61 protein-coding genes and 3 pseudogenes (1 of these 64 running past the window's edge) are annotated in these 53,632 nt (G+C 64.6%); 28 read left to right on the top strand and 36 right to left on the bottom strand.

What is annotated here, in order from left to right; translation table 11 throughout:
- Positions 1–91 precede the first annotated feature (91 nt).
- The 4 genes from ACFMPD_RS07810 to modC all read left to right on the top strand — a co-directional run bounded on the left by ACFMPD_RS07810 (position 92) and on the right by modC (position 3,624).
- Positions 92–967, top strand: coding sequence for a hypothetical protein (locus ACFMPD_RS07810; protein ID WP_380993240.1), 876 nt, complete (start codon positions 92–94; stop codon positions 965–967).
- Positions 968–1,028: 61 nt separating this feature from the next.
- Positions 1,029–1,847, top strand: coding sequence for a molybdate ABC transporter substrate-binding protein (gene modA / locus ACFMPD_RS07815; RefSeq protein ID WP_380993241.1), 819 nt, complete (start codon positions 1,029–1,031; stop codon positions 1,845–1,847).
- Positions 1,844–2,542 (top strand): molybdate ABC transporter permease subunit, encoded by a 699-nt coding sequence (gene modB / locus ACFMPD_RS07820; protein WP_380993242.1) that lies wholly within the window; start codon positions 1,844–1,846, stop codon positions 2,540–2,542. Before modA ends, modB begins: the two co-directional genes overlap by 4 nt.
- A complete protein-coding gene (gene modC / locus ACFMPD_RS07825; RefSeq protein WP_380993243.1) occupies positions 2,539–3,624 on the top strand; it encodes a molybdenum ABC transporter ATP-binding protein in 1,086 nt (361 codons plus the stop codon). The genes modB and modC overlap by 4 nt, the downstream gene beginning before the upstream one ends.
- A 28-nt stretch (positions 3,625–3,652) precedes the next feature.
- On the opposite strand, the gene ACFMPD_RS07830 is transcribed toward modC, so the two are convergent.
- Positions 3,653–3,910 carry a DUF2312 domain-containing protein gene (locus ACFMPD_RS07830; protein ID WP_380993244.1) on the bottom strand — a complete coding sequence of 86 codons (258 nt, stop codon included), beginning with the start codon at positions 3,908–3,910 and terminating at the stop codon, positions 3,653–3,655.
- Between the two features lie 184 nt (positions 3,911–4,094).
- Here ACFMPD_RS07830 and ACFMPD_RS07835 point away from each other — a divergent pair, with 184 nt between their 5' ends.
- The gene (locus tag ACFMPD_RS07835) at positions 4,095–4,313 is read left to right on the top strand and encodes a hypothetical protein (protein WP_380993245.1); all 219 of its coding nucleotides are present in this window, start codon (positions 4,095–4,097) and stop codon (positions 4,311–4,313) included.
- A gap of 75 nt (positions 4,314–4,388) precedes the next feature.
- On the opposite strand, the gene ACFMPD_RS07840 is transcribed toward ACFMPD_RS07835, so the two are convergent.
- Positions 4,389–4,604, bottom strand: a complete 216-nt coding sequence (locus ACFMPD_RS07840) for a hypothetical protein (RefSeq protein WP_380993246.1) — start codon at positions 4,602–4,604, stop codon at positions 4,389–4,391.
- A gap of 264 nt (positions 4,605–4,868) precedes the next feature.
- Here ACFMPD_RS07840 and ACFMPD_RS07845 point away from each other — a divergent pair, with 264 nt between their 5' ends.
- From ACFMPD_RS07845 to ACFMPD_RS07860, 4 genes are read left to right on the top strand one after another with little or no spacing between them, the layout of a single operon-like run.
- Positions 4,869–5,732 (top strand): MBL fold metallo-hydrolase, encoded by an 864-nt coding sequence (locus tag ACFMPD_RS07845; RefSeq protein WP_380993247.1) that lies wholly within the window; start codon positions 4,869–4,871, stop codon positions 5,730–5,732.
- 38 nt (positions 5,733–5,770) lie between these two features.
- Complete coding sequence (locus ACFMPD_RS07850) at positions 5,771–6,199, top strand: YeeE/YedE family protein (protein WP_380993248.1); 429 nt, start codon at positions 5,771–5,773, stop codon at positions 6,197–6,199.
- Entirely contained in the window at positions 6,199–6,630 is a 432-nt protein-coding gene (locus ACFMPD_RS07855) for a DUF6691 family protein (protein ID WP_380993249.1), read from the top strand. Before ACFMPD_RS07850 ends, ACFMPD_RS07855 begins: the two co-directional genes overlap by 1 nt.
- A gap of 9 nt (positions 6,631–6,639) precedes the next feature.
- Positions 6,640–7,065 carry a protein tyrosine phosphatase family protein gene (locus ACFMPD_RS07860; RefSeq protein WP_380993250.1) on the top strand — a complete coding sequence of 142 codons (426 nt, stop codon included), beginning with the start codon at positions 6,640–6,642 and terminating at the stop codon, positions 7,063–7,065.
- 381 nt (positions 7,066–7,446) lie between these two features.
- On the opposite strand, the gene ACFMPD_RS07865 is transcribed toward ACFMPD_RS07860, so the two are convergent.
- The 5 genes from ACFMPD_RS07865 to ACFMPD_RS07885 all read right to left on the bottom strand — a co-directional run bounded on the left by ACFMPD_RS07865 (position 7,447) and on the right by ACFMPD_RS07885 (position 13,504).
- The gene (locus ACFMPD_RS07865; RefSeq protein ID WP_380993251.1) at positions 7,447–8,613 is read right to left on the bottom strand and encodes a FliM/FliN family flagellar motor C-terminal domain-containing protein; all 1,167 of its coding nucleotides are present in this window, start codon (positions 8,611–8,613) and stop codon (positions 7,447–7,449) included.
- Positions 8,614–8,701: 88 nt separating this feature from the next.
- Positions 8,702–11,380, bottom strand: coding sequence for an ATP-binding protein (locus tag ACFMPD_RS07870; protein ID WP_380993252.1), 2,679 nt, complete (start codon positions 11,378–11,380; stop codon positions 8,702–8,704).
- Positions 11,381–11,677, bottom strand: coding sequence for a hypothetical protein (locus ACFMPD_RS07875; RefSeq protein ID WP_380993253.1), 297 nt, complete (start codon positions 11,675–11,677; stop codon positions 11,381–11,383). It lies immediately after the preceding gene.
- Between the two features lie 50 nt (positions 11,678–11,727).
- The gene (locus ACFMPD_RS07880; RefSeq protein ID WP_380993254.1) at positions 11,728–12,108 is read right to left on the bottom strand and encodes a response regulator transcription factor; all 381 of its coding nucleotides are present in this window, start codon (positions 12,106–12,108) and stop codon (positions 11,728–11,730) included.
- A gap of 88 nt (positions 12,109–12,196) precedes the next feature.
- A complete protein-coding gene (locus ACFMPD_RS07885; protein WP_380993255.1) occupies positions 12,197–13,504 on the bottom strand; it encodes a helix-turn-helix domain-containing protein in 1,308 nt (435 codons plus the stop codon).
- A gap of 212 nt (positions 13,505–13,716) precedes the next feature.
- Between ACFMPD_RS07885 and ACFMPD_RS07890 the strand changes: the two genes are divergently transcribed.
- Both ACFMPD_RS07890 and ACFMPD_RS07895 read left to right on the top strand, forming a co-directional pair.
- The gene (locus tag ACFMPD_RS07890) at positions 13,717–15,069 is read left to right on the top strand and encodes a substrate-binding protein (protein WP_380993256.1); all 1,353 of its coding nucleotides are present in this window, start codon (positions 13,717–13,719) and stop codon (positions 15,067–15,069) included.
- A gap of 226 nt (positions 15,070–15,295) precedes the next feature.
- A complete protein-coding gene (locus tag ACFMPD_RS07895) occupies positions 15,296–15,787 on the top strand; it encodes a hypothetical protein (protein ID WP_380993257.1) in 492 nt (163 codons plus the stop codon).
- Between the two features lie 141 nt (positions 15,788–15,928).
- On the opposite strand, the gene ACFMPD_RS07900 is transcribed toward ACFMPD_RS07895, so the two are convergent.
- A complete protein-coding gene (locus ACFMPD_RS07900) occupies positions 15,929–16,732 on the bottom strand; it encodes a 3-hydroxybutyrate dehydrogenase (protein WP_380993258.1) in 804 nt (267 codons plus the stop codon).
- On the bottom strand, positions 16,729–18,237 hold the full coding sequence (locus ACFMPD_RS07905) for a class I adenylate-forming enzyme family protein (RefSeq protein ID WP_380993259.1): 1,509 nt from the start codon (positions 18,235–18,237) through the stop codon (positions 16,729–16,731). The genes ACFMPD_RS07900 and ACFMPD_RS07905 overlap by 4 nt, the downstream gene beginning before the upstream one ends.
- Before the next feature lie 179 nt (positions 18,238–18,416).
- Here ACFMPD_RS07905 and accB point away from each other — a divergent pair, with 179 nt between their 5' ends.
- Genes accB through aat form a run of 3 tightly spaced genes read left to right on the top strand, consistent with a single transcriptional unit; the run spans position 18,417 to position 20,949 of the window.
- On the top strand, positions 18,417–18,908 hold the full coding sequence (gene accB, locus ACFMPD_RS07910) for an acetyl-CoA carboxylase biotin carboxyl carrier protein (RefSeq protein WP_380993260.1): 492 nt from the start codon (positions 18,417–18,419) through the stop codon (positions 18,906–18,908).
- A gap of 9 nt (positions 18,909–18,917) precedes the next feature.
- On the top strand, positions 18,918–20,270 hold the full coding sequence (gene accC / locus ACFMPD_RS07915) for an acetyl-CoA carboxylase biotin carboxylase subunit (protein WP_380993261.1): 1,353 nt from the start codon (positions 18,918–18,920) through the stop codon (positions 20,268–20,270).
- A 46-nt stretch (positions 20,271–20,316) separates the two neighbouring features.
- Complete coding sequence (gene aat, locus ACFMPD_RS07920; RefSeq protein WP_380993262.1) at positions 20,317–20,949, top strand: leucyl/phenylalanyl-tRNA--protein transferase; 633 nt, start codon at positions 20,317–20,319, stop codon at positions 20,947–20,949.
- On the opposite strand, the gene ACFMPD_RS07925 is transcribed toward aat, so the two are convergent.
- From ACFMPD_RS07925 to ACFMPD_RS07935, 3 genes are read right to left on the bottom strand one after another with little or no spacing between them, the layout of a single operon-like run.
- Positions 20,913–21,281: a DUF2155 domain-containing protein gene (locus ACFMPD_RS07925; protein WP_380993263.1), complete on the bottom strand. Its 369-nt coding sequence runs from the start codon at positions 21,279–21,281 to the stop codon at positions 20,913–20,915. The two genes, aat and ACFMPD_RS07925, sit on opposite strands and share 37 nt — an antisense overlap.
- Positions 21,278–21,730, bottom strand: coding sequence for an outer membrane lipid asymmetry maintenance protein MlaD (gene mlaD, locus ACFMPD_RS07930; protein WP_380993264.1), 453 nt, complete (start codon positions 21,728–21,730; stop codon positions 21,278–21,280). Before mlaD ends, ACFMPD_RS07925 begins: the two co-directional genes overlap by 4 nt.
- A 25-nt stretch (positions 21,731–21,755) precedes the next feature.
- A complete protein-coding gene (locus ACFMPD_RS07935) occupies positions 21,756–22,139 on the bottom strand; it encodes an NADH:ubiquinone oxidoreductase subunit NDUFA12 (protein ID WP_380993265.1) in 384 nt (127 codons plus the stop codon).
- Between the two features lie 188 nt (positions 22,140–22,327).
- On the opposite strand from ACFMPD_RS07935, the gene ACFMPD_RS07940 reads away from it, so the two are divergent.
- On the top strand, positions 22,328–22,693 hold the full coding sequence (locus ACFMPD_RS07940) for a hypothetical protein (RefSeq protein ID WP_380993266.1): 366 nt from the start codon (positions 22,328–22,330) through the stop codon (positions 22,691–22,693).
- Between the two features lie 6 nt (positions 22,694–22,699).
- Here the strand turns inward: ACFMPD_RS07940 and ACFMPD_RS07945 are convergent, their stop codons facing one another.
- From ACFMPD_RS07945 to ACFMPD_RS07955, 3 genes are all read right to left on the bottom strand, one after another.
- A complete protein-coding gene (locus ACFMPD_RS07945) occupies positions 22,700–23,059 on the bottom strand; it encodes a RidA family protein (RefSeq protein ID WP_380993267.1) in 360 nt (119 codons plus the stop codon).
- A 6-nt stretch (positions 23,060–23,065) separates the two neighbouring features.
- Positions 23,066–24,334 (bottom strand): ATP-dependent Clp protease ATP-binding subunit ClpX, encoded by a 1,269-nt coding sequence (gene clpX, locus ACFMPD_RS07950; protein WP_380993268.1) that lies wholly within the window; start codon positions 24,332–24,334, stop codon positions 23,066–23,068.
- 159 nt (positions 24,335–24,493) lie between these two features.
- Positions 24,494–25,126, bottom strand: coding sequence for an ATP-dependent Clp protease proteolytic subunit (locus tag ACFMPD_RS07955; RefSeq protein ID WP_380993269.1), 633 nt, complete (start codon positions 25,124–25,126; stop codon positions 24,494–24,496).
- 235 nt (positions 25,127–25,361) lie between these two features.
- On the opposite strand from ACFMPD_RS07955, the gene ACFMPD_RS07960 reads away from it, so the two are divergent.
- Positions 25,362–25,700, top strand: a complete 339-nt coding sequence (locus ACFMPD_RS07960; protein WP_380993270.1) for an ArsR/SmtB family transcription factor — start codon at positions 25,362–25,364, stop codon at positions 25,698–25,700.
- A gap of 204 nt (positions 25,701–25,904) precedes the next feature.
- Complete coding sequence (locus ACFMPD_RS07965) at positions 25,905–27,929, top strand: PhoX family protein (protein ID WP_380993271.1); 2,025 nt, start codon at positions 25,905–25,907, stop codon at positions 27,927–27,929.
- A 6-nt stretch (positions 27,930–27,935) separates the two neighbouring features.
- On the opposite strand, the gene ACFMPD_RS07970 is transcribed toward ACFMPD_RS07965, so the two are convergent.
- Together ACFMPD_RS07970 and ACFMPD_RS07975 are read right to left on the bottom strand one after the other, a co-directional pair.
- The gene (locus ACFMPD_RS07970) at positions 27,936–28,250 is read right to left on the bottom strand and encodes a metal ABC transporter solute-binding protein, Zn/Mn family (protein WP_380993272.1); all 315 of its coding nucleotides are present in this window, start codon (positions 28,248–28,250) and stop codon (positions 27,936–27,938) included.
- Positions 28,247–28,798, bottom strand: coding sequence for a metal ABC transporter solute-binding protein, Zn/Mn family (locus tag ACFMPD_RS07975; RefSeq protein ID WP_380993273.1), 552 nt, complete (start codon positions 28,796–28,798; stop codon positions 28,247–28,249). Before ACFMPD_RS07975 ends, ACFMPD_RS07970 begins: the two co-directional genes overlap by 4 nt.
- Positions 28,799–28,892: 94 nt before the next feature.
- Between ACFMPD_RS07975 and ACFMPD_RS07980 the strand changes: the two are divergent.
- From ACFMPD_RS07980 to ACFMPD_RS07990, 3 pseudogenes are all read left to right on the top strand, one after another.
- A pseudogene (locus ACFMPD_RS07980) lies at positions 28,893–29,372 on the top strand (transcriptional repressor).
- Positions 29,369–30,126 (top strand): annotated as a pseudogene (locus ACFMPD_RS07985) (ATP-binding cassette domain-containing protein). Before ACFMPD_RS07980 ends, ACFMPD_RS07985 begins: the two co-directional pseudogenes overlap by 4 nt.
- A 13-nt stretch (positions 30,127–30,139) precedes the next feature.
- Positions 30,140–30,995, top strand: a pseudogene (locus tag ACFMPD_RS07990) (metal ABC transporter permease).
- Here ACFMPD_RS07990 and ACFMPD_RS07995 read toward each other — a convergent pair.
- From ACFMPD_RS07995 to ACFMPD_RS08035, 9 genes are all read right to left on the bottom strand, one after another.
- Positions 30,922–31,965 (bottom strand): ligand-gated ion channel, encoded by a 1,044-nt coding sequence (locus ACFMPD_RS07995; RefSeq protein WP_380993274.1) that lies wholly within the window; start codon positions 31,963–31,965, stop codon positions 30,922–30,924. The pseudogene ACFMPD_RS07990 and the gene ACFMPD_RS07995 sit on opposite strands and share 74 nt — an antisense overlap.
- A 338-nt stretch (positions 31,966–32,303) precedes the next feature.
- The gene (locus ACFMPD_RS08000; protein ID WP_380993275.1) at positions 32,304–32,864 is read right to left on the bottom strand and encodes a biotin transporter BioY; all 561 of its coding nucleotides are present in this window, start codon (positions 32,862–32,864) and stop codon (positions 32,304–32,306) included.
- Complete coding sequence (locus ACFMPD_RS08005) at positions 32,865–33,479, bottom strand: energy-coupling factor transporter transmembrane component T family protein (RefSeq protein WP_380993276.1); 615 nt, start codon at positions 33,477–33,479, stop codon at positions 32,865–32,867. It abuts the gene before it with no gap.
- Entirely contained in the window at positions 33,454–34,215 is a 762-nt protein-coding gene (locus ACFMPD_RS08010) for an energy-coupling factor ABC transporter ATP-binding protein (protein WP_380993277.1), read from the bottom strand. The genes ACFMPD_RS08005 and ACFMPD_RS08010 overlap by 26 nt, the downstream gene beginning before the upstream one ends.
- A gap of 235 nt (positions 34,216–34,450) precedes the next feature.
- Positions 34,451–35,563: an acetyl-CoA C-acyltransferase gene (locus ACFMPD_RS08015; RefSeq protein ID WP_380993278.1), complete on the bottom strand. Its 1,113-nt coding sequence runs from the start codon at positions 35,561–35,563 to the stop codon at positions 34,451–34,453.
- Positions 35,560–36,747, bottom strand: coding sequence for an AMP-binding protein (locus ACFMPD_RS08020; protein ID WP_380993279.1), 1,188 nt, complete (start codon positions 36,745–36,747; stop codon positions 35,560–35,562). Before ACFMPD_RS08020 ends, ACFMPD_RS08015 begins: the two co-directional genes overlap by 4 nt.
- An 89-nt stretch (positions 36,748–36,836) precedes the next feature.
- Positions 36,837–37,931: a hypothetical protein gene (locus ACFMPD_RS08025; RefSeq protein WP_380993280.1), complete on the bottom strand. Its 1,095-nt coding sequence runs from the start codon at positions 37,929–37,931 to the stop codon at positions 36,837–36,839.
- Positions 37,931–38,119 carry a hypothetical protein gene (locus ACFMPD_RS08030; RefSeq protein WP_380993281.1) on the bottom strand — a complete coding sequence of 63 codons (189 nt, stop codon included), beginning with the start codon at positions 38,117–38,119 and terminating at the stop codon, positions 37,931–37,933. Before ACFMPD_RS08030 ends, ACFMPD_RS08025 begins: the two co-directional genes overlap by 1 nt.
- A gap of 622 nt (positions 38,120–38,741) precedes the next feature.
- Positions 38,742–39,200 (bottom strand): hypothetical protein, encoded by a 459-nt coding sequence (locus ACFMPD_RS08035; RefSeq protein WP_380993282.1) that lies wholly within the window; start codon positions 39,198–39,200, stop codon positions 38,742–38,744.
- Between the two features lie 343 nt (positions 39,201–39,543).
- Here ACFMPD_RS08035 and ACFMPD_RS08040 point away from each other — a divergent pair, with 343 nt between their 5' ends.
- Complete coding sequence (locus tag ACFMPD_RS08040; RefSeq protein ID WP_380993283.1) at positions 39,544–40,128, top strand: thymidine kinase; 585 nt, start codon at positions 39,544–39,546, stop codon at positions 40,126–40,128.
- 22 nt (positions 40,129–40,150) lie between these two features.
- On the opposite strand, the gene ACFMPD_RS08045 is transcribed toward ACFMPD_RS08040, so the two are convergent.
- The 5 genes from ACFMPD_RS08045 to ACFMPD_RS08065 all read right to left on the bottom strand — a co-directional run bounded on the left by ACFMPD_RS08045 (position 40,151) and on the right by ACFMPD_RS08065 (position 43,410).
- Entirely contained in the window at positions 40,151–41,101 is a 951-nt protein-coding gene (locus tag ACFMPD_RS08045) for a 2-hydroxyacid dehydrogenase (protein ID WP_380993284.1), read from the bottom strand.
- The gene (locus tag ACFMPD_RS08050) at positions 41,101–41,439 is read right to left on the bottom strand and encodes a tRNA-binding protein (RefSeq protein ID WP_380993285.1); all 339 of its coding nucleotides are present in this window, start codon (positions 41,437–41,439) and stop codon (positions 41,101–41,103) included. The genes ACFMPD_RS08045 and ACFMPD_RS08050 overlap by 1 nt, the downstream gene beginning before the upstream one ends.
- Complete coding sequence (gene proC, locus ACFMPD_RS08055; RefSeq protein ID WP_380993286.1) at positions 41,432–42,247, bottom strand: pyrroline-5-carboxylate reductase; 816 nt, start codon at positions 42,245–42,247, stop codon at positions 41,432–41,434. The genes ACFMPD_RS08050 and proC overlap by 8 nt, the downstream gene beginning before the upstream one ends.
- Before the next feature lie 34 nt (positions 42,248–42,281).
- A complete protein-coding gene (locus ACFMPD_RS08060) occupies positions 42,282–42,782 on the bottom strand; it encodes a type III secretion system chaperone family protein (RefSeq protein WP_380993287.1) in 501 nt (166 codons plus the stop codon).
- Positions 42,783–43,161: 379 nt separating this feature from the next.
- Entirely contained in the window at positions 43,162–43,410 is a 249-nt protein-coding gene (locus tag ACFMPD_RS08065; RefSeq protein ID WP_380993288.1) for an accessory factor UbiK family protein, read from the bottom strand.
- A gap of 94 nt (positions 43,411–43,504) precedes the next feature.
- On the opposite strand from ACFMPD_RS08065, the gene lgt reads away from it, so the two are divergent.
- The 4 genes from lgt to ACFMPD_RS08085 all read left to right on the top strand — a co-directional run bounded on the left by lgt (position 43,505) and on the right by ACFMPD_RS08085 (position 47,159).
- Positions 43,505–44,395 carry a prolipoprotein diacylglyceryl transferase gene (gene lgt, locus ACFMPD_RS08070; RefSeq protein ID WP_380993289.1) on the top strand — a complete coding sequence of 297 codons (891 nt, stop codon included), beginning with the start codon at positions 43,505–43,507 and terminating at the stop codon, positions 44,393–44,395.
- Complete coding sequence (locus tag ACFMPD_RS08075) at positions 44,392–45,459, top strand: class I SAM-dependent methyltransferase (protein ID WP_380993290.1); 1,068 nt, start codon at positions 44,392–44,394, stop codon at positions 45,457–45,459. Before lgt ends, ACFMPD_RS08075 begins: the two co-directional genes overlap by 4 nt.
- Positions 45,456–46,211: a peptidoglycan editing factor PgeF gene (pgeF, locus tag ACFMPD_RS08080; RefSeq protein WP_380993291.1), complete on the top strand. Its 756-nt coding sequence runs from the start codon at positions 45,456–45,458 to the stop codon at positions 46,209–46,211. Before ACFMPD_RS08075 ends, pgeF begins: the two co-directional genes overlap by 4 nt.
- 162 nt (positions 46,212–46,373) lie before the next feature.
- Positions 46,374–47,159: a Hint domain-containing protein gene (locus ACFMPD_RS08085; protein WP_380993292.1), complete on the top strand. Its 786-nt coding sequence runs from the start codon at positions 46,374–46,376 to the stop codon at positions 47,157–47,159.
- 30 nt (positions 47,160–47,189) lie between these two features.
- Here ACFMPD_RS08085 and ACFMPD_RS08090 read toward each other — a convergent pair whose 3' ends face one another.
- Positions 47,190–47,690: an Lrp/AsnC family transcriptional regulator gene (locus tag ACFMPD_RS08090; RefSeq protein ID WP_380993293.1), complete on the bottom strand. Its 501-nt coding sequence runs from the start codon at positions 47,688–47,690 to the stop codon at positions 47,190–47,192.
- A gap of 229 nt (positions 47,691–47,919) precedes the next feature.
- Between ACFMPD_RS08090 and trxB the strand changes: the two genes are divergently transcribed.
- Positions 47,920–48,864, top strand: a complete 945-nt coding sequence (gene trxB / locus ACFMPD_RS08095) for a thioredoxin-disulfide reductase (RefSeq protein ID WP_380993294.1) — start codon at positions 47,920–47,922, stop codon at positions 48,862–48,864.
- Positions 48,865–49,120: 256 nt separating this feature from the next.
- Positions 49,121–50,836: a bifunctional sulfate adenylyltransferase/adenylylsulfate kinase gene (locus ACFMPD_RS08100; protein ID WP_380993295.1), complete on the top strand. Its 1,716-nt coding sequence runs from the start codon at positions 49,121–49,123 to the stop codon at positions 50,834–50,836.
- An 85-nt stretch (positions 50,837–50,921) separates the two neighbouring features.
- Here the strand turns inward: ACFMPD_RS08100 and ACFMPD_RS08105 are convergent, their stop codons facing one another.
- From ACFMPD_RS08105 to ACFMPD_RS08120, 4 genes are read right to left on the bottom strand one after another with little or no spacing between them, the layout of a single operon-like run.
- A complete protein-coding gene (locus tag ACFMPD_RS08105) occupies positions 50,922–51,791 on the bottom strand; it encodes a glycosyltransferase family 10 domain-containing protein (protein WP_380993296.1) in 870 nt (289 codons plus the stop codon).
- A complete protein-coding gene (locus tag ACFMPD_RS08110; RefSeq protein ID WP_380993297.1) occupies positions 51,788–52,675 on the bottom strand; it encodes a PhzF family phenazine biosynthesis protein in 888 nt (295 codons plus the stop codon). The genes ACFMPD_RS08105 and ACFMPD_RS08110 overlap by 4 nt, the downstream gene beginning before the upstream one ends.
- Positions 52,676–52,713: 38 nt before the next feature.
- A complete protein-coding gene (locus ACFMPD_RS08115; protein ID WP_380993298.1) occupies positions 52,714–52,938 on the bottom strand; it encodes a DUF1150 family protein in 225 nt (74 codons plus the stop codon).
- A gap of 3 nt (positions 52,939–52,941) precedes the next feature.
- Positions 52,942–53,355, bottom strand: a complete 414-nt coding sequence (locus ACFMPD_RS08120; RefSeq protein ID WP_380993299.1) for an Hsp20 family protein — start codon at positions 53,353–53,355, stop codon at positions 52,942–52,944.
- Between the two features lie 162 nt (positions 53,356–53,517).
- Here ACFMPD_RS08120 and ACFMPD_RS08125 point away from each other — a divergent pair, with 162 nt between their 5' ends.
- Positions 53,518–53,632 carry the 5' portion of a YdcH family protein gene (locus tag ACFMPD_RS08125; RefSeq protein ID WP_380993300.1) on the top strand. The gene runs 110 nt beyond the window's last position, so the window shows 115 of its 225 coding nt (coding positions 1–115); its start codon is at positions 53,518–53,520; its stop codon lies beyond the right edge, outside the window.

Here is a 53,632-nt window from a genome sequence, read left to right on the forward strand (position 1 = left end):
CCGCCCCGGGCCTGTCCGGGGATTTGACCGCAGGGTCACAAAACGATAGCTGATAGAACAAAAGAACAGCGAGAGTAGCCGAACGCGCGACATGCAGGTGATAGTCCACACAGGAGCGCATTGTACCGACGACGACAGGCTGTTGAAGTGTCTGCTGCGCAACAAGCAAAGCTTTTCCCGGCGCGGCATCGCCGTTCCCGGCCCCGGCAAGTATCGCGAGTTGCTGGGCCACTCGTTTCGGGCGATGGCTGACACGGCCCCCGCCGCCGATGCGCGCGATGTACTGCTGGATGCGTTTCTGGATGACGAGACCGCCGACCGGATCGTGCTGTCGGACACCTTCTTTTTCGGCTCGAAACGCGCCGCCGTGATCGACGGTCATTTCTATCCCGCCGCGCCCCGGCGAATTGCGCATCTGCGACAGCTGTTCCCGGGGGACAGGCTCGAGATATTTATGGCCTTGCGCAACCCCGCCAGCTTTCTGCCGGCGATTCTGGGGCCGGTGACTCGCCCGGAACTGACCGAGGTTCTGGGTGGGCTGGACCCGCGCCAGCTGCGCTGGTCCGACTGCCTGGGACGCATTCGGGCAGCGGCGCCGGACATCCCCCTCACGATCTGGTGCAACGAGGACACGCCGCTGATCTGGGCCCCGATCATACGCGAGATGGCAGGGCTGGCGCCGGGCGAAAAGATTGTCGGCGGCTTCGATCTGCTGGCCACGATCATGACCGCCGAGGGCATGCAGGCATTCCGAGCGCATCTGCACAAGCACCCGCGCCTGCCGGAGCCCGAGAAACGCGATGTGATGATCGAATTTCTGGAAAAATACGCCATTGCCGAACGGCTGGAAGAAGAGCTGGATCTGCCGGGCTGGACCGATAAACTGGTCGAGGAACTGACCGAGATTTATGATCGCGATGTCCAGCGCATTCAGGACATGCCCGGCATCCGGATGCTGGTCCCCTGAACGGATGTCGCCATATCCGCCAGCACCTGGCGCGGCCTTGGGGCACGCCGATGGGGTCCCGATGCCCAACCCGCTGACCCGCCCCTGGACCCGACGCACCTGGCTGGCCGGATTGGCGGCGCTGGCGCTGGCACCGGCCCTGCCCCGGACCGCAACCGCGGATCGGCAGGCCGAACCGGTAACGGTTTTTGCCGCCGCCAGCCTCAAGGACGCGATGGACGAGATCGCCGAACTCTACCGCACAGCCGGTGGCTCGGTGCAGATCTCGTTTGCCGGCAGCTCGACCCTGGCGCGCCAGATCCAGCATGGCGCGCCGGCGCATGTGTTTGTCTCGGCCAATGCCGGCTGGATGGACGCATTGCAGCGTGACGGGCTGATCGAACCGGCCAGCCGCGTCGATCTGCTGACCAACCGCCTGGTGCTGATCGCCGCCGCCGCAGCGGACGGCCCCACCGATCCGGAGCCGGTGGAACGGCTCGATCTGGCCGGCATCCTGGGCGAGGGACGGCTGGCGATGGCGCTGATCGACGCGGTGCCCGCCGGGCTGTACGGACGGGCAGCCCTGCAATCGCTGGGCCTGTGGGACGCGGTGCGCGACCGCATCGCCCAGGCCGACAACGTGCGCGCCGCTCTGATGCTGGTGGCGATGCAAGAGGCTCCGCTGGGCATCGTCTATGCCACCGACGCCCTGGCCGACCCCCGGGTTCGCATCGTCGCGAGTTTTGCCGCCGGCAGCCATCCGCCGATCCGCTATCCGGCGGCGATTGTGGCAGGGACGCCCGCGCGTTCGGCTCAGGCGTTTCTCGACTTTCTGCGCGGCCCCGAAGCAGGCGCCGTGTTCCTGCGCCATGGCTTTGGCCTGGCCGGGGCGCAACCGTGACCGACTGGCTGGGCCCCTCGGAATGGCAGGCGCTGGCGCTGTCGCTCAAGGTGTCGTTCTGGTCGACCCTGCTGAGCCTGCCGCCCGGCATTCTGGTCGCCTATGCCCTGGCCCGCTGGCAATTTCGCGGCAAACAGGTGCTGAACGGGCTGGTGCATCTGCCGCTGATCCTGCCGCCGGTCGCGACCGGCTACCTGCTGTTGCTGACGTTTGGCCGGCGCGGCGCCATCGGCGGCTGGCTGGAAGACACGTTCGGGCTGGTGCTGGCCTTTCGTTGGACCGGGGCGGTGCTGGCGGCGGCGATCATGGCCTTTCCGTTGCTGGTCCGGTCACTGCGGCTGGCAATCGAGGCGGTGGATCCGAAACTGGAAGAGGCCGCAGCCACTTTGGGCGCGCCGCGTGTCTGGATCTTTGCCACCATCACACTGCCGCTGATCGGTCCGGGGCTGGTCGCCGGTGCGATCCTGGCCTTTGCCAAGGCAATGGGGGAATTCGGGGCGACGATCACCTTTGTGTCCAACATTCCCGGCCAGACCCAGACCCTGCCCTCGGCGATCTACACCTTTTTGCAGGTGCCGGGCGGCGAGCCCGCCGCGCTGCGGCTGGTGGCGATCTCGGTCGGCGTGGCGATGGCGGCCCTGCTGGTGTCGGAACTGCTGGCGCATCGCGCGGCGCGGCGGGTGGCCGGGGGATGAGCCTGTCGGTCGATATCCGCCACCGTCTGGGCAAGCTGGACCTGCACGTCGCGTTTCAGGCACCGACCGGCATCACCGCACTGTTCGGCCGTTCGGGCACCGGCAAGACCACGGTGATCAACGCCGTGGCCGGTCTGTTGCGGCCCGCCGCCGGCCGTATCACGCTGAACGGCGACGTGCTGTTTGACTCCGGCGCCCGGCTCTCGTTGCCAGTCCACCGGCGGCGCCTGGGCTATGTCTTTCAGGACGGGCGTCTGTTTCCGCATCTGTCGGTGCGCCAGAACCTGACCTATGGCCAGCGTTTTGCCGGCCGCGCGCCGGGGCCGTCGTTGCCCGAGGTCTGCGACCTGCTGGGCATCGGCGATCTGCTGGACCGGCGTCCCGGCGCGCTGTCGGGCGGCGAAAAGCAAAGGGTCGCGATCGGGCGCGCGCTGTTGTCCCGGCCGCGCATGCTGTTGATGGACGAACCTCTGGCGGCGCTGGATTCGGCCCGCAAGGCGGAAATCCTGCCGTTTCTGGAACGGCTGCGCGATCAGACCGAAATCCCGGTTCTGTATGTCAGCCACTCGGTGCCCGAAGTGGCCCGCCTGGCCACCACGGTGGTCGTGCTCGAGGCCGGCCGGGTGGCGCGCGCAGGAGGGGCCGAACAGGTACTGTCCGATCCGGACATGGTGCGCCAGCTGGGGCTGCGCGAGGCTGGCGCGGTGCTGCCCGCGACCGTCACCGCGCATCACGACGACGGGCTGACCGAATTGGCGGTTTCCGGCGGCCGCCTGTTCCTGCCGCGCATGGAGGCCCCGGCGGGAACCCGCACGCGGGTGCGGATCCTGGCGCATGATGTGATCTTGTCGCGCGCCGCGCCGGACGGACTGTCCGCCCTCAACATCTTGCCGGCCCGGGTCATCGCCCTGCGCGATGGCAGCGGCCCCGGTGTCATCGTACAGATGCAGACCGGCACCGACAGGTTGCTGGCCCGGATCACCCGGCGCTCGGCCGCGGCCATGGCGCTGCAAGCGGGCGATGACATTCACGCGGTGGTCAAGTCGGTATCGATCGCGCGTACCGATATCGGCACCAGCTGATCCCGGTCACCGGACGCCCCAGCGCCGATCACATGCCCAGCGCTTCCTTGTACATGTCCAGAATCGCCTCTTCCTCGGCAATGTCGTCCTTGTCGCGCTTGCGCAGCGCGATGACCTTGCGCATCACCTTGGTGTCGTAACCGCGCGCCTTGGCCTCGGCCATCACCTCTTTCTGCTGGTCGGCAATGTCCTTTTTCTCGGCCTCCAGCCGCTCGACCCGCTCGATGAACTGGCGCAGTTCGTTGGCAGTCACACGATAGCTGGTGTCGGTATTCGTATCGCTCATTCGCAGGGCTCCATCGGTGATCGGTTCACAGGAACCAGCGGGATAGCGCCGTGCCCGATGGGCTGCAAGGCGGAATACGCAGCCGTCAGACCTCCCTGCGCCGAAAGCGCCGCAGGCGAACCCGGTTGCACGAGCGCGACCGATCCGCTAGGCGCGATACAGGCAATCGAACTCGGAGAAGGCGATGTTTGAAATGATGATCTGGGCCGGCGCAGCCCTGTCCCTGGTCGGACTTGCAGGTCTTGTCTGGTGCATTCTGCGCGTCGCCAAGGCCCGCCGCGCCAAGCTGAGCGATGCCGAGATGCGCGCCACCCTGCAGGCGGTGCTGCCGATGAACATGGCGGCGCTGTTCCTGTCAGTGATCGGTCTGATGCTGGTGGTGGTCGGGATCATTCTGGGCTAGACCCCGGCCCCGCATTCAGGCCTTTGTCGCCGGACCGGCTCTGTCGGCCTGAACCATCGTCAAACCTGCGCCGGTTCAGACGGGCATGTTGTCAAAACGGGCCTCGATCACCTCTTCGACAAGCGCTGCCTCAAGGCGGCGCAAGCGCGCCGGCACCGGTTCGCCCTGTTCGGCCATCCTGTCCAGAACCCGGGCAAACTGAGGCTGCAGCGCCAGACGCTGATCGGCCGCGGCCCCGGCGATCTGCCGTTCCATGCTTTCCGCAGTCATCTTGAGTTCTTCGTAGGTCATTTGAGTTCTCCCCGTTTGGCCTGCCCTGCCTGCCCCCCGATGGTAACAAAGGCGCGACAGGCATGCCCCCGATCTTGGCTTCGCGGTTCCTGTCTCAGTAAGCATCATAACACAACTTAAAGCAGATTTCACCCGCTGTATAGACTTTTGCACGGGCACTGTTCCGCTGCTTTGACACATATCAAATTCCAAATTCTTCATGAAAAGCTTGAAACATATGCACTAAAAAATATATGTTTCTCGGGAAAGCCGGGAGAACGCCACATGACGCCAGATGTCACAGCCTTTTTCGACGATGCCACAAACACCGTGTCCTACGTGGTCCAGGAACCCCGGGGCCGCGCTTGCGCGATCATCGACAGTGTCCTGGATTTCGATCATGCCTCGGGGCGCACCTGCACCAAATCGGCTGATTCCATCGTGAGCCATGTCCGCGAAAACGCTCTAAAGGCGGAATGGATTCTGGAAAGCCACGTGCATGCCGACCACCTTTCGGCGGCGCCCTACCTGCAGGAACGGCTGGGCGGCAAGATCGGTATCGGCGACCAGATCACGGTGGTCCAGGACACGTTTGGCAAAGTATTCAACGAAGGTACCGAATTTCAGCGCGACGGCAGCCAGTTCGACGCCCTGTTCAAGCAAGGCGACAGTTTTCACATCGGGCAGATGCGCGGCGACGTGCTGCATACCCCCGGTCACACCCCGGCCTGCCTGACCTATGTCATCGGCGATGCCGCGTTTGTCGGCGATACTCTGTTCATGCCCGACTTTGGCACCGCACGCTGCGACTTTCCCGGCGGTTCCTCCGAAACACTATACCAATCGATCCAGAAAATCCTGTCTTTGCCGGACGAGACCCGGATTTTCGTCGGCCATGACTACAAGGCCCCGGGCCGGGATGAATATGCCTGGGAAACCACGGTCGGCGAACAGAAGGCACTGAATGTCCATATCGGACAGGGCCGCAGCGTTGAGGAATTCGTCACGATGCGCGATGCCCGCGATGCCACGCTGGCGATGCCCCGGCTGATCCTGCCATCGCTGCAGGTCAACATGCGCGCCGGCCAGATGCCGCCCGCCGATGACCAGGGCGACGTCTTTCTGAAGCTGCCCATAAACAAGCTCTGAAGGGCCATTAACCCTTTGAACCAGAGGAATTTGGCAACATGCAACAGGATTGGATCTGGGGCCTGCTCGGCGGTGGCCTGATCGGGTTGGGCGCGGCGGTCTACCTGCTGGGTCTTGGCCGCATCATGGGCGCCAGTGGCATCATCGGCGGCTTGGTCGATGGCACCGGACGCAGCACGGCGGCCGAACGGCTGGCCTTTCTGGCGGGCGTCGTTCTCTTGCCGGTCATCCTGACGCCACTCTACGGCGTGGCGATCGATACGCATATCACCGGCAACTGGCTGGTCATTGTGGCGGCGGGGCTGCTGGTTGGCATCGGCACCCGCATCGCCAATGGCTGCACCTCGGGGCACGGGGTCTGCGGCATCTCGCGGTTCTCGCTGCGGGGCATCGTGGCCACGGTCTTTTACATCCTCGCCGGCGGTCTGACCCTGGCTGTGCTGCGCCACGTTCTGGGAGTGATCTGATGCGCATCCTGTTGTCTCTGGTCGCCGGCGCCCTGTTCGGCGCGGGCCTGTTCGTATCGGGAATGACCGATACCAGAAAGGTCCAGGGATGGCTGGACGTTTTCGGCGATTGGGATCCTACGCTGGCCTTTGTCATGGGCGGCGCCCTGCTGCCGATGACCGTGGCGTGGCGGTTGACCGTGGGGCGCAAGCCGATCGCCGGCACGGTCTTTCCGTCCCTGCCACGCGCCGACCTGGACCATCGGCTGATCGTCGGTTCGACCCTGTTCGGCATTGGCTGGGGTCTTGCCGGTTTGTGCCCTGGACCGGCCATCGCCTCGCTCAGTTATGGCGGCGCCGCAGGCTGGCTGTTTCTGGTTTCGATGCTGGCCGGCATGGCGGTGGCGCCGGGAATCGGCTCGCGACTGGACAGGCTGGCGGCGGCGGCGTAAGGAACCGTCATGGAGATACGCGCCCTGTCCCCCCGCTATTCCGTCTCGCCGCAGGTATCGGCCGAGGATATTCCCGCAATGGTTGAAGCCGGGATCACCTTGTTGATCTGCAACCGGCCGGACGAAGAAGTCCCGCCCAGCCATCAGGCGGCAGCCATCGGCCAGGCCGCGCGCGCGGCCGGGCTGCGTTTCGAGGTTCTGCCGCTGACCCATCAGACCATGACGCCGGACAATGTCGCCCGCCAATCTGCCCTGATTGATGGCGCGGATGGACCGGTTCTGGCGTATTGCGCTTCGGGTACCCGCTGTTCGGTGGTCTGGGCACTGGGACAGGCCCCGACCCGGGCGCCCGAGGATATCCTGGCCGCCACCGCCGCCGCCGGATATCAGTTGGACGGTCTGCGTCCGACGCTCGAGCAGCTCCACCGCGCCTGATCCGGGACTGCCGCCGCTGACGGTCAGGCGTGGACATCCAAATCCGGGCCGCAACCCGCGGCGGCCCGACCTGGACGTCCGGCACCAGATTCCTCTGCGGGCTCGCAGATCGCACCAGCCGCGCCGAACCCGGGCCATGCGCGCCCGAAACGGCCAGGGTTTTCGCAGGATCGGCCATGGCAGCCGCCGCAGCGGCAAATTCAGGCCGGACGCGGCGCCGGTTCGTTTCGACAGCACCAGACGTGATACGGTCGGCCATTTCGGGGGACGGTGTTCCGGGTGCAGGGTGCGCGATCAGAGCGAACCGCGGGGCGGCTCGGAGGTCAGGTGCGCAAGGGCCCCTTATGCGGCAGGCCGGATGACAATCGGTATCAATGACGGTCAGTCGATGGTCATCGGCAGGTTGGCGTCATCGCCTGGCGGGTCGGCAGTGTCCTCCGGCGACAGACCGGCCAGCGTCGATATCTCCAGGGCCGCCTCTTCCGGTGTCATTCGAGCTATTCTTTCGTCCGGGTCCTCGACCGGGGCAGTGTCCACCAGGTCGATCGCAGGCCGATCTTCGTTTTCCGCTGCGTCCGGGGCTGGGTGCGCATCGATGGTCATGGTGTCATCGGTCAGTGCGGCCTGTGCCCCGACATCAGCGGCAAAGCCGTTGTGATCCCGCGCGCCGGGCAGCGGCGGACGGGTTTCGTTCAGACGCAGCGCGCGCAACCCGTTGATCTGCCCCAGCCGCCCCACCGAGATCTTCTTGCCGTCGATCGAGACCAGATCGGTGCGATCCAGATGTTCCTGCACCAGCGGCAGCACATCGCCGGGCTGCATCGCGGAAAACTCCGACAGGGACACGCGCAACCTGCAAATGACCGCTGACAGATCGGCCCGGGCCAAGCCGACCGACTGCCCAAGGCTGGGCGCCGCCGCGTCCAGCCCCCGGTCATCTGCCGACTGCATTCCCTCTTCGGGCTCGGGTAGGATCACGCACAGCCCGCCCTGCTGCGGGCCGCCGCCGAATTCCAGCGTCAGGTCGAACACGCGAAACCGGTCCGCCTCCATCGCCAATAGTATCGACCGGGAATCCTCGGCCCGGGCCCCGAAACGGAACCCGGTCAGACACTGGCTGTCCGCCGGATGGTCGGCCAGACCGCTGGCGCGTTTCAACGTGGAATCGATCAGAGGCGCGGCCAGCGCCGCGTCGGTACTGGTAAAGGGACGTTCATCAGGGGCGGCACCGGTCAGCCGGCCCATCGTCTGCTGCTGGATAAGAGCGGTCAGAAACGCCCGATCGACCGTCAGTGCCCCCAATTGTCCGTCCGGGCCATCCAGCATCATCAGCAGCCGGTCATCCGGCAGATGCTTTGCCAGCGCATCCGAATCGATGCGGGCCTGGGTTGCACCGATCACCGACAGCGCCAGATCGAACAGATCGTCCGCCGCCCGCGCCAACCCAAGACGCAAGGCCCCGGCGGCCGACCGGCCGCCGGTGGAACCGCCATCGCGGCTTGCCTGCATCTTGCGCTGCAATCCTGAATTGGACTCAGTGGTTGCCATCGACTCCGACCTGCCCTGCGGGCTCTGCTTGCCTCTGGTCTAGCGCGATGCTGGTTACAATAACCTTTACGGTTCCGATTTTCGCCGCCTACTGGGCCGCCATCTTCCAGGCCGTCGGCAGCACCACGCGAAACGCGCCCCCCTGGCGGTCGGACAGATAGGTCACATTGCCCCCGAGGCGCTGCATGATTTCGCGGCAGATCGCCAGCCCCAGCCCGGCGCCGGCAACCTTTTCACCGCGCAAACGCACGAATTTCTCGAAAATCGTATCCAGCGCATCGTCCGGAATGCCCGGCCCGTTGTCGATGAAATCGATCAACACCTGATCGCCCGCGCGCTGCACTTCGATGCGCAGCTCGGGCTTGTCGGCGGTACAGTATTTCTGAGCATTGGCGATCAGGTTGATAAAGACCTGCGACAACCGGTCCAGATCGGACTGCAATTGCACCGACTCGCGCTTGCGGCTGCGGATTACGGTCAGCGGCCGGTCCGACCCCGACAGGGCCGCGGCCGCGGCATGATCCAAAACCTCGGACAACAGGCCGTAGCGCATGTTCAGACTGACCCGGCCGCTTTCCAGCACGCTGAGATCCAGCAGATCGTTCAGCAGCCGGGTCAGGCGCAGCGACTCGCCGTGAATGATATTGGCGCAGCGCACCTGTTCCTCGGCCTCCAACCCCTCGGTATCGCGCAGAATCTCCGAAAACGCCCGGATCGAGGTCATCGGCGTGCGCAACTCGTGGCTGACCTGGCTGAGAAAGACATCCTTTTGCATCGACAACTGCGTCAGTTTTTCATTGGCCTCCCTTAGTTGGCGCGCGGTGCGGCTCAGTTCGGCGGATTTCGCTTCGAGCTGGCTGGAGTATTCCAGCATCTGCGCGCTTTCATCGGCCACAGCCAGCAGATCCTCGACCGAGACCGATGACCCGCCAACGATCTGTCCCACCATCGCATGCGCCGTGGCCGCGCCCACCAGGCCGGACATTTCCCGTTCCAGCTTTTCCAGAAAGGCCGGGTTGGGTTCGGGCAGATGCCCGGGCGCACCCTGCAATTCGGCCTCGCGCTGAAACAGGTCCTGCGCTTGCCCCGGCCCCAGGATCCGCTGTGCCATGACCATCAGATCCTCGCTGCGGGCCACCGATCCGGTCCAGCCCGGCGCCCCGACCGAATGGTCGAACACATTGACGAACTGCGCGCCCTGCAGGCGTTCCAGCGGCCGCGGCGTGCTGGCCAGCGACATGGTGCAAAAGGCCGCCGCGTTCAGCAGAAGGCTCCACATCACCGAATGCACAAGCGGATCCATCCCATAGCTGCCAAACAGCGCCTGTGGCCGCAGCAGACCGATGCCCAACGGCCCGTTCTGCAGAAAGTCGTCCGGCAGCAGACCGCCGCCCAGCTCCTGCAACAACAGCGTGTAGACCCAGAGCGCAAAGCCGGTGACCAGCCCGAACAGCGCCCCGGTGCGGGTAGCGCCGCGCCAGAACAGGCCGCCGACCAGGGCGGGCAGAATCTGGGCGATGCCGGCAAAGGCAATGAGACCGATCGACGCCAGCGCCGCACCGCCCCCGGACAGCCGGAAATAAAGATAGCCCAAAGCCATGATGGCGACGATCGAAATGCGCCGCGACCGCAGGATCAACCGGCGCACATCGCCGGCAGCCGACGTGCTGTCCGCCTTTGAGGACAGCCAGATCGGCATCACGATGTGGTTGGAAACCATGGTGGAAAGCGCCATCGCGGCCACGATCACCATCGACGTGGCCGACGAGAATCCGCCAAGAAAGGACAGCATCGCCAGGTTTTCCTGCCCCAGGCTCAGCGGGATCGACAGCACGAACAGATCCGGGTTGGCCCCGGCCGGCATGATGTCCAGCCCGACCGCGGCAATCGGCAGCACGAACAGGCTCATCAGCATCAGATAGGCCGGAAAGGCCCAGGCCGCGGTACGCAGGTGGTGTTCGTCGTCGTTTTCCACCACCATCACCTGAAACATGCGCGGCAGGCAGACAAAGGCAGCAGCGGCCAGAAAGGTGATGGTGACCCAGCGCCCGGAATGCACCTGCCATGTGCCCAGCTCCGAAGCATCGATGCGCGCCATCACCGGTTCGATACCGCCGGCGATGCCCCAGACCACATAGATACCGACCGCAAGCAGGGCCACCAGTTTGACGATCGCCTCAAGAGCGACCGCGGTCACGACCCCGTGGTGACGTTCGTTCACGTCCAGATTGCGGGTGCCAAAGAGGATGGCAAAAACCGCAAGCCCACCGGCCACCCAAAGCACGCTGGCGCCCTCGCGATAGACACTATCGGGATCGGCCTCGGAAAAGATCGTAAAAGAAAGCGTGATCGACTGCAGTTGCAGCGCGATATAGGGGGTCACGCCGATCACCGCCAGCAAGGTGACACAGATGGCCAGCGTGTTGGACTTGCCATAGCGCGACGAAATCAGGTCGGCGATCGAGGTCACCCGCTGGCTGCGTCCGATGCGCACCAGCTTGCGCAGCCCCCACCACCAGCCGACCATCACCAGCGTCGGCCCCAGATAGATGGTCACGAATTCCAGTCCCGAGCGGGCGGCATAGCCGACGGCGCCGTAAAACGTCCAGGCGGTGCAATAGATCGACAGGGACAGCGTATAGACCAGCGGCGTGCGCAGCCAGGTGCTGCGCCCCCGCGCCGCCATCCGGTCGGCGACAAAGGCCACCAGGAACAGCAGAACCACATATCCCAGACAGACCAGGACCAGCTGGTTCAGCGACGCCACCTAGCCCTGCCCCGGCCCCTGCGGCCCGTTGCTGCGGGTCCACAGCCGCGCGCTGAGGCCGAACAGGACCATCGCGCCGATCAGCACGGTCCAGCAGAGAAACACATAGATCATCGCATCCGACATCGGCACCGTGTCCCCGTCCGCGCCGGCGGGATCGGCCACGGGCCACAACAGCGGCACCGAAAACAGCAGGACCCCGAACAGGGGCAACAGGCGTGCGGCGTCCATCAGCCGGCGGCGGCGATAGCTCTGGCGTTCCAGAAACACGACCGGTGGCACTGATCCCGGGGCCATGTCCGCACCCGGAACCGACCCTTTCGGGGCCGAATCATTGACGCCAGGATTCATGATCGCGACGCCTGGGCCACCAGATCGCGCACCGCTGTCAGCACTTCGGCATTGGAAAACGGTTTCGTCATGAACCGGCTGACTCCGGCCTTTTCCGCCATCTCGCGGTCGCGCGACTGGCCCCGGGCCGTCAGCATCAGAACCGGCAGACCGGCCAGTTCGGGTATCTCACGCAGTTCGCGCAGCACCTCCATCCCGCTTTTGCCGGGCAGCATCAGATCCAGAATCACCAGATCGGGTTTCGCCGCCTGGATCACCTCGACCGCGTCCGTGCCCTCGATATGCGTGTCGACCGTCCAGCCGCTGCGTGTCAGCAGGAATTTGATTGCTTCGATGATGTTGGGTTCATCCTCGACCAGCAATACATGTCGGCCCATCTGCGCCTACCCTCTCTGCGGCACGCGTCTGCGATCGCGCGTCTGTCTTGTTTTTTTCGGCAAGCTTAAACCTGCCGTGACTGGGCTGTCAAAACCCTTCGCTCAGGATCGAAGGCTCGCGCCGGGCCCGGCAGTCCGAACGCGTGCAGACCCGGCAACTGCCGCCGACGGGTTGTGCGGCGACATCGCCGGCGTCATCGCTGGCCACCGGCAGGATCAGCATGGTCGACTGGTACAGCGGGTCGGCGTCGAATTCCGGCGGCAGGATCGGCTGCGCCACGGCCAGACAATCAAACAACATCGCCGACCGCCCCAGTTGAGAGACCCGGCGGCGGATCGGCACCATCGGCCGGCTGAGGGCGGTAAAGATCGGCCAGAGCGGACAGGACTCGCCAAATCTGGGCAGCGCGAATCCCTCGATCTGCTTGCGAAAGATGATGCTGCCCGAGGCATCGCATACCACCAGGCCCACCTCGCAGGTCAGCACGCCATCAGGCATCGCCGCCAGGCGCCGGAACACCGCCGCCAGGTCCACACCAAAGACGCGGGACAGCGCCATCGGGTCCAGACCGTGACGGCGCAGAGCCGCCTTGAACGCACGCAGAGGCATCGCCCGCGCGTCCTTTACATAGCGCGACAGCACATCGCGGGCGATCACCCGGGCCGCGCGCGATGTCAGCGCATCGGCGTCGCGCACCAGAGCGTCGACATCGGTGCTGGCCTCTTCCAGCGCGGCAAAATGGTGGCCTTCGTCGATGATAAAGGCCTCGACTTCCTCTTGTGGCGCTCCGCGGCGGTCATCGCTGTCGCCGCTTTCGTCGAGATAGGCCACCAGCGCCTTGCTGCTTTCGGCCAGCCGCCGGCTGTCCTCGTTCAGGTTGCGGTGAAACCGGTCGCGCCATTCCTCTTCCAGTTCGCCGGTCTCGGCCAGGATCGACGCGGTCGATCGGATCGCCGCGGCGGTGGACAGAACCTCGTGCAGCGAGGCCGCCAGATGCGGGTCGTGAGTCAACCGGTCCGACAGGGTCTGGACCGTTCTTTCCAGCCAGGCGATACGCCGGTGCTCGCCGGCCAGTACCTCTGCCCAGCCGGGGAACCGCCCGGCAAACTCGTCGGCGCGGTCGACCTCGGCCGCGACGGCCCCGGCATCGGCGGCGGCTTCGCGCAGGGTGGCGATCAGCGCCGCCTCGGCGCCCTGGGTCAGCATCGAGGGCTCGACCCCAAGAACCTGAGCGATATCCAGCAACAGCTTGCCGCCGATTCTGCGCCGATTATGTTCGATCAGATTGAGATAGGACGCTGAGATCCCCACCTGCCGCGCCAGATCGGCCTGACGCAGCCCGGCAATCGACCGTCTTTCTCTTATCCGGCTGCCGGTCAGAGTGTCACGGGGCATGTCGCATTGCGCCTCTTTTCAACAAGTTTTCAATAGCTTCCTGCGACACAGCATAGGGGATCCCGCAAAAGCGCCAAAGCACCTGTTTATTTGTTCAAGGATTTATTGTTCTGTGCAAGGAGCCAATGACGTATTCCGCACCGGCGCGTCGGCATTCGCACCGCGGGCGCCGGACCGATCGCACCGCCTATTCGACGAGATGGGAGAATATCATGTCCAAATCGAACTTCACGCGCCGGAGCGCCCTGCAGACCGGCGTCGCGACGGGGGCCGGACTGGCCCTGCCAACGATCTTTACTGCCACCCGGTCCGCCGCCTTTACCAACGCGCCCACCGGGGACACGGTAACGCTGGGTTTTGGCGCACCGCAATCCGGCCCCTATGCCGACGAAGGCGCCGACGAATTGCGCGCGATGGAACTGGCCGTCGAACATCTGAACGGTGAGACGGACAGCGATGGCGGCATGCTGCCGACCTTTTCCTCGCAGGCTCTGGACGGCACCGGGATCCTTGGCAAGAAGGTTAACTTTGTCACCCGCGACACCGAGGCCGATCCGCAGGTGGCCACTGCGGCGGCCAAGTCGATGATCCAGGACGACGACGCCGTGATGATCGGCGGCGGATCGTCTTCGGACGTGGCCATCGCTGTGCAGAACCTGTGTCAGGAGGCGGGCGTGATCTTCATGGCCGGCCTGACCCATTCCAACGACACCACCGGAAAAGACCGCAAGGCCAACGGCTTTCGGCACTTTTTCAACGCCTACATGTCGGGGGCGGCACTGGCACCGGTGCTGGCAGAGCAATATGGCGCGGACCGCAAGGCCTATCATCTGACCGCCGATTACACCTGGGGCTGGACCCAGGAGGAATCGATACGGGCCGCCACCGAAGCGCTGGGCTGGACGACCGTGGCCGCGGCCAAGACTCCGCTGGAACAGACCGATTTCGCCGCTTTCATGGAACCTGTCCAGGAATCGGGCGCCGATGTTCTGGTGCTGAATCACTATGGCGGCAACATGATCCATTCGCTGACCAGCGCCGTGCAATCCGGTCTGCGCGACAAGCAGGTGAACGGGCGCAACCTGGAGATCGTTGTGCCGCTCTATTCGCGGCTGATGGCGCGCGGGGCTGGCGCCAACGTCAAGGGCATTCTGGGGTCGGCCAACTGGCACTGGTCGCTGCAGGATCCGGGATCGCGCGCCTTTGTAAAGTCGTTTTCCACGAAATACGGCTTCCCGCCCAGCCAGGCGGCGCATACATGCTATGTGCAGACCCTGCTTTATGCCGACGCCGTTACCCGTGCGGGCAGTTTCGACCCCTGTGCGGTCGTCGAGGCGCTGGAAGGGTTCGAGTTCGACGGCCTGGGCAACGGCCCGACCCTGTATCGCGCCGACGATCACCAATGCTTCAAGGACGTGCTGGTGGTTCGCGGCAAAGAGAACCCAACCTCGGAATTTGACATCCTGGAAATCGTCGAGATCACGCCACGGGCCCAGATCGAATATGCGCCCGACAACCCGATGTTCGCCGGCGCCACCCCCGGCAGCTGCAATTCCGGCTCATAGGCCGGGCCGGTGGCGGGTCCGACCCGGTCAGCCATCGCGGCGCGCTCGGTACGGATCGAGAATACCGGCACAAAGTTGCCGTCAATCCACGGCAATTCGACCGCAATACATTCGCAAATTCGCACATTTTGCAGAGCCATGTTTGCGATTTGTTAACCCGAACCGGGCAGGATCGTGATTGGGTGAGGGCTCCAAACCAATTGGAGCAATCAAAATGCAAATCCCCATGGCCTTGCCAATACTGGCACCGCAGCCAACGGGGCATCCGGCTTCTCTGCCGCCGGCCCCGGACAAAGCCAGCGTGGCGCAAAAGGTTGCGCCCTCGTCCCGTGGTGACGCATCGCGCGACGCGCAATCGCGTCACGCCGGATCCGGCGACAGTCAAAAAGCTGCACCGCCATCGGCCATTCAGCGAAAGATCATGGAAATTCTCGAACAGCAGGCCAAAGAGCAGGCCCGCGAGACGGAACGAATCGCCCAGTCCGCTGCAGATGACGAGGCCGACGCCAGGATCCGCGACGACAAGGCTGACGCTGCCGATGCCGCCCGGTCGGATGCTGCCGCCGAGACCAAGACGGCAGAGCCGCCCGTCGCTGCGCCTGCCCAGGCATCCGAACCACCCCGGCCCCGGTCGCAGACTGAAACCCGACCGGCACACGCGGCCGGCGCGGATGCGCGGGCAGCCGAAAGCCGCGAGGCGACCGAGCCGCAGGACTGACCCGCCTGCTCGACCACCCTGCGCCAGGCCCGCCAATGCGCCTGCCAATGCCCGGTCGAGCGGTACAGGGGGCTTCACCACCCCAGGGACAGGAGGCCCCGTGCCGGAACACCGGCCTGTGCGCCCCAAGGTCCCGCGCGGCTATTGCGCCGTCCAACCGCCATCCACCGGGATCGAGGCACCGGTCAGGTTATGCGCCAGCGGGCTGCACAGCCACACGACCAGAGCGCCGAACTCGGCGGGATCGGACACCCGACGGCTGGGCTGTTTTTCCTTCAGCAGGTCGGCGATCACCGCGTCCCGATCCCCGTCGAATGCGGGCAGACGCTCGGCAATCTGCGGCTCGATGATCGCAGTCTGTGTCCAGCCCGGGCAGATGCAATTGACCGTGACCCCCCCGACCGTGCGATCGCCCTGGGCCGCATATTCCAGCGCCGCCACCTTGGACAATCCGATCAACCCGTGTTTCGCCGCCACATAAGGGGCCTTGTTGACGCTGGCCACCAGCCCCTGCACCGACGCGATGTTGACCACCCGGCCATAGCCACGCTCGGCCATCCCCGGCAGCGCCGCGCGCATGGTGTGAAAGGCGGCAGACAGGTTCACCGCCAGAATGGTATCCCAGGTTGCCACCGGCATCTGCGCCAGCGGCGCTGTGTGCTGAATGCCGGCATTGTTGACCAGAATGTCCACCCCGCCCCAGGCCGCGACCGCCGTCATCAGGTCGTCGATCCGATCCGGATCGCGCAGATCGCCCTGGAAAAATTCGGCCTGTGGCGCACCGGCAGCCTTTAGCAGGGCACAGGCCTCTTCGATCTGTGCGTCCCCGGCCAGACCATGCACCGCGATGCGCGCACCGGCCCCGGCCAGGGATTGCGCGATGGCCAGTCCGATTCCCTGCACCGATCCCGTTACCAGCGCGGTCTTTCCCGTAAAATCGGTCATGAGTCTTCCTCCAGCTTCTTGCGCAGCTCGGTTTTGAGCACTTTTCCATAGTTGTTCTTGGGCAGTTCGGTGACGCGGATATAGCGGCGCGGCCGCTTGAACCGCGCGATATTCTCGATGCACAGCCGGTCCAGGTCGTCCCACACCGCTTCGCCGACGATAAAGGCCACAACGGCTTCGCCCCATTCCGGATGCGGCTGACCGACCACCGCGACTTCGCGGACCGCGGGATGGGTCAGCAACACCTCTTCGACCTCGCGCGGATAGATGTTCGACGCCCCCGAGACGATCAGATCCTTGGAGCGGTCCTGAAGAGTCACATAGCCGTCCTCGTTCATGAACCCCATGTCGCCGGTCATCAGCCAGCCGTCGATCATCGCCTTTTCGGTGGCTTGCGGATTGCGCCAGTAGCCGGGCATCACCAGATCGCCGCGCACCATGATCTCGCCATGGGTGCCGGCGGGCACCGGGTTGCCGGCGGCATCGCCGATCTGCACCTCGACCGGCGACTGCGCCCGGCCGACGCTGGACAGGCGCTGTCGCCAACGCGGGTGGCTGCGGTCGGTGACGTCGTGGCGCGACAGCGCGGTGATGCCCATCGGACATTCGCCCTGGCCATAGATCTGCACAAAGACCGGGCCGAACTGATCGACCGCCGCGATGATGTCGGCCGTGTACATGGGCCCGCCGGCATAGACCACGCTGCGCAGCCCCGCACCGGTTTCGCCGGTGGCCTTCGCCACCTCGGTCAAACGCTTGACCATGGTCGGGGCGGCAAACATCTGCACCCGGCCGAAATGGCGCGCCAGCTCGAAAATCTCGGCTTCGTCGAAACTGCCGGAAACAGAACAGACATGGCGGGCGCCGTTCAGCACATGGACCATGTTGTACAGCCCCGCACCATGGCTCATCGGTGCCGCATAGATCACCGTATCGTCGGGGTCGACCGTTTCGACATCGCTGACATAGGCCAGCGACATCAGGGTCAGCATGCGGTGGGTGATCATCACCCCCTTGGGCCGTCCGGTGGTGCCAGACGTATAGAACAGCCAGGCCAAATCCTGCGGTGCCCGATGCGCGGGCGCGGCCAGCGGCGTGCGGGTCAGGGCCGCGGCGTGGGCTTGCTCGCCCATGGCAATGATATCGCAAACCGCCGGTTCGGCACCCAGTGCCCTTGCCTGGGATGCGCTGGCAAAGACCAGACGGGTCCCGGAATCCGCCAGGATAAAGGCGGCTTCGCGCCCATGCAGCTTGGCATTGATCGGCACGACAGCGGCCCCGGCATACCAGATCGCATATTGCACGATCAGATAGTCCGGGCCATTGCGCATGAAAATGCCGACCCGGTCGCCGGCGACGACACCCTGTTCGCCCAGCCAGGTCGCGATCCGCGCCGCGCGATCATGAAAGCCGCCGTAATCCGCCGCCAATTCGCGCCCCTGAAACAACGCCGGTCGCTGCGGGTGCAGCTGCGCCTGACGATGCAGCCAGTTGCCGATATTCATACCATTCCCCCCTGTCTCTGCCCGACACTATGCGGCAAAATTGTCAGGTATCAAATCCGCGTGGCGCATTCGCACCGCAGGCGCAACGACGCTTTTCTCTGGCCGCACCATGCCCTATAAGCGCCGGTACAGAAAATCCCGCGCGACAGACGGGCACAGCGGAACCGGTCGAGGACATCATGACAGACACCAAACACGAGTCGGACGTGGCATTCATCAGGGCGCTGGCCGAATTGCTGCAGGAAAACGATCTGACGGAATTGCAGGTAAAGCGCGACTATGGCGAAGATGACAGCCTGAATGTGCGGGTCAGCCGCGCCGCGCCGGCCACAGTACCGGTCGCCGTACCCGCCGCGCCGGCAGCGGCAGCGGCCGCCCCCCCCACCGCCGCAGCCGCACCGGCCGCGCCGGCCGACAGCGAAGACCCGGCCAGCCATCCCGGCGCCGTCCTGTCGCCGATGGTCGGCACCGTCTACATGCAGCCGGAACCGGACTCGCCCGCCTTTGTCAGCGTCGGCGCAAACATCAGCGAGGGCGACACCCTGCTGATCGTCGAGGCCATGAAGACGATGAACCACATCCCGGCGCCAAAGTCGGGCATTGTGAAACGCATCCTGGTCGAGGATGGCGCGGCTGTTGAATATGGCACGCCGCTGGTCATCATCGAATAGGACGTGCAAATGTTTGACAAGATCCTGATCGCCAACCGCGGAGAGATCGCCCTGCGTGTGGTCCGCGCTGCGCGGGAAATGGGCATTGCCACGGTGGCGGTGCATTCCACCGCCGACAGCGACGCCATGCATGTGCGCATGGCCGACGAATCCATCTGCATCGGCCCACCGCCCAGCCCACAGAGCTATCTGTCTATTCCCGCCATTATCTCGGCCTGCGAGATCACCGGTGCGCAGGCGATCCACCCGGGTTATGGATTCCTGTCGGAAAACGCCAAATTCGTGCAGATCGTCGAGGATCACGACCTGACCTTCATCGGCCCCACCGCCGAGCATATCCGCATCATGGGCGACAAGATCACCGCCAAGGACACGATGAAGGCACTGGGCGTGCCCTGCGTACCGGGCAGCGAGGGCGGCGTTCCCGACCTGGAAACCGCCCGCAAGATCGGCGACGAGATCGGCTATCCGGTGATCGTCAAAGCGACCGCCGGCGGCGGCGGCAAGGGCATGAAGGTCGCCAAAACCGCCATGGACATGGAAAAGGCATTCCAGACCGCGCGCGCCGAGGGCAAGAGCAACTTTGGCAATGACGAAGTCTATATCGAGAAATACCTGACCACGCCGCGCCATATCGAGCTCCAGGTCTTTGGCGACGGTCGTGGCAACGCGGTGCATCTGGCCGAGCGGGATTGCTCGTTGCAGCGTCGCCACCAGAAAGTGTTCGAAGAGGCGCCGGGTCCGGCCATCAGCCCCGAGGAACGCGACCGCATCGGCAAGATCTGCGCCGACGCGGTGGCCAAGATCAACTATATCGGCGCCGGCACCATCGAGTTTCTCTATGAGAACGGCGAGTTCTATTTCATTGAGATGAATACCCGCCTGCAGGTGGAACACCCGGTAACCGAAGGCATATTCGGCGTCGATCTGGTGCGCGAACAGATCCGCGTGGCCGCCGGACTGCCGATGTCGTTTGCTCAGGACGACCTGCAGATCAACGGCCATGCGATCGAGGTGCGGATCAACGCCGAGAAACTGCCGAATTTCGCCCCCTGCCCCGGCCGGATCACCCAGTATCACGCCCCCGGCGGGCTGGGGGTGCGGATGGATTCGGCCCTGTATGACGGCTATTCCATTCCCCCCTATTACGACAGCCTGATCGGCAAGCTGATCGTGCATGGCCGCGACCGCAAAGAGGCCCTTGCGCGGCTGAACCGAGCCCTGGGAGAGCTGATCGTGGACGGGGTCCACACGACCGTTCCGCTGTTTCACGCGTTGTTGCAGGAACCGGACATCCACAGCGGCGGATACAATATCCACTGGCTCGAGCGCTGGCTGGAAACCCATCTGGCCGACGGCTAGCCTGATCGTGCCACGGGTATCCAACAGCTGAACCGGGGTCCGGCAAATGCAATTGACTCCGGACATGCTGTTGCGCGGCTACGCCATCGGGATTTTCCCGATGGCCGAGCATCGCGACGACGCCGAGATTTTCTGGGTCGATCCGCAACGGCGCGGTGTTCTGCCGCTGGACAGGTTCCACATCTCGCGCTCGCTGCGGCGGCGGCTGCGCAAATGCGGGTTCACCATCACCATCGACCGCGATTTCATCGGCGTTCTGGATGGCTGTGCCGACCGCGCCGAGACCTGGATCAGCACCGAAATCCGCAGCCACTACATCGCGCTGCATGCGGCCGGCCACGCCCATTCACTGGAGGTCTGGGAGGGCGATGAACTGGTCGGCGGCGTCTATGGCGTGGCGATCGGGGCCGCGTTCTTTGGCGAAAGCATGTTCTCGCGCCGCCGTGACGCCTCGAAGATCGCGCTGGCCTATCTGGTCGACCGGCTGGTGCAGGCGGGTTTTCAACTGTTCGACACGCAGTTTCTGACCGAACACCTGGCGTCGCTGGGAGCCACCGAAATCACCCGCGCCGAATATCACCGCCGCCTGGACCGGGCAATTGTCAAGACCGCGCACTTCTCGGCCCCGCCGGTGCCTGGCGCCTATGAGGTGATACAGCGCAACAGCCAGACGTCATAGCGGCTGTGATCCAGCGCGTTCAGCGCCGGAGACGAGGCGATCATCCAGCCCTGAAACCGGATTTCTCGCTGGCCAGTATCGCGGATCGTCAGAAAACCAAAGGCGTCGCCGGTGGGGTTGTCGGCCGGATAGCGGCAATCGGCCAGTTCCACGGTCAGCCCGAACAGTTCGGTCAGACCGCCCGTTGGCACCTCCAGGTCGATGGTCTGCCCGTTGACCTTGTCCAGACCGCGCAGCACGGCGCCGAGACCCGAGGTGGCATCTTGCTGCGCGCCAGTCGCAGAGCCCAGGCCGATCGCCAGCAGCGCCGCTGTGGCGATGTTGCGGATCACTCCTCGTCTCCGCTGCCCGCGACGAACTTGATCAGCAGCGAAATCAGGCTAACCGCACCCTGGGTATCGTGAATCTCGTCTCCCGGTTCGAAATAGAATTCCGACCCGCCCGGCACGATCTCGACGAAATTTCCGCCCAACAGGCCCTCGGACGCGACGATAACGGCGCTGTCATCGGGCACGTCGATGCCGTCGAGCACGGTGAACCGGGTATCGGCGCGATAGGTCTGCGGGTTCAGGTCTACGCCGGTCACTGTGCCGATCTTGACACCGGCAAGACGCACATCGGTGCCCACGGTCACGCCTTCGAGCGAGCGGAAACTGGCGTTCAGCTCATAGCCGCCGGTCCGGGCCGACAGGCCGGTCGCCTGACCGGCATAAATGGCAAAGGCCAGGGCGCCGGCAAGAACCGCCCCCCCGACCAGTACTTCGGTGGAATTATGCGACATTGCGCGCTCCGTCCTGATGGGACTGCTATTTCGGGCTCCACGCCTCGTAGTCCCGGCGCGGCGCGGGTTCGGGACGGCGCAGCGATCCGGCCGGGGCATAGGCCAAGGCTGTTCCGGTCAGGTTTTCCTGATGCGGCTTTTCCCAGGGCTTGTGCGCCAGCGGCTTGTCCGTGGGCGGCTCGTCCCAGGTGCGATGCAGCCAGCCATGCCAATCCGGGCTGATCCGGCTGGCCTCGACCTCGCCGTTGAAGATGACCCAGCGCTGGCTGTCGTCGGCATTGCGATAAAAGACGTTGCCCTGATCGTCCTCGCCCACCTTGACGCCCTTACGCCAGGTAAAGATCTGCGTGTTCAGGGTCTGCCCGTTCCACCAGGTCACGGCGCGCAAAAGAGAATTCAGGATGCCCATGGCTGTCTCCGGTTAGCTTACAGACCGATATGACGCAATTCGCGTCCAAGGTCCAGATACCGATGCGTCGCAGTGGCCCTGCATTCGCCGGGCCGGCCCAAAGATGCCACAGCATCGCGCCCAAAAGCGCCATTCTATCGCCCGTTTCCTGCGGCAATCAGGTGGAAACGGAATACATGAGGCACTGGATGAAACAACTCGTGATGATCTTTACGGCCGGCGTGGCGGCCCTGGGCTGGGTGCTGATGCAGGACGCCGCCCCGGCACCGGAACAAACTGCCCCGTCGATCCGAATGGCGGCGGGCGGCGCAAAATTCGTCCGTACCACCAAAGGCGACACCCGGCCCGGGTCGCAGAGACCGGCCAAGGAGATGCCAGCGGGCGTGGTCGATCTGATGGGCGCGCCCGCGAAACCCAGCAGCGGGCTGGACCTGTCCGACCTCAAGAACCGTCAGCGCAGCGAGGCCGCCGGGATCGTGACCCAGCGGCACGGATCGGCTTCGCTGCCGCGCCACAATGACGTGCCGCGCATGGATGGCATGCGGATGGACTGAACAGGCCTATGCGGGCAACAGCGCCGTGACCTCGATTTCGATCCGGTATTTCGCATCGATCAGGCCGCATTCGATCATCGTCGCTGCGGGCGGGTTGGCACCAAAGGCTTCGCGCAGCAGCGGCCAGCAGGGTTCGAATTCGCCGCGATCCGGCAACATGTAGGTGACCCGCACGACGTCCGATAACCCGGCCCCGGCCCGGGTCAGGGCCGTCTCGATGGTCGTCAGGATCGCGCGGCACTGGGCCACCACATCCTTCCCCTCGCCCACCGTACCGGACACATGCACGAACCCGCCCGCGACCACGGCCCGGCAATACCCCACCCGTGCCTCAAAAGGACTGGCCGAGGAAATACGATCGATCATTCCGGGTTATCCGGCGGACACAGAATCCTTCTCGGCGTCCGCGTGGATCATCAGCGGCGCCGCATCCGAGACCACCGCCTCTTCGTTGACCACCACCTTGGTGACGCTGTCCAGGCCCGGCAGGTCGAACATCGTGTCCAGCAGGATATCTTCGAGGATCGAGCGCAGGCCGCGCGCGCCGGTCTTGCGTTCGATGGCGCGCTTGGCAATCGCCGTCAGCGCATCTTCGGTGAACTGCAATTCGGTATCTTCCAGCTCGAACAGGCGCTGATACTGTTTGACCAGCGCGTTCTTGGGTTTGGTCAAAATGGTGACCAGCGCGTCCTCATCCAGATCCTCGAGCGTCGCCAGAACCGGCAGACGGCCGACGAATTCCGGGATCAGACCGAATTTCAGCAGATCCTCGGGCTCGAGCTCGGTAAAGATCTCGCCGACGCCGCGTTCGTCATTGTCGCGCACATCGGCGCCGAACCCCATGGCGCTGCCCTTGCCGCGCTGCGCAATGATCTTGTCCAGCCCGGCAAAGGCGCCGCCGCAGATGAACAGGATATTGGTGGTGTCCACCTGCAGGAATTCCTGCTGCGGATGCTTGCGCCCGCCCTGTGGCGGCACGCTGGCGACGGTGCCTTCCATCAGCTTCAGCAGCGCCTGCTGCACGCCCTCGCCCGACACGTCGCGGGTGATGCTGGGGTTTTCCGACTTGCGGGTGATCTTGTCGACCTCGTCGATATAGACGATGCCGCGCTGCGCGCGTTCGACATTGTATTCCGACGATTGCAGCAGCTTGAGGATGATGTTCTCGACATCCTCGCCGACATAACCCGCCTCGGTCAGCGTGGTGGCGTCGGCCATGGTAAAGGGCACGTCCAGGATGCGCGCCAGGGTCTGCGCCAGCAGCGTCTTGCCGCAACCGGTCGGACCGATCAGCAGAATGTTGGATTTCGCCAGTTCGATGTCACTGCCGGCCTTCTGCGCGTGGTTCAGCCGCTTATAGTGGTTGTGAACCGCCACCGAGAGCACCTTTTTGGCATTGGCCTGACCGATCACGTAATCGTCCAGCACCTCGCAGATGTCCTTGGGCGTGGGCACGCCATCGGTGGCCTTGAGACCCGACGCCTTGGTTTCCTCGCGGATGATGTCCATGCACAATTCGACGCATTCATCACAGATGAATACGGTCGGGCCCGCAATCAGCTTGCGCACCTCATGCTGGCTCTTGCCGCAAAAACTGCAATAGAGCGTGTTCTTGCTGTCACCGCTTGAGTTCGTCGCCATGGTCAACCTTTCCGGCTTCGATTTACAGTCGCCCTGTCAGGAACAGAGCCAGTGCCCCCACCTATGCGCAGCTTAGGGCAGCTATCCGGGCACCACAATCGCAAAACGCCCTGTGCCGGACCGGCGCGACCTTCGGTCAGCAGGCCCCCGCGGCCGGTATCAGTCGGCGCTGTCGTCGCCCTTGTCGCGACTGGCGACGATCTCGTCGATATGGCCCCAATCCTTGGCCTCTTCGGGGGACATGAAATTGTCGCGATCCAGCGCCTTTTCCACGGCTTTCTTGGTCTGGCCCGTGTGCTTGACATAGATGTCGTACAGCCGGTCCTTGAGTTTCTGCGTTTCGGCCGCGTGGATCATGATGTCGCTGGCCTGACCCTGATAACCGCCACTGGGCTGATGCACCATGATCCGGCTGTTGGGCAGGCTGAACCGCATCCCCGGCTCGCCCCCTGCCAGCAGAACCGACCCCATCGACGCCGCCTGGCCAATGCACAAGGTGCTGACCTTGGGTTTGATGTATTGCATGGTGTCATAGATCGACAGGCCCGAGGTCACGACACCGCCCGGCGAGTTGATGTACAGGCTGATTTCCTTGGACGGGTTCTCGGCCTCCAGATGCAGCAGCTGCGCCACGACCAGATGGCTCATGCCATCATGGATCGGGCCGTTGATAAAGATGATGCGTTCCTTCAGCAGGCGCGAAAAGATGTCATAGGCGCGTTCGCCGCGGCTGGTCTGTTCGACCACCATCGGGACGAGCGTGTTCATGTAGGTTTCAGTGGGATCAAACATCTGTGCCTGCCTGCTGTTCTGGATGGATCGGGACCATACCCGGTGATGCGTTATCAGAGTCTTAGTGTCGCCAATGGGGGGCCGCAAGAGCGCCGGTTGAATTTGCGGCGGACGGGGTCAACCAATGGGCTGGCCGCCGGGGCAAGGCGGGTGCTTGTGCGCAAAACACATTCAGATTATGATATACAGCAGAACCACATGGCACACCCCCGCCAACAGACTGGGAAACCGGACCATGGCACACCCGAAACACGCCCCCGACCTGTCCGAAAAGGACCTGGACGAGATGGTTGAAAACGCCACCGCCGCATCGCATTTCCTGAAGGCGATCAGCCACGAGGGGCGGTTGATGATCCTGTGCCATCTGGTGTCCGGCGAGAAATCGGTTACCGAGTTGGAGGCCTTGCTGTCGGTGCGCCAGGCTGCGGTTTCGCAGCAGCTTTCGCGCCTGCGGCTCGAAGGTCTGGTAACGCCGCGCCGGGACGGCAAGGCGATCTATTACCGGCTGGCCGACGACCGCCCGCGCCGCATTCTCGAAGTGCTCTACGATCTGTTCTGCGCCACAAAACGCTGAAACCGTCCCTGCACAGCCCGGCGCAAATCCCACCGCAGCGGCCCGCGCGCCTGCCGGCGGCGCTGTGGGTTGCGCATTCAGGCAGACCCGGCGAAATGCACAAAGCTAAGCGCGGTTTCATTTTCCCGTTACAGGCAGAGGTCTATGTGCCCCCACTCAACAGCATTGACGAGTCGCATCACCGCGACACCAAGGAGAGAGCCCATGGACCGCAAGACCATCCTCGACGACCCCGAAATCGGCAACAAGGCCGAAGCCTTTGAGGCGTTTGACGATATTCCCACCAATCCGAATCTGGGCCGCACTCTTGGCGATGTGGTCAACGCCCGCTATGGCCGCCGCGACCTGCTGCGCGGCATGCTGGGCGTGACGGCGTCGACCGCGCTGTTTGGCACATCGGCGATGATCGCACCGCGCCAGGCCGCCGCCGTCACCGGCAGCCGCTATGTGTTCGACGAACTGACCTGGGGCAATGACGAAACCCACCACGTCGCGCCGGGCTATGACGCCGATATCCTGCTGCGCTGGGGCGATCCGATCACCGCCACGGCCCCGGAATTCGACGTGATGAACCAGACCGCCGAGGCGCAATTGCAGCAGTTCGGCTATAACAACGACTATGTCGGGTTCTGGCCGCTGACCGAAGATGGCAGCCGGGGCGTATTGTGCGTCAATCACGAATACACCAACGAAGAGGTCATGTTCCCGGGGCTGGGCCGTCAGGACAAGGCCGATTTCGCGGGCATGACCCGCGAACTGGTGGATATCGAGATGGCCGCGCATGGCGGCTCGGTGGTGGAAATCGCCCGGGGGGACGACGGCAAATGGGCGCTGGTGCGCGACAGCAGGTTGAACCGCCGCATCACGCCGCTGACCACCGAGATGGCCATCGACGGTCCCGCCGCCGGTCATGCACGTATGCAGACCGCCGCCGACCCGACCGGCCAGACGGTGATCGGCACCCTGAACAACTGCGCCGGCGGCATGACACCCTGGGGCACCTATCTGATGGCCGAAGAGAACTTTCACGGCTATTTCTGGACCGACGCGCTGGATGCGGAGGGCAGGCCGGACCTGTCCGCCCAACCCGAAGCCGCCAGCCTGAAACGCTATGGCGCGCCGGGGCGCTGGTATGCCTGGGGCAAGCACCACGACCGCTTCAACATCGACAAGGAACCCAACGAGATCAACCGGTTCGGCTGGATTGTCGAAGTCGATCCGCTGGACCCGACCGCCAAGCCGGTCAAGCATACCGCTCTGGGCCGGTTCCGCCACGAAGGGGCGGAAACCACCGTCTCGCCCGAGGGACATCTGGTGGTCTATTCCGGCGACGACAACCGGTTCGACTATCTGTACAAATACGTCTCGGCCGGCACCGTGTCCGAGGACCGCGCCGCCAATTCGGCGCTGCTGAGCGACGGCACGCTATATGTTGCGCGCTTTGATGCCGATGGCAGCATCACCTGGATGCCGCTGGTGCATGGCACCGGTCCGCTAACCGCCGAGAACGGCTTTGCCAGCCAGGCCGATGTGCTGATCGACACCCGACTGGCCGCGGACGCGCTGGGGGCGACGCCGATGGACCGCCCCGAAGACGTGCAGCCGCGCGGCGACGGCACCGCCTATGTCATGCTGACCAACAACACCCGGCGCAAACCCGACCAGGTCGATGCCGCCAACCCGCGTGCCGACAGCAGCTTTGGCCATATCATCGAGATCAAGGAAGCCGCCGGCGATCACGCGGCCACTACCGGCACCTGGTCGATCCTGGTGAAATGCGGTGATCCGGCGGTGACAGAAGTCGGTGCGCACTGGAACCCGGAAACGTCTGAAAACGGCTGGTTCGGGTCGCCCGACAACGCCGCTATCGACGCCGAGGGCCGGCTGTGGGTCAGCACCGATCAGGGCAGCAAATGGGGCAAGACCGGCAAATCCGACGGTCTTTACGCCCTGGAAACCGAAGGCCCGCTGCGCGGCCATTCGCAATTGTTCTTCCGGTGCCCGGTCGGCGGCGAAATGTGCGGGCCCTATTTCACCGGAGACGGCGAAACCCTGTTCGTCGCGGTCCAGCACCCGGGCACCGATGGCACCAAGGACCTGAAAGGGTTCGAGCGCGCCTCGACCTTTGAAGACCCCGCCACCCGCTGGCCCGATTTCGACCCGGCCATGCCGCCGCGCCCCGCCGTGGTGGTGATCACCCGGCAGGGCGGCGGCCGGATCGCCGTCTGATCTTGCCTAGGGACAGCGCGCCTGGCCCTCGGCCAGACCGCGCAGCAGCTGGACATGCAGGCCCGGCCCGATGTCCAGACTGCTGCCCATCGGGTCCAGCGTGCCGAATCGCAGGCCGCCGTTACTGGCGGCGGCCTGCAGCAGGCGGTCGTCGAATTGCGGTTCGGCAAAGGCGCAATGCACCTCCCGGGCCGCGATCTCGCGCCGCAACCGTGTCAGCCGCGCCGGGCTGGCATCCGTGGCATCGCCCAGCCGCACCGCCCCAGCAAAGGTCAGACCGAACTGGGCCTCGAAATACCGATAAGCATCGTGAAAGGTCACATACGACCAGGCCTTGACGTTCTCGGGTCCAGCCAGGCATGCGGATCCAGTCCGTCCTGAACGGCATGTCCGTCGCCCGCACCGGGCCTTTGCGCGCCGGTCCGGTCCATATCCTCGTGCCCGCGATCGTCGTGATCATGACTGCCATGAGCGTCGCCGTCATGGTCCGACCCGTCATGCACACAATCGTCCGGACCCTCGCGCAGCGCCAGGACAAGGGTGCCCTGCGCCGACAACCGCGACAAGGTCTGTGCCTTAGGTGCAAGCGTCACCAGAGCGCTTTGCATCCAGGGAGTCAGCTGCGGCACCACCCAGATCACCAGATCGGCCTGCTGCAGCGCGCGCCTGAAGGGACGCAGCGCATAGCTGTGCGGCGAGACCGTCGGCGCCACCACCAGACCGGGCTGACCGACCCCGGCCATGTCCCGCGCGGTCAGCGCGTGTACCGGCGCGATATCGACCGCCACCCGTGGCGGATCGGCCAGAAACGGCGTGGCAAGACTCGCGGCAGGAGCCAGGGCGGCAAACAGGGAACGGACTGGGATCACAGCAATACTCGTTTGTTAAGATGGCTGATCAGGAATTGCCTGATAAGCGTAAGGTTATCACATATTATTAGCCAACCACGGAACAGGAGGCGTAGTGACCGCCATCGGCTTGGAAACCCACGATCACACGCATTGCATCAAGGACTCGCTGCAGGCGGCGGAAACCCGATGCGCGCGGGAAAAGCTGCAATTCACCCCGGTCCGGCGCAGGGTGCTGGAAATCCTGCTGCAGCGGCACCGGGCACTGGGGGCTATGACATCCTGGCGGTGCTGGCTGACGAAGAGTTGGGCGCGCAGCCGCCGGTGGCCTATCGGGTGCTGGATTTTGTGGTGCACCACGGGCTGGCACACCGGATCGAGCAGTTGAACGCCTATACGGCCTGCGCCCATCTCAACCGCGATCGCGTGCCGGCCTTTCTGGTCTGCCGCCTGTGCAAGGCAGTGGCCGAGGCGGAAACCGAACTGACCCCGGGGCCGGCTGGGCCGCGCGGCGCGCAGCAGCGGCATTGTCATCGAACGAATCGCGGTCAAAGCCGAAGGGCTGTGCCCGGCCTGCACCGGCGTCGCGCCATGAGCATACCGCCTGTCCCGCCCCTGATCGAGACCCGCGATCTGGACATCGTGCAGGGCGGTCGCACGATCCTGAAGGACGTCAATCTGGCCATTGCGCCGGCCGAGATCGTCACCATCGTCGGCTCCAACGGCTCGGGCAAATCGACCCTGCTGCGCGCCCTGATCGGGGCCCTGCTGCCAGCCCGCGGTCTGGTCCGTCGGGCGCCGACCCTGCGTATCGGCCATGTGCCGCAGAAACTGGCAATCGACGGCGCCCTGCCGATGACCGTGCGCCGCTTTCTGTCGCTGCCCCGGCGCATCAGCGACGCCGACGCGGCCCGAACCCTTGAGCGGGCCGGCGCCCCGAAGCTGGGGCAGCGGCAGATGGTGGATCTGTCCGGCGGCCCGTTTCAGCGCGTGCTGCTGGCCCGGGCCCTGCTGGAAGCACCGCAGCTGTTGCTGCTGGACGAGGCGACCCAGGGGCTGGGTCAACCCCGTGCGGCCGCCTTTTTCCGGCAGATCGAACAGGCGCGGCGCGATCTGGGCTGTGCCGTGGTGAGGGTCAGCCACGATCTGCACGTGGTGATGGCCACCTCGGACCGGGTGCTGTGCATCAACGGCCATATCTGTTGCAAAGGTACGCCGGAAATCGTCGCCGGCGCGCCGGAATACCGCGCCCTGTCGGCACCGGTACCAAGGGCGCGCTGGCGCTGTACCGGCACGAGCACAGCCCTACGCATCACCACGGCCACCATGACCATCAGGATTTGACCTGATGCTAACGATTTCCTGATCCGCGCGGCCCTGGCCGGGCTGGGCGTGGCGCTGGCCGCCGCCCCGCTTGGCTGTTTCGTGGTCTGGCGGCGCATGGCCTATTTCGGCGAGGCGACCGCACATGCGGCGATCCTGGGCGTGGCGATGGCGCTGGCCTTTCACCTGCCGGTGCTGCCCTCGGTGCCGGTGGCGGCGCTGGTGATGGCCGTGACGGTAAACGCCCTGACCGGGCGCGGCCATGCCATAGACATCGTGCTGGGAGTCATGGCCCATAGCGCTGGCCTTTGGCCTGGTGGCGATCGCACTTCTGGCGGATGTGCGGCTGGACCTGACGGCCTTTCTGTTCCGAGATATCCTGGCTGTGAGCAAGGAAGATCTGGCGGTGATCTGGGGCGGGGCTGCTGTGGTTCCGGGACTGATGGCCTGGCGCTGGTCGGCGCTGTTGACGACGACGCCGAACCCGGACCTTGCCCGCGCCGTCGGGCTGGCGCCGCAGCGCGAGGAATTCGTCATGACGCTGGCTCTGGCGACCGTGGTGGCCGTGGTGGCCGTGGCGATCAAGGTGGTCGGCATTCTGCTGATTGCCGCATTGCAGGCTATTCCGGCGGCCGCAGCCCGCCCCCTGAGCGGACCGCCCGAAACGATGGCGGCCGGTGCCGCGCGCATCGGCACAAGCTCGGTTCTGGGCGGCCTGTGGTCGGCCCTGATACTGGATACACCGGGCGGACCCGGCATCGTCTGCGTGGCCGCTCTGCTATTTCGCGCCGCAACGCTGGTCAGAGCGGTACGTGGCCGGGTTAGGCGCTGGCCGCGTCAAGATAGATCGTCAGGCCAAACACCAAGAACGCCGCCGGAAACGCCAACCGGCTGATGCGGTCCATCCGGTTTGCCAGCCCCCCGCGCCCCTGCCGCACCAGAAACCCGGTGGTCAGCGAATGCAGCAAGCCGGCGAACACGAACAGTGTTGCACCCGCAATAAACCGGTCCAGAATGGTGAAATAGGCCAGCTTTGGCAAAAGGTTGGTCGTCGCGAAAATGAACGCGATCATCGTCAGCACCGATGTCGTGCTCAGGCCGATCTGGGTGCTGAACTGGGACGGATCGATCCAGAACACGCTCCAGGACATGAACACGATCAGGGTGATCGGCAACAGAATCTTCCAGATGTAATAGCCAAGGTAACGCTCTGCCGAAATGTTCAGATCGAACCCGGCCCGAACCTGCTGCAACGCCGGAATTTCGACCTGCGACAGGCTGGCGTCAACACCCAGAATCCGCCAGTCAGAGATGTTCAGCGGCGTGGCAAGACCGGTAAAGGTCTCGTCGATGCGGTATTCCAGCTTTTCCAGACTCCAGTCCAGCGGATAGAAATGCAGCGTGATGACCTGCGTTTCAAACGGAAAATTCTCCAGCGAATGATAACTGGAAAAAGTGCCTGACGAACGCTGCAAATACACCACTTCTCCGCCCTTGGTCACGCTGGCGACATGGGGGAAACGGTCGAATATCCGACCGGAATTCTTCAGCATCATGTTGGGAAACCAGATGTCCGAGATGGACAGTTTGCAGCCCGCCCAATCCGCAAGCCTGGGATCGGTCCAACTCATCCGGACCGCGACATCGACCGTGATGGTCTGGTTGACGTCGTCGATATCCAACAAATCGACGACCCGCATCCCCAGCGAGACCTGGGTCGGCGGCCCCGAACCGCCGGGCCGCACATCCGTCGGGTACCCGGGCGGCGCACAGGCCGCGGCACCGGATTGCGCGAACGCCACAGGGGCATTCCCCGCCAGGGCCAGCACCAGGCCGACCAGCACAGCGATCACAACGTGCCTCACGAGCGGCTTCCCCGCTGAATCCCCATGTCGTTCCCCCCACGATTTCTGCGCCCCGCGCGGCGGATGCCTACTTTGCCCTCCCAGCTTGGACGAAAGTTGGCAATCAAGGCAAGGTCGATGCCGGCACTGCGACATGGCGACCGCCCGTGCCTGCCATCCGTCGCGGACAATCTTGTCCGGCGGCTGGGCATCGGGCTGCTCGGTCGTAGCCGGCGCAAAAGGGGGCCACGCCGGCCGGCAAAACGGCGCTCCCGGAATCTCCCGGCAGCGCCGTCCTGGACAGCGAAAATCTGATCGTCGCGGTCCGGCAAGAAGGCCGGTTTCGTGTCGATCAGCCCTTATACGGCATCGGCATTGGCCCGCGACAGCACGCTTGCCGGACGCGCCTTTGCCAGCGCCGCCGTCAGCATGCCGGCGATCGCGGCTTTCAGCACATCACCCGGAATGAACGCGGTCACCAGCGCCGCGGATTCCGCCAGCGTCTTGTCCAGCGTGATCGACAGCCCGACGATGCCAAAGACATACATGACCAGGATTCCACCGATCACCGCGGCGATGCCCGCCACCAGTGTCAGCGGCGCGGCGCGCCATTTCTCGACGATCAGCCCGGTCACGAAGGCGGCAACCGGCCAGCCGATCAGGAACCCTGCCGAGGGCGACACGAACAGCCCCAGACCGCCGCGCCCGCCGGACAACAGCGGCAACCCGATCGCAACCAGCAGCAGGAACAGCAAAACCGACAGCGCCCCGCGCCGCGACCCCAGCACGGTGCCGCACAACATCACACCCATGCTCTGGGCGGTGATCGGCACGCCGAACGCCAGCGTGATCTTGGGGATCAGCCCCAGCACGGCGATCAGCGCCGCGAACAGGGCTATCATGACTACATTCTTTTCCATTCATCCATCCTCGATTGGAACGAGTCCGCCACGCGCCTTCAGCGCATCGGACAATTGGTCTGCATCATCCAGCGCCAACAGCGTGAATGGCAGTATGATGCGCCAGGTCGGGCGCCGCCGCGACCGGGCTTTCCAGGCGTCAGTCAGGGCCGTGCCCTTGGCCAGCAGGACCGGCGTCATGCGGATCACCAGCGCAATGGAAATCTCCAGCGCGCGGGTCTGCACCCCCAGACGCCGCGCCGGCGCTGCCAGCACCCGCACCACGTCGATCATGTCGGTCAGCCGTGTGGTCATCGTGACCAGATTGGCCAGCGCCACCGCCGAGACCAGCCGCAGCGTGATCACCAGACCCTGTCGCGGGCTGGCATCGATCACGTGCCAGATCAGCACGATCAGCACAAACGGCCAGAGCATCCACAGCCGCGACAATCCGGACGTCAGAAACACCCGGCCCGGCGCCGCATAGAGCGCGACAATGCCTGCCAGAACCGCGCCATGCACCCAGATGTTTTCGACAAAGAACAGGCCGAACGTGGTCAGACATAGCGTCGCCAGCTTGCCGCCGGCAGGCCAGTCATGCGCCCGCGTCCTAACCGGAGAGGTCAGAGATATCATCGGCCTCTCCCCGTTTCTTCATCTCGTCCAGATAGGCGGGCAACACCGTTTCGCGCGGCCCGCTCTGGCAAATCCGTCCCTGATCCAGCCACAGCACCTGGGCACAGCCGTCCAGATCCTCGGGCGCATGGGTGATGTGAATGAGGTTGCCCCGATAAAGATCCAGATACCGTGCCAATTGCGCCCGGGTGGGAATGTCGAGCCCGGCAAAGGGCTCGTCCAGAATCAGCAGCCGCGGCGACATCGCGACGATCGCCATGAAACAGACCAGGTGCTTTTGTCCCTGCGAAAGGGTGTTGGTATAGGCCTCGTGCCAGTGCGATTTGCCAAATCGGGCCAGCGTGTCCCGGGCCATCTCTTCGGCTTTCGCCTTGGGATTGCCCAGCTGGGTCAGACCAAAGGTGATCTCCTCGAGCACCGTGGGAAAGATAATCTGGTGATCGGGGTTCTGGAACAGGATGCCGACCTCGGTCAGCGCCCGCCGCCGGTCGCGGGTCAGATCCGCGCCATTGATCAGCACACGACCGGTACGCGGCCGCACCAGCCCCGCCAGCAACCGCGCCAGGGTCGATTTGCCCGACCCGTTGCGGCCCACGACTCCAAGCCGGGAAAAGGCGATATCCAGCGTAAGATCCGACAACGCGGCGCGCCCGTCATGGGCATAGCCGGCGTCGACAAGCTGCAGCCGGCTATCGGTCATCTGCGCCTGGCGCTGATATGGCAATCCATCCTTCATGCTGGCTCTCACGGCAGGGATCATCACGATCTTGGCGACCGCATGGCACGCGCAACACCAGTTTGCAAGAATACGCCGCCCAGGCTGTGAACAAGTGACGCAGGGCCAAAATTGGGAACGCGTGCGATTTAGTCATTTCTTTTCATCAGCATAATAAGACAAGGCAAAACCAAAAGGGGGGCGCATTGCAAACATTGCAAATCCGAATCGATCCAGCGGTACCGGCCCCGGCCCTTCATCCGGCACGCGCTAACAGCGCCGTTCCCAGCCCGCCGGCGGCGGCAATCGCGGCCAACCCGGTGCCACCGCCACGCCGCAGCCGGTGAAACAGGCTGACCGCCAGGATCGCACCCGAGGCGCCGATGGGGTGTCCGCGGGCCAGCGCCCCGCCCTGCGGGTTGACGATGGCGCCGGGCAGGTCCGCGCCGCGCTGGCAGGCGATGGCCTGTACTGCAAAGGCCTCCATGATCTCGGCCACATCGAGATCGCCGACAGCGGTACCGGTCGCCGCCAGCAGCGCCTGGATGGCGCGGACCGGCGCGATGCCCGGCAATTCCGGATCGTCGCCGGTGGTGGCGCCCGCGACCAGCGCGACGGCCGGCCCCGGCAACGATCTTGCCACCCGGTCCGAGACGACGACCACAAAGGCGGCGGCATCGGCGGCGACCGCCATATTCGCCGCCGTGACGCTGCCGCTGACCACTTTGGCCCGGGCGCAATGGCGCGGCCCAAGATCGCGGGTGAACGTGTCCCGTGTCAGCCCCGCCACGGCGCATATCTGATCGGCCAGCACGGCGTCGGGCACCGCGCGCGCCTTTTGATGACTGGCAATGGCCCAGGCATCCTGTTCTGCGCGGTCGATCCCCTGTGCGGCGGCCAGACGGTCGGCGGCGACCGCCATGTCCGGATCGCGATCGGGCCAGGGGGTAAAGGGCGCCTGTTCATAGGGTTGCGGATCGCGGCCATCGGCAAAGGTGCGATAGCGCAAAGGCCGCCGGGAATAGCTTTCGGCACCACCTGCCACCACCACCTCGTGCTGGCCAGCCCGGATCATCGCATCCGCAATCAGCAGCGCATCGAGCCCGCCGGCGCATTGCCGGTCCACCGACAGGCCCGCGACCGACCAGGGCAGTCCGGCGGCCAGCGCCACCACCCGTGCCGGATTGCCGCCGCCGCCCAGCCCGTTGGACAGGACCACTTCGCCGACCCGTTCGGCCGGCAGACCCGCATCCGCCAGAACCTGACGCAGAACCGGCGCAGCCAGATCATGCAATGCCAGATCCGCCAGACGCCCGTTTCTCGGGGCGACGGCGCTGCGCCGCGCGGCTACGATCTGGCTGGTTGTCACGCCCGAGTCTCCAGAAGCCGCCCCAGCGATTGCAGATCGGGCTTGCCCGCGGGCAACAGAGGAATCCGGTCCAGAAACACGAACCGTCGGGGCACCGCATGCGCGCCCAGACCGTCGCGCAACCCCTGCCGCAGCCGTTTTTCCATGGCCGCGCCGCCATCACCCTGCACGACACAGATGATGCGGTTGCCGCGCCGGTCGTCGGGTTGCGCCAGGGCAACGCACAGCCCCGCGCCGGTCATCTGCATCACCTGACGTTCGATCTCTTCGGGAAAGACGTTGCGGTCGGCTACCGTCACCATGCGGTTCCGGCGCCCCTTGAGGAACAAATACCCGTCATGGTCCAGATATCCCATTTCGCCGATGCTCAGCCAGCGGCCCTGCCAGCGCGTGTCGCCGGGCTTACCGGCGGCGTAACCGTCAAACACGTACGGGCTGTCGACCCAGAGTTCGCCAACCTGCATCGGCCCGACCGGTTGGTCCGGCGGGCCGATCCGCAGCGCGACCCCGGGATAGGGCCGGCCCACCGAGCCGGCCGGTGTCGCCACATCGCTGATCGCGACAAAGCTGGTCTCGCTGGCACCAAAGAACTCGCGCAGCACGGCAGCGGGAAACATCGCGGCCACCCTTGGGCGCAGCAAATCGTCCAGCTTGCCACCGCCCGAAAAGATGTGCCGCACGCTGCCGATCTGCGCCAGCCCGGCCGCCTCGGCCCCGGCCAGCAGCAGCCGCAGCTGGGTGGGAGTGGCATAGATCACGCTGGCCCCGATTTCCGCCAGTTTCCGGGCCTGGCCCTTTGGGTTCAGGGGCGACAGATCGGCAATGCCGGCGCCCAGATGCAGCCCCTCTAGCACCGCATACAGGGTCAGCGAATGGCCGAGATGACCAAGGGTGGCATAGATATCGGACGCCCCCAGCCCGAACCTCTCGCCGTTCAGATCGAAACTGCGGATCCAACTGGTGGGGCTGCGGCGGATCAGCCGCGCGGCACCGCTGGTACCCGCGCTTTCGCAGAACAGCCAGGGCCGGTCGGTCCGGCGCGGCTCGATCGGCACCGCCGCCGACTGCCGGGCCAAGATCGAGTCCCCGCTCTGCAGACAGGCCAGCAGCGCCTTGAACCCCGGTGATTGCGCAGACAGGCAGGCGTCCGGGCGCGGCGGATTGAATGTGTGTTGCGTGTTCATACCGGGCCTTGTCTAGCATGCCCGCCCGGCGAACGCTCCGTCAAAAATCAACGGCCCGGTCCGCCGGAAACCCGCGTGTACCCACCGGCTCAGCCGCCCGAGCTCTTGGGGCGCGTGGATTCCACAACCAGCCGGTTCAGCCGTTCCAGCAAGGCGATGAAACTGTCCAGCGAAAACCCGAAAATAAAGGCCAATAGCGACACGCCCGGCGCGCTGGCCACATAAGGACCCACCACCACGCCGCTGGGCAGCAACAGGGTCGAGACCAGAATGCCCGCAAACCCGCCGAACACCATGCGCAAAACGACCTCGCCCATTTTCGGCGCGGTGGCCCGATCCTTGAGCATCTTGGTCAGGCAATAGATCACCGCGCCCAGCGCCCCGTTCAGAACCGGCAGCCACCAATGGGTGACGATGGTCATCTTGGCCCGCAGCTTTTGTTCCAGAATTTCGTTCGACCCCGGCCCCAGACCGGTAAACATCAGATCGCCACCAAGGATCTGCAATTCCGACGACACCCGGCGCAGGCTGGTGCGCCAGGCGCGGAAATTCTGCACCAGATCGCTGGGGTCGTTTGCCAGCTTGCTGCAGATGATCTCTTTTTCCCGGTCGCCCGAGCCGAAAACCATTTCGGTTTTGCCGGCCGCACCTTTGGCCGGATCGGCCCCGCCGGTCATCGCCGCCGGTACAGCGCCCGTATTCGCCTGCAAGTCCCCCGCCGGAGCATCCGCCCCGCCAATATCCGGTGCGATCATCCGGGTCGTGTCGATCGGCCCCAGCGCCTCCAGTTCGGACGCACCAAAGTTGATCTTCGGCAACTCCATGCTGTTGATCAGCTGCATCGCGGTATCCCGCGCCTCTTGCAGCAGCGCCTCGTGCTGTTGGACCGAATTCCCCACGCGCACGAACCGCGCCAGATCCGCTGGCGACATGTCCTCGGTATGGCGGTCGCACAGATCATACATCAACACCAGATCGGTGTGGTCGAAACTGTCAAAGGCCGAATTCACCCGTTCCAGGTTGGCAAAAACCGTCTGCGCCTTGATCACCCAGTTGTTGCAGAACAAGGTCAGCACCATGATCAATATGCCCGCCCCGGCAGTCACCGCCTGGGTCGACAGCACACGCCGCCACAGCGGCTTGGGCGCGTCCCTGGCGGCGGGGGCCTGATCGGCGGCGGCCATCAGAACAGCTTGCCCGGTATCTGCGTGCCATTCGGACCCGGACAGAAACAGGGGGTTCCCGGCTGACCCGGCACCGTGGCCCAGCACCAGCCCTGCGTGGTGCCACAGCGCAGGCCCGGCGTTTGGGCAAATCCGCCCGACAGCGCCAAGGCTGGCGCGGCCAGGACAACGGCGAGAACGACCGCCACAAATCCGGTCCATGCGGTGCGTCGGACCCGTCCATCCCTGGCGCGGAGCAACCCGGCCGGATTTGTGGGCACGGCCGGCGTCCCGTTCGGCGTGTTCATCGGGGCGAAGGGCAATATCCGAATAGGTTGCATGTCAATGTCCCTGTTTCCGTGCGGAAAAAGTGTCGCGAACAAATACACATTCTAACAATTGAAAGTAGCATGAAGTCGCGGAAACTCCAAATCCGACATCCCCAGAGCGGTCCAAAAGGCGGCGCTATCCCCGGATCGACGACAATGAAACGCGCAAAAGTATCGCTTGTGCGGCAGATCGGACTCACCGGGCAACCAATCCGCCAATCCCCATTGACCGCTGCACCCGCGCGCCCGCAAGCTGACGGACGACGAGACAAAGGAACCCGAAATGCGCCTTGCCCTGACCCTCTTTGCCCTTCTGACCCTTGCCGCCTGCGGCGTACCCTTTGTGCCGCTGATCTGACCGGCAGGCGCGGGAAACGGCCGGGGCACAAGCCGCAGCCAATCCCCAGCGCAGCAGCGCAACATCGGCCCTCTGGCCACGGCGGCACCACCGGGCGCCAGATCGGGAATGGCGTGCGCCGCAGCGCTCAATCTTGCAAGCGGATCAGGTGCTTTCCACTTCCAGGTGCAGCTTCATGTCGATCAGCACCTGTTGCAGCATCAGCGTTTCGCGCAACAGCCGCTTTGCTTCGTTGACGGTGATCACGCCATCCTCGATCGACTGCTGGTATTCCGCCATCAGCATCGCAAAACGCTGGCTCAGCGCGATCACGTCGGAATTGACGCCCCCCCTGCCCGGTCGGTTCGGATGGCGGTCGTCGTAGGACAGGGTGATATTCTTGAGATCGGCCAGCGCGCTGGTGACATGCGGAAAAGACGAGGCCGCTTCCAGCTTGGCCACGGCGTCCACCGGCATGAACCGGTCGGCATGTTCGTCATGTTCCGAATAGTACCGCCCCAGCGTCGCCTTGGACTTGCCGGTGATCCGGCAGGCGGTCTCGATCCCGACATCCTTGACCAGCGATTCAGTGTGCTTTTTCAGATAGCTGCCAGCTTCTGTCATTCATCAATTCCCGCAGGCGAACGGCCCGCACATCCCCGTGGGGGAATGTCCTGTTCTTTTTCCCATTAAGGTTTCTTAGCCAAAATGGCATTCCTTTTCCATACCCCATCGGTTCGGGGTAGGTAACGAGTACCGGCCGCCGCGCAGCCTTTCCCCAAAAAAGATGCCGTTCGGTCGCGATTTGCCGCATTGTTGCGGCAGTCAATAGTCACCGGTGCCGTCATGGCCCGGCGTCGTGCCTTCATCCCAAGGATCATTTGTCCGAAGGGGCGGGTCGGGTCGTGGCGGCATTCCGGCGCGCCCCCGGCTTGCGGGCCGCCGGCACCGGAATTAGACGGTCGCCATGGCCAAGCTGTTCTTCAACTATTCGACCATGAATGCCGGTAAATCGACGGTCTTGCTGCAAGCCTCGCACAACTACCGGGAAAACGGCATGAACACCTGCCTGCTGACCGCCCGGATCGACGGTCGGGCCGGGGCCGGTCGCATCGCCTCGCGCATTGGAATCGCCAGCGCCGCCGAGGTCTTTGACGCTGACAGCGACCTGTTCGCGATGATTTCGGCACGGTTGCGGCAGGCGCCGCTGGCCTGCGTGTTTGTCGACGAGGCACAGTTTCTCGGCGCCGAACAGGTCTGGCAACTGGCCCGCGTGGTCGACGATCTGGATGTGCCGGTGCTGTGCTACGGCCTGCGCGTGGATTTCCGGGGCCGGCTGTTTCCCGGCTCGGCCGCCCTGCTGGCCATTGCCGACGAGATGCGCGAAGTGCGCACCATCTGCCATTGCGGACGCAAGGCCACGATGGTGGTGCGTCAGGACGAAGAGGGCCGCGTGCTGACCGATGGCGCACAGGTGCAGATCGGCGGCAACGAAACCTATGTTTCCCTGTGCCGGCGGCACTGGCGCGAGGCGGTCGGCGACAGGGCCTGAACGCTGCAGGACCCCGACGCGTCTAGACCGGGTTGGGCAACGGATCGCCGGCGGCAAAGGCCGCGGCATTGTCCAGCGCCATCATTCCCATCGCGGTCCGCACATCCAGCGCGGCGGTGCCCAGATGCGGCAGCAGCACGACGTTTTCCATGTCGATCAGCGCCTGCGGCACCTGCGGTTCGAATTCATAGACATCCAGCCCGGCGCCGACGATCTGTTCTTGAGACAGGGCGTCGATCAGCGCCGCCTCATCCACCACGTTGCCGCGCGAGATGTTGACCAGATGCGCCTGCGGGCGCATCGCCGCCAGCACGTCGCGCCCGATCAGGTGATGCGTTTCGGCCCCACCGGGCACAGCGATCACCAGAAAATCAACCGCCGCCGCCAGATCGGCCAGGCTGTTCGCCGCTTCAGCCGGAAATTCCAGCGTCTTGGCCGAGCGCGAATGATAGCGCACCTTCATGCCGAACCCGAAATGACACCGCCGTGCAACGGCCTGCCCGATCCGCCCCATGCCGACGATGCCGACGGTGCGGCCGGTGACGTGCAGACCCAGCAATTGGGTCGGGTTCCAGCCCTGCCAGCGCCCGGCGCGGACCAGCCGTTCGCCCTCGCCGGCGCGCCGGGCGCTCATCAGGATCAGGGTCATGGCAATATCCGCCGTGGCATCGGTCACCGCACCGGGCGTGTTGCTGACCGCCAGCCCTGCCGCGCGAGCGGCGTCCACGTCGATATGGTTATAGCCGACCCCGAAATTCGCCAGCAGACGGCAGCGGGGCGCCGCAACTTCGGCAAAGATCCCGGCCGAAAAGGCATCGCCCAGGGTTGGCAGCACGATGTCATAGGTGCGCAGGGCATGAACCATCTCGTCGCGGTCCAGCGGCTGCTGGCTGTCACGGATATCGCACTGAAATGCCGCACAGGCGCGCGCCGCCACATCGGGCGGCATCGGGCGGGTGATATACAGCCGCATCAGTGCAGCCGCCCGCCCCGGGGCACCGGACCATCGGGACCGATCAGAACGATCTTGCCGGTTGCATCGGGCAGGCCCAGCACCAAAACTTCGGACATGAACCGGCCGATTTGGCGCGGTGGAAAGTTGACCACCGCCAGCACCTGGCGACCGACCAGCTCTTCGGGCCGGTAATGCGCGGTGATCTGCGCCGAAGTCTTGCGCTCGCCGATCTCGCCGCCGAAATCGATCCACAGCTTGATCGCCGGTTTGCGGGCTTCGGGAAAGGGTTCCGCCCGCAGCACCTCGCCAACCCGGATGTCCACCTTCAGGAACTCGTCAAAGGAAATTTCAGCCATCGGACAATTCCCGCGAACGCCGGGTGGCGGCGGCGACTGCGCGGCTCAGCAGCGCCGGAAAGCCGTCCCGTTCATCCATCAGCACTTCCAGCGCCGCCTGGGTGGTGCCATTCGGACTGGTCACGTTCACCCGCAATTGGGCCGGGTCCTCCTCGGCCGCCTCGGCCAGCGCTCCGGCGCCGGCCACGGTCGCCTTGGCCAGTTGCATCGCCAGGTCGTGGTCCAGGCCCTGGGCCACGCCGGCGGCAGCCAGGGTCTCGATCAGGTGGAACACATAGGCCGGCCCCGAGCCGCTGACCCCGGTGACCGCATCCATCTGCGCCTCGCTCTGCAGCCGCACGGTCTGACCGACAGCAGACAACAGCGCCTCGGCCAGCGCCAGTTCGCCTGCCCCTGCCGCGCCATTTCCGATCAGCGCGGTGATCCCGCGCCCTATGGCCGCGGGCGTATTGGGCATGGCCCGCACGATCGGCGTGCCGGCGCCCAGCGCCCGCTCGAAGGCGGCGATCGGCGTGCCGGCAGCGACCGAGACGAACAGCGTGCCGCCGCCGCCCAGCGTCTCCAGCACCGGCAGGGCATCGCCCATCATCTGCGGCTTGACGGCCACCAGCACCACTGCGGGCTGGGGCGGCAATTCGGCATTCAGATGCAAACCCTGCGCCCGCACCCAGTCCGACGGGTGCGGATCGATGACCCAGACCGACGCCGGCGGCAGCCCGCCATCCAGCCAGCCGGCCAGCATTGCAGACCCCATCTTGCCGCATCCCAGCAGCACCAGACCGCGCTCGGCCACATCCGACATGTCCATGAAACCCCTCCCCTGACCGGTTCAGGGTCGGGATCTACGCGCGCCCGTAGGCTTCCGCAATGGCAACCTGCATTGCCTCGCGCGGGGTACGGTTGCCCCAGACCATCAGCTGGATCGCCGGGTAATAGCGCTCGGCACTCAGAACCGCGGCGCTGATCATCGTGTCGATCTGCTCGGGACTGGCGGTCTGGCCGCCGGTCAGAACCAGACCATAGCGATAGACCATCAGCTTTTGCTCGGTCCAATAGGTAAAGGACCCGGCCCAGCACTGGTCGTTCATCTCGTTCAGCAGATTGTACAGCCCGGCAATCTTGTTCTCGGGCGGCTCCAGCTCGAAGGTGCAAACCATGCGCAGGGTCTCGTCATAACCGGACCAGGCCAGGGTGATCGAATAGGTTCGCCATTGTCCCTCGACCGCCATCGCGATCTGATCGTCGCCGATACGGTCGAAATCCCAATCGTGGTCGGCCGCGATGTGCTCGACGATGTCGATCGGATGGATGTCTTCTTCCAGATACTGCTCGGAAAGGGCCATGATGCCACCTCACTGATCTCTAGCGAAGGGGTCTTTGTAGCGCCCCAAGCGCTAGCTGCCTGCTCTACCGACCGGGGCGATCCCCCGCGTCCGTACTACATATGGTGCGCCGCGGCCTGTGGTCTGGCAACCCCCTATTTTGGGGGGAGCCGCAATAACTTGTGGATATGATGCGATTGTACCGCGAAATCTCGATGGATCCGCGTGGGGATGCCCGGACATGAAAAAAGGCGCGCCATCTGCCTGATGCGTCGCGCCTGTCATGGGGTTGAATATGGAATGGCGCGGCAGCGCCGCCTTTGGATCCGCCATGCGCCGGGGCGCTACAGGCTCCCTCTTGCACGCGATCGAAATACCGCTCCCGTCGGTCCGGCCGGGTTCAGTCCCTGGCCGCGGCTTCCAGCGCCGCGATGCGCGCAGACAGCGCCTCATTTTCTTCACGCGCTTTCTGCGCCATCGCCCGCACCGCGTCGAACTCCTCGCGGGTGACGAAATCGCGATCCGCCAGCCAGCGGTCCAGCATCGACTTCATCGCGGTTTCCGCCTCTTCCCGGGCCCCCTGGGCCACACCCATGGCGTTGGTCATCAGCTGCGATATGTCATCCAGAATCTTGTTGCGGGTCTGCATCTGTCTTCTCCGTGTCGGGTTGCTGCCTATATGGGCAATCTAAGGTGTCGGGACAAGGTTGACTTCGCCGCAATTCCGCAGGCATGAGGCGGCCATGCAGGCTGTTCTCCAATTTCCCGACATCTCACCCGAACTGTTCACGATTTCGCTGTTCGGCATGGAATTCGCGCTGCGCTGGTACGCATTGGCCTATATCGCGGGCATCCTGATCGCCTGGCGCCTGGCGCTGGCGGCCCTGCGCCGTCCGCGCCTTTGGCGCAACGACACGACGCCGATGACGGCGCAGCAGATCGAGGATCTGCTGACCTGGATCATCCTGGGGGTGATTCTGGGCGGGCGCCTGGGCTTTGTCCTGTTTTATCAGCCGGCCTATTACCTGCAGAATCCCATCGAGATTCTGCGCGTCTGGCAGGGCGGAATGGCGTTTCACGGCGGCTTGCTGGGGGTGATCGCCGCCACCTGGCTCTTTGCCCGCCGCCACTGTCTGCCGGTGCTGGGCATGGCCGATCTGGTGGCGCATACGGTCCCGGCCGGCCTGCTGCTGGGCCGGTTGGCCAATTTTATAAATGCCGAACTTTGGGGCCGACCCAGCGATTTACCCTGGGCGGTGGTCTTTCCCGGCGCCGCGGCCCAGGACTGCCCCGGCGTGATCGGCCTGTGCGCCCGCCACCCCTCGCAGCTGTACGAAGCCGCGCTCGAAGGCCTGCTGCTGGGTGGTCTGCTGTTGTGGATGGTTTATCGCCGCGGCGCGCTGCGCCGGCCCGGCCTGGTGTCGGGCCTGTTCTTTTCAGGGTACGGGCTGGCCCGGTTTCTGGTCGAGTTCTTTCGCCAGCCGGATGCCCAATTCACCGGTCCCGACAATCCGCTGGGGCTGGCCCTGCACGTCAGCGGATATGGGCTGACCATGGGCCAGATCCTGTCGCTGCCGATGATCGCGCTGGGGCTCTGGCTGATCAACCTGGCCCGACGCGGAGCGACGCCATGACCCTGAAGCAGCATATCCTGACGCGCATCCGGCAGGATGGCCCGATCAGTGTCGCCGCCTATATGCAGGATTGCCTCCTGCACCCGACGCTGGGTTACTACGTGACCCGCGATCCGCTGGGCGTGTCGGGCGATTTCACGACCGCGCCGGAAATCAGCCAGATGTTCGGCGAACTGATCGGCCTGGCGCTGGCCCAGGCCTGGATCGATCAGGGGCGCCCCGCGCCGTTTACGCTGGCGGAACTGGGGCCGGGGCGCGGCACGCTGATGGCCGATCTGCTGCGCGCCACCGCTGCGGTGCCCGGTTTTCAGGCCGCTGCCCATATCGTTCTGATCGAGGCCTCGCCGATCCTGCGCGCCGCCCAGGCAGAGCGGCTGACCGGGCATGCGCCCGACTGGCGGGACCGGGTCGACCAGTTGCCCGAACAACCGCTGTTTCTGGTTGCCAACGAGTTCTTTGACGCCCTGCCGATCCGCCAGTTCGTGCGCGCAGGCACGGGATGGCGCGAGCGCCGCGTTGGCGCACAGGGCCAGGAGCTGGTTTTCGGCCTGACCCCGGCCACCGCATCGCCAGCGCTGGCGCACCGGCTGGCCGACACGCGCGACGGTGATCTGGTCGAACATTGCCCGGCGGCGGAAACCGTCACCGCCGAAGTGGCGCGGCGAATCGCGACCCATGGCGGCGCCGCCCTGATCGTGGATTATGGCGACTGGCGATCTCTGGGCGATACGCTGCAAGCATTGAAAGACCATGAACCCGCTGAAATTCTGAACACTCCCGGCAACGCCGATCTGACCGCGCATGTGGATTTCGAGACCTTGTGCACGGCCGCAACCGCTGCAGGTTGCGCTCATACCCGCTTGACGACACAAGGGGTTTTCCTGGAACGGCTGGGCATCACCGCCCGCGCCCAGGCTCTGGCCCAACCCCTGCAGGGCGCGGCGCTGGATTCGCTGGTGGCCGCGCATCGCCGGTTGACGCACCCCGACGAAATGGGAAACCTGTTCAAGACGCTGGGACTGTTTCCCACCCAGAGCAACCCGCCACCCGGATTAGAGCGATGACACTGGAAATCCTGACCTCGGACAGCCTGTCGCCTCTGCGGCACGGGTTCTTCACCCGCAACGGCGGCGCATCCTCGGGCGTGTTTTCCGGGCTGAACTGCGGTCCCGGATCGTCGGACCAGAGCGATGTGGTCGCGATCAACCGCGCCCGCGTCGCCGAGGCGATGCAGGTCGCACCTGACAGGCTGGTGGCGGTGCATCAGGTGCATTCCCCGGATGTGATCACCGTGACAGAGCCGCTGACGGGCAAGCCTGTGGCCGATGCGCTGGTGACCGCGACACCTGGGCTGGCCCTGTCGGTGCTGACCGCCGATTGCCAGCCGGTGCTGTTCGCCGATGCCGGCGCCGGTGTGATCGGCGCCGCCCATGCCGGTTGGCGCGGCGCACTGGACGGTGTGCTCGAGGCCACCCTGGACGCGATGGAAAGCCTGGGCGCGACACGCCGGAACACTGTGGCCGTCATCGGGCCGTCGATCAGCCAGCGTGCCTATGAGGTCGGCCCGGAGTTCCTGGAGGACTTTCTGGCGGACGACCCGGACAACGCCCGCTTTTTCGCCAATGGCGACGGCGACAGGCTGCAGTTCGATCTGCCCGGCTATGGTCTGCACCGGCTGCGCAGCGCGGGCATCGGCCAGGCCGAATGGACCCGCCATTGCACCTATTCCGACCCGGACCGGTTTTATTCCTACCGCCGCAGCACCCATGCCAAGGACGCCGATTACGGCCGCCTGATCTCGGTCATCCGGCTCTAGCGACCGGCCCTGCGGGATTAACCAGTTTCGCTTACACTTCGTTGACAATTTGAGAGAATTTCGGCCAAAACTGTACCAATGCAGATTTGATACACACCTGTGTCGATCTGCGTTGTCGGTGGGGGCCGACGCAGATCGACCGTAAATACGGATCGATTGACCATGACTCTATCCTCTCCGTTGCCGCGCGCGGTGCAGCGCGCCATCCAGTCCACCCCTCCGGCCCTGCGGGGCGTGACAGCCGGTGCCGCACAACCGAAACCGCAGCTGCGCCGCTATCAGGTGATGTCCCTGCAACCCGATGGAAACATCGCCGAATCGCGGCATGTGGCGCCCGCGCTGCGCCTGTTCGAGGACGCTTTCTGCGCCTTTTCACGCGGCTCGCTGGTGGAAACCGAAGCCGGACCGGTGGCCGTAGAGGATCTGCTGCCGGGCGACCGGATCGTCACCGCCGGCGGCGCCGTCCTGCCGCTGTTGTGGAAGGGCAGCACCACGCTGGTGCCCGGGCGGCCGGGACCACAGGGCCGCAACCTGCGCCTGACCCGGATCATGGCCGACAGTTTCGGGCTGCAACGCCCGATTTCCTATGTGCTGACAGGGCCTTCGGCGCGGTTGCTGCACGTGCCGGATCACCTGCGCGCCCTGACCGGTGGCCGACAGATGCTGACCCCGGTGCAGCAGTTTCAGGACGGCTGCAATGTCATCGACAGCGCACCGCCGACCGCCGTCGAACTGTTTCACCTCTGCCTGCCACGTCATTCGGTGATCCGCGTTGCCGGGTTGGAGTTCGAAACCTATCACCCCGGCCCGAACGCCCTGCGGCAGATGACACCGGCCATGCGCCGGGTGTTTCTGGACCTGTTTCCGCATATCGGCAACAGCGGCGATTTCGGTCCGCTGGCGCATGGCCGCGCCGATGACGGCGCGATGGACGCCCGCGACGGCTGACCGGCCATCGTGCGGCCGCCGTTGGTGGCGTCAGGCGGTGCGGCTCAGCCGTTCCTCGAGAATGTCAAACGGCACGCCGGGTTCGTCCTTGGCGCCGCGGATCACCAGCGAAGTCTTGACGCTGGCGACATTGGGCGTAGCCAGCAAATCGCCGGTCAGGAAATTCTGGAAACTGCTCAGGTCCGGGGCCACGCATTTGAGAATGAAATCGACCTCGCCGTTCAGCATGTGGCACTCGCGCACCAGCGGCCAGTTGCGGCAGCGTTCCTCAAAAGCGCTGAGCTCGGTCTGGGCCTGGCTGTCCAGCCCCACCATGGCAAAGACCTGCACCTCGAACCCCAGTTCACGGGCATCGACCTCGGCGTGATAGCCGCGGATCAGCCCCGATTCCTCAAGCGTGCGCACCCGGCGCAGGCAGGGCGGCGCCGAAATGCCCACCCGCTTGGCCAGTTCCACGTTGGTCATCCGACCGTCGGCCTGCAGTTCCGAAAGGATCTTGCGATCAATCGGATCGAGGCGTGTTGCGACCATGTTCTGCACTCCCGGAATTTGCGTTTCTTATAGCAGCACCGCCGGTGTGCGCAATAATATTTCGCTGCATCGCAACATGTCTTTGGGACCTTTCGCCGCCGCATTTGGCACCCGCCGGGATCGCCGCGGTCGCTGGTCCGGATTGGGGCTTTAAGACCCGTGGGAGCGCCGCTATATCGGCACCGCGACGGGCCACGCGCCCGGCGGGCATGTCATTATGGGGGTCGTCATGGGCGAAACGCGTCACACCAGGGTTCTGATCATCGGCTCCGGCCCGGCTGGATATACCGCCGGCGTCTATGCCAGCCGGGCCATGCTGAACCCGCTGCTGGTACAGGGCATCGAGCCCGGCGGGCAGTTGACCACCACCACCGAAGTCGAGAACTGGCCTGGCGACACCGAGGTGCAGGGCCCCGACCTGATGCTGCGTATGGAGGCCCATGCCAAGGCGGTGGGCTGCGAGATCGTCGGCGACATCATCACCGATCTGGACCTGTCGCAGCGCCCTTTCACCGCCAAGGGCGACAGCGGCACCACCTATACCGCCGACGCGGTTATTCTGGCGACCGGCGCCCGGGCGAAATGGCTGGGCCTGGCCAGCGAGGAAAAGTTCAAGGGGTTTGGCGTTTCGGCCTGCGCCACCTGTGACGGGTTCTTTTACCGAGGGCAGGAAATCGTCGTTGTCGGCGGCGGCAATACCGCCGTCGAAGAGGCTCTGTTCCTGACCAATTTTGCCAGCAAGGTAACGCTGATTCACCGGCGCGACGAACTGCGCGCAGAGAAAATCCTGATCGACCGGCTGATGAAGAACCCCAAGATCGAGCCGCTGTGGTTCCACGTGCTGGACGAGGTTTCCGGCACCGAGAACCCGCTGGGCGTCGAAGCGGTGCGGGCCAAGCATGTGAAGACCGGCGAGATCACCGAGATCCCGGCCAAGGGCGTGTTCATTGCCATCGGTCACGCCCCGGCCAACGAATTGGTCAAGGATGTGCTGGAAACCCATATGGGCGGCTATGTCGTAACCAAACCGGACAGCACCGAGACCAGCATCCCCGGGGTTTTTGCCGCCGGCGACCTGACCGATCATAAGTACCGTCAGGCGGTAACCAGCGCCGGCATGGGCTGCATGGCGGCCCTGGAGGCCGAGCGGTTCCTGGCCGAACAGGACGGCTGACTCGGCGGTCCCCTGGCGCGGAGCGGCACCTGTCCGGCGCCGCTGTTCCTCAGATCATATCCGGTATGCGCTGTGCGCAACGGAACAGCACGAATTCGCGCGATTTTCCCCGGATTGCGGCGACAAACCGTGCCAAAACCGCTCAGTCGCGGAAAATCCGATGCAGGCCGCTAGACTTTCGCGACGCTGTGGGTCTATGCCGCCCGCGACCGGGTCGTCCTGATCCGCACGCCACATCAAAAACGAGAGTATGACCATGACGATGCTAGCCAATCTGGCCCCGATCCCGGAACTGTATGTTTCCTATGACTCGGCCCAGAAGCTGAAGATCGAAGCCGGTAACCTGAAGAGCCACGACCTGTCGCCGCGCCAGATCTGCGATCTGGAACTTTTGATGAATGGCGGTTTCAGCCCGCTCAAGGGCTTTCTTGGCCAGGCCGACTATGATGGTGTCGTGGAAGACATGCGCCTGTCGGACGGCAGCCTGTGGCCGATGCCGATTAACCTGGACGTGTCCGAGGAATTCGCCGACAGCCTTGAACTGGGCGAGGACATCGCCCTGCGCGATCAGGAAGGCGTCATCCTGGCCACCATGACCGTGACCGACCGCTGGACCCCGGACAAGTCGCGCGAGGCGGAAAAGGTCTTTGGTGCCGACGATCTGGCGCATCCGGCCGTCAACTATCTGCACAACACGGCCGGCAAGGTCTATCTGGGCGGTCCGGTGACCGGCATCCAGCAGCCGGTGCATTACGATTTCCGCGGCAGCCGCGACACGCCCAACGAATTGCGCGCCTATTTCCGCAAGCTGGGCTGGCGCCGCATCGTGGCGTTCCAGACCCGCAATCCGCTGCACCGGGCGCATCAGGAACTGACCTTTCGTGCCGCCAAAGAGGCCCAGGCCAACCTGCTGATCCATCCCGTCGTCGGCATGACCAAGCCCGGCGATGTCGATCATTTCACCCGCGTGCGCTGCTACGAGGCGGTGCTCGACAAGTACCCGGCCGCCACCACCACCATGAGCCTGCTGAACCTGGCCATGCGCATGGGCGGCCCCCGCGAGGCGGTCTGGCACGGTCTGATCCGCAAGAATCACGGCTGCACCCATTTCATCGTCGGCCGCGACCATGCCGGACCCGGCAAGAACTCGGCGGGCGAGGATTTCTATGGCGCTTACGACGCGCAGGACCTGTTCCGCAAACACCAGGACGAGATCGGCGTCGAGATGGTCGATTTCCGCCACATGGTCTATGTCCAGGAGCGCGCGCAATACGAACCCAATGACGAGATCCCCGATCGCGACAAGGTCACGATCCTGAACATCTCGGGCACCGAACTGCGCCGTCGTTTGCAGGAAGGGCTGGAAATTCCGGAATGGTTCAGCTTTCCCGAGGTGGTCAAGGAACTGCGCCGCACCCGGCCGCCGCGCTCGAAACAGGGTTTTACCGTCTTTTTCACCGGTTTCTCGGGGTCTGGAAAATCGACCATCGCCAACGCGCTGATGGTCAAGCTGATGGAGATGGGCGGGCGTCCGGTGACCCTGTTGGATGGCGATATCGTGCGCAAGAACCTGTCCAGTGAACTGGGCTTTTCCAAGGAACACCGCGACCTGAACATCCGCCGCATTGGCTATGTCGCCAGCGAGATCACCAAGAATGGCGGCATCGCCATCTGCGCGCCCATCGCGCCCTATGCCAGCACCCGCCGGGCGGTGCGCGAAGATGTCGAGCAATACGGTGCCTTTCTCGAAGTGCATGTCTCGACCAGCATCGAAGAATGCGAACGCCGCGACCGCAAAGGGCTGTACAAGCTGGCCCGCGAAGGCAAGATCAAGGAATTCACCGGCATCTCCGACCCTTATGACGTGCCCGAGAACCCGGAACTGCGGGTCGAAACCGAGAATGTCGAGGTCGACAACTGCGCCCATCAGGTGTTGCTGAAACTGGAAAGCATGGGCCTGATCGCCGGCTGACCAGACCGCCCTGCCGCAAGACATCTGCCCGCCGCCCCGTGTGGCGGGCAGCCCGGTCTGAAAGGATCGTTTCGGATCGTTGCCGCTAAAGACTGTCGCGCAGTGCCGTGGCGGCGCGGGTTTCCAGATGGTCAAAAGTGGCGGCCACGGGTTTGATCGCCCGCAGGGCCGGCAGCCGCCGCTGGTAATCCTCGACCGAGGCCGCGCGGATCGCGTCCTGCATCCGGGCCTCTGAATCGCACAGGATCATCGCCGAGGTGTCGATGAATTCCCCGATATTCGGGCAGCCCCAATAGATCGGCACGGTTTCGCACAGGATCGCGTCGATCAGCTTTTCCGAGAAATAGTTCGGTTGCTGCACGTTCTCGATCACGATCGAATAGCGGAACGGCGCCAGCCCGTCCGATTTCCTGTCAAACGGGGTATAGCCCCGCCCCATCACCTGCACATCCAGGCGCTGCTGCTGCACGAATTCCACCATGGCGTGGCGCAGCTTGTGACCGGGATGGTCGCGTTTGGCCGAGGCGATCAGCGACATATGCGCGGTTTTCTCGATGCTCAGATCGCGCCAGTCCGGTACCCATGTGGTGCCATAGGGCAGGAAAATGCCGTTGGGTATCCGCGCCAGAAAATCGCGGTCATAGCTGAATACGCGAAAAAATCGCCGATGCGTTGCCCGCAACAGCCGCAGGTGATGACCATGCATGATGTTGGGTTCCACCACCATCATCGACACCCGGGCCGGACAGTGCCAGCGCGGCCGGACATGTAATGCGGTCTTGGGATAGACAATCAGATGGTCATCCGGGGCCATATCGGCGACGCGTTTGCCGGTCAGCCGGTCGGGGCATCCCAGCGGCCAGTTCAGTTCGGATAGGGGGCGCTGCGCATTGGCCGCCCCCAGCGTCAGACCATAGGGCAGGATCGCGATTGCCGGGTCGGTTGCCCCCGTCACGGTGCCGCCCCGGACAGCATCAGCCGGCCCTGCATCAGCACATGCGCCCGCCCGGCCACCTTTATGCCGGTCATCGCATCGGGCGGTCCGACCCGGCTGACACGGGCCGCGCCCGGGCGGTCCATCCAGTGCCCCTGTTCGGCCGTGAACACGTCCTTGTCCATCAGGCCATGCCGCCACAGATAGGCGGCCATCGCGCCGGTCGCCGAGCCGGTAAACGGATCCTCGCGCGGGCCCGGCGGCGCCAGCAGCAGGCGCGAAAACGTGTCGCCCGCCGCCGTGGCGCCTTTCAGTGTCACCAGAAACGGTTCCATCATGTCGGTACCGTCATGGCCGAAACCGGCGGCCAGATCGCCCAGCGCCTCGATATTCAGCCGCGCGGCGCGCAGATCGCCATGGTCGCGCAAGACCGTGATGCAGAAAGGCAGCCCCGTTGACACCAGTTGCGGCGGTGCGATCACCGCATCGGGGGTCAGCCCGACGACATGGGCCACCCGCGCCGCGCTGACCTCTTGTCCGACAACCGGCGCGACCTGGGTCATTTCGATCAGATCGCCATCCAGATCCACAGTCACCAGCCCGGCGCCGGTCTCCAGCACCAGCCGGCTGCCGGGGATTTCACCGCGCGCGCGCAAAGCCGCCACGGTGGCGATGGTGGGATGGCCGGCAAAAGGGATTTCGCGACTGGCCAGGAAATAGCGCACGCGCAGATCGGCCACATCGGACGGGCCGGTAAAGGTGCATTCCACCAGCGAGGTTTCGCGCACATAGGCCATGCAGGTCTCGGCCGCTAGCGCCGCCGCGCCATGCACCACGGCACAGCCATTGCCGCCAAAAGGCCGGTCGGTGAACGCATCCACCCAGTCAAAGTCATAGGATGCCATGGCGGCCCCTTCCTCAGGATTGGGCCGCGCGCGGGCCGTTAGTGCACCGCCACCGGCGCATAGTCGTTTTGCCGGGCCAGCGCAAAAGCCATCCGGCGGTCGGCCACTAGCGCCAACTGCTGGCCATCCGCGGCGTGCACGGCATAGAGATGCTGCAACTCACCGGCTTCGGCCCTGACGGCCTTGGGCAGATCGGCCACGTCCACGGTTTTGACATAGACGATACGATTGTCCATCTGGTCGAAATTGTAAGGAGTGTTCATGACTTACCCTTTCCTGATGTTGATCTTCTGCACCACGGCTTCGGGCTTGGCCCGTGTCAGGTCGACATGCAGCAGACCGTTTTCCATGATCGCCTCGCCCACCTCGACGCCATCCGCCAGCACGAACATGCGCTGGAACTGACGCGCCGCGATGCCGCGATGCAGAAATACCCGCCCCTCGCTGTCATCCTTCTGCCGCCCACGGATCACCAGCTGGCGGTCCTCGACGGTGATCGACAGGTCGTCTTGGGAAAACCCGGCCACGGCCAGGGTGATCCGATAGGAAAAATCCGACGTCTGTTCGATATTGAACGGGGGATAGCCTTCGTTGCCGGTCTTTGACGACCGTTCCAACAGGCGTTCCAACTGCTCGAATCCCAACAGATGCGGGTATGAGCCCAGAGTAAGTTTCGACACGTGTTTCGTCCTTTGACAAGAAAAGCGACGGTTCGCACGGCCCCGGTTCGGCAACCGCACGCCATAAATATGGGGAGAAATCCAAATCTTAACAAGGTCTAGGCGAAAACATGTTATCCGCGTATCCTGCAGCTCGCCCTTAGGTGATTCTGGATCGCAAACATGAACGTCCAATCCGACCTGTCGATGAAAACCGACGAGGTGCTGCGCGTCGAACTGGAAGTGTTCCGGCGCCAGCATCGCGACCTCGACGAAGCGATCGCGGCGCTGGTGGAAC

This window comes from Sedimentitalea sediminis (assembly GCF_042687825.1).
Classification (GTDB): Bacteria; Pseudomonadota; Alphaproteobacteria; order Rhodobacterales; family Rhodobacteraceae; genus Sedimentitalea.

Excerpts from the sequence above, each read along its gene's own strand:
- ACFMPD_RS07810 (WP_380993240.1), top strand. The coding sequence starts at position 92 with ATGCAGGTGATAGTCCACACAGGAGCGCATTGTACCGACGACGACAGG.
- modA (WP_380993241.1), top strand. The coding sequence starts at position 1,029 with ATGCCCAACCCGCTGACCCGCCCCTGGACCCGACGCACCTGGCTGGCC.
- modC (WP_380993243.1), top strand. The coding sequence starts at position 2,539 with ATGAGCCTGTCGGTCGATATCCGCCACCGTCTGGGCAAGCTGGACCTG.
- ACFMPD_RS07830 (WP_380993244.1), bottom strand. The coding sequence starts at position 3,910 with ATGAGCGATACGAATACCGACACCAGCTATCGTGTGACTGCCAACGAA.
- ACFMPD_RS07835 (WP_380993245.1), top strand. The coding sequence starts at position 4,095 with ATGTTTGAAATGATGATCTGGGCCGGCGCAGCCCTGTCCCTGGTCGGA.
- ACFMPD_RS07840 (WP_380993246.1), bottom strand. The coding sequence starts at position 4,604 with ATGACCTACGAAGAACTCAAGATGACTGCGGAAAGCATGGAACGGCAG.
- ACFMPD_RS07845 (WP_380993247.1), top strand. The coding sequence starts at position 4,869 with ATGACGCCAGATGTCACAGCCTTTTTCGACGATGCCACAAACACCGTG.
- ACFMPD_RS07850 (WP_380993248.1), top strand. The coding sequence starts at position 5,771 with ATGCAACAGGATTGGATCTGGGGCCTGCTCGGCGGTGGCCTGATCGGG.
- ACFMPD_RS07855 (WP_380993249.1), top strand. The coding sequence starts at position 6,199 with ATGCGCATCCTGTTGTCTCTGGTCGCCGGCGCCCTGTTCGGCGCGGGC.
- ACFMPD_RS07860 (WP_380993250.1), top strand. The coding sequence starts at position 6,640 with ATGGAGATACGCGCCCTGTCCCCCCGCTATTCCGTCTCGCCGCAGGTA.
- ACFMPD_RS07865 (WP_380993251.1), bottom strand. The coding sequence starts at position 8,613 with ATGGCAACCACTGAGTCCAATTCAGGATTGCAGCGCAAGATGCAGGCA.
- ACFMPD_RS07875 (WP_380993253.1), bottom strand. The coding sequence starts at position 11,677 with ATGGCCCCGGGATCAGTGCCACCGGTCGTGTTTCTGGAACGCCAGAGC.
- ACFMPD_RS07880 (WP_380993254.1), bottom strand. The coding sequence starts at position 12,108 with ATGGGCCGACATGTATTGCTGGTCGAGGATGAACCCAACATCATCGAA.
- ACFMPD_RS07885 (WP_380993255.1), bottom strand. The coding sequence starts at position 13,504 with ATGCCCCGTGACACTCTGACCGGCAGCCGGATAAGAGAAAGACGGTCG.
- ACFMPD_RS07890 (WP_380993256.1), top strand. The coding sequence starts at position 13,717 with ATGTCCAAATCGAACTTCACGCGCCGGAGCGCCCTGCAGACCGGCGTC.
- ACFMPD_RS07895 (WP_380993257.1), top strand. The coding sequence starts at position 15,296 with ATGGCCTTGCCAATACTGGCACCGCAGCCAACGGGGCATCCGGCTTCT.
- ACFMPD_RS07900 (WP_380993258.1), bottom strand. The coding sequence starts at position 16,732 with ATGACCGATTTTACGGGAAAGACCGCGCTGGTAACGGGATCGGTGCAG.
- ACFMPD_RS07905 (WP_380993259.1), bottom strand. The coding sequence starts at position 18,237 with ATGAATATCGGCAACTGGCTGCATCGTCAGGCGCAGCTGCACCCGCAG.
- accB (WP_380993260.1), top strand. The coding sequence starts at position 18,417 with ATGACAGACACCAAACACGAGTCGGACGTGGCATTCATCAGGGCGCTG.
- accC (WP_380993261.1), top strand. The coding sequence starts at position 18,918 with ATGTTTGACAAGATCCTGATCGCCAACCGCGGAGAGATCGCCCTGCGT.
- aat (WP_380993262.1), top strand. The coding sequence starts at position 20,317 with ATGCAATTGACTCCGGACATGCTGTTGCGCGGCTACGCCATCGGGATT.
- mlaD (WP_380993264.1), bottom strand. The coding sequence starts at position 21,730 with ATGTCGCATAATTCCACCGAAGTACTGGTCGGGGGGGCGGTTCTTGCC.
- ACFMPD_RS07935 (WP_380993265.1), bottom strand. The coding sequence starts at position 22,139 with ATGGGCATCCTGAATTCTCTTTTGCGCGCCGTGACCTGGTGGAACGGG.
- ACFMPD_RS07940 (WP_380993266.1), top strand. The coding sequence starts at position 22,328 with ATGAAACAACTCGTGATGATCTTTACGGCCGGCGTGGCGGCCCTGGGC.
- ACFMPD_RS07945 (WP_380993267.1), bottom strand. The coding sequence starts at position 23,059 with ATGATCGATCGTATTTCCTCGGCCAGTCCTTTTGAGGCACGGGTGGGG.
- clpX (WP_380993268.1), bottom strand. The coding sequence starts at position 24,334 with ATGGCGACGAACTCAAGCGGTGACAGCAAGAACACGCTCTATTGCAGT.
- ACFMPD_RS07955 (WP_380993269.1), bottom strand. The coding sequence starts at position 25,126 with ATGTTTGATCCCACTGAAACCTACATGAACACGCTCGTCCCGATGGTG.
- ACFMPD_RS07960 (WP_380993270.1), top strand. The coding sequence starts at position 25,362 with ATGGCACACCCGAAACACGCCCCCGACCTGTCCGAAAAGGACCTGGAC.
- ACFMPD_RS07965 (WP_380993271.1), top strand. The coding sequence starts at position 25,905 with ATGGACCGCAAGACCATCCTCGACGACCCCGAAATCGGCAACAAGGCC.
- ACFMPD_RS08000 (WP_380993275.1), bottom strand. The coding sequence starts at position 32,864 with ATGGAAAAGAATGTAGTCATGATAGCCCTGTTCGCGGCGCTGATCGCC.
- ACFMPD_RS08005 (WP_380993276.1), bottom strand. The coding sequence starts at position 33,479 with ATGATATCTCTGACCTCTCCGGTTAGGACGCGGGCGCATGACTGGCCT.
- ACFMPD_RS08010 (WP_380993277.1), bottom strand. The coding sequence starts at position 34,215 with ATGAAGGATGGATTGCCATATCAGCGCCAGGCGCAGATGACCGATAGC.
- ACFMPD_RS08020 (WP_380993279.1), bottom strand. The coding sequence starts at position 36,747 with ATGAACACGCAACACACATTCAATCCGCCGCGCCCGGACGCCTGCCTG.
- ACFMPD_RS08025 (WP_380993280.1), bottom strand. The coding sequence starts at position 37,931 with ATGGCCGCCGCCGATCAGGCCCCCGCCGCCAGGGACGCGCCCAAGCCG.
- ACFMPD_RS08035 (WP_380993282.1), bottom strand. The coding sequence starts at position 39,200 with ATGACAGAAGCTGGCAGCTATCTGAAAAAGCACACTGAATCGCTGGTC.
- ACFMPD_RS08040 (WP_380993283.1), top strand. The coding sequence starts at position 39,544 with ATGGCCAAGCTGTTCTTCAACTATTCGACCATGAATGCCGGTAAATCG.
- ACFMPD_RS08045 (WP_380993284.1), bottom strand. The coding sequence starts at position 41,101 with ATGCGGCTGTATATCACCCGCCCGATGCCGCCCGATGTGGCGGCGCGC.
- ACFMPD_RS08050 (WP_380993285.1), bottom strand. The coding sequence starts at position 41,439 with ATGGCTGAAATTTCCTTTGACGAGTTCCTGAAGGTGGACATCCGGGTT.
- proC (WP_380993286.1), bottom strand. The coding sequence starts at position 42,247 with ATGGACATGTCGGATGTGGCCGAGCGCGGTCTGGTGCTGCTGGGATGC.
- ACFMPD_RS08060 (WP_380993287.1), bottom strand. The coding sequence starts at position 42,782 with ATGGCCCTTTCCGAGCAGTATCTGGAAGAAGACATCCATCCGATCGAC.
- ACFMPD_RS08065 (WP_380993288.1), bottom strand. The coding sequence starts at position 43,410 with ATGCAGACCCGCAACAAGATTCTGGATGACATATCGCAGCTGATGACC.
- lgt (WP_380993289.1), top strand. The coding sequence starts at position 43,505 with ATGCAGGCTGTTCTCCAATTTCCCGACATCTCACCCGAACTGTTCACG.
- ACFMPD_RS08075 (WP_380993290.1), top strand. The coding sequence starts at position 44,392 with ATGACCCTGAAGCAGCATATCCTGACGCGCATCCGGCAGGATGGCCCG.
- pgeF (WP_380993291.1), top strand. The coding sequence starts at position 45,456 with ATGACACTGGAAATCCTGACCTCGGACAGCCTGTCGCCTCTGCGGCAC.
- ACFMPD_RS08085 (WP_380993292.1), top strand. The coding sequence starts at position 46,374 with ATGACTCTATCCTCTCCGTTGCCGCGCGCGGTGCAGCGCGCCATCCAG.
- ACFMPD_RS08090 (WP_380993293.1), bottom strand. The coding sequence starts at position 47,690 with ATGGTCGCAACACGCCTCGATCCGATTGATCGCAAGATCCTTTCGGAA.
- trxB (WP_380993294.1), top strand. The coding sequence starts at position 47,920 with ATGGGCGAAACGCGTCACACCAGGGTTCTGATCATCGGCTCCGGCCCG.
- ACFMPD_RS08100 (WP_380993295.1), top strand. The coding sequence starts at position 49,121 with ATGACGATGCTAGCCAATCTGGCCCCGATCCCGGAACTGTATGTTTCC.
- ACFMPD_RS08110 (WP_380993297.1), bottom strand. The coding sequence starts at position 52,675 with ATGGCATCCTATGACTTTGACTGGGTGGATGCGTTCACCGACCGGCCT.
- ACFMPD_RS08115 (WP_380993298.1), bottom strand. The coding sequence starts at position 52,938 with ATGAACACTCCTTACAATTTCGACCAGATGGACAATCGTATCGTCTAT.